At 60.2% G+C, this 55611-nt stretch carries 59 protein-coding genes (1 of these 59 only partly in view); 44 read left to right on the forward strand and 15 right to left on the reverse strand.

The window, feature by feature from the left end; genetic code table 11:
* Window positions 1–192: 192 nt before the first annotated feature.
* Genes fliL through flhB form a run of 8 tightly spaced genes read left to right on the forward strand, consistent with a single transcriptional unit; the run spans window position 193 to window position 5588 of the window.
* Window positions 193–693: a flagellar basal body-associated protein FliL gene (gene fliL, locus AC1RO5_RS23075; RefSeq protein ID WP_007938638.1), complete on the forward strand. Its 501-nt coding sequence runs from the start codon at window positions 193–195 to the stop codon at window positions 691–693.
* Window positions 694–702: 9 nt separating this feature from the next.
* On the forward strand, window positions 703–1671 hold the full coding sequence (fliM, locus tag AC1RO5_RS23080) for a flagellar motor switch protein FliM (protein ID WP_007938639.1): 969 nt from the start codon (window positions 703–705) through the stop codon (window positions 1669–1671).
* 55 nt (window positions 1672–1726) lie between these two features.
* On the forward strand, window positions 1727–2185 hold the full coding sequence (gene fliN, locus AC1RO5_RS23085) for a flagellar motor switch protein FliN (protein ID WP_007938642.1): 459 nt from the start codon (window positions 1727–1729) through the stop codon (window positions 2183–2185).
* Window positions 2186–2635, forward strand: a complete 450-nt coding sequence (fliO, locus tag AC1RO5_RS23090) for a flagellar biosynthetic protein FliO (protein WP_493177860.1) — start codon at window positions 2186–2188, stop codon at window positions 2633–2635.
* Window positions 2635–3393, forward strand: coding sequence for a flagellar type III secretion system pore protein FliP (gene fliP, locus AC1RO5_RS23095; protein ID WP_007938646.1), 759 nt, complete (start codon window positions 2635–2637; stop codon window positions 3391–3393). Before fliO ends, fliP begins: the two co-directional genes overlap by 1 nt.
* On the forward strand, window positions 3390–3659 hold the full coding sequence (gene fliQ, locus AC1RO5_RS23100) for a flagellar biosynthesis protein FliQ (protein WP_258696949.1): 270 nt from the start codon (window positions 3390–3392) through the stop codon (window positions 3657–3659). The genes fliP and fliQ overlap by 4 nt, the downstream gene beginning before the upstream one ends.
* Window positions 3660–3662: 3 nt before the next feature.
* Entirely contained in the window at window positions 3663–4445 is a 783-nt protein-coding gene (gene fliR, locus AC1RO5_RS23105) for a flagellar biosynthetic protein FliR (RefSeq protein ID WP_253420129.1), read from the forward strand.
* A gap of 3 nt (window positions 4446–4448) precedes the next feature.
* Window positions 4449–5588, forward strand: a complete 1140-nt coding sequence (flhB, locus tag AC1RO5_RS23110; RefSeq protein WP_493177862.1) for a flagellar biosynthesis protein FlhB — start codon at window positions 4449–4451, stop codon at window positions 5586–5588.
* A 47-nt stretch (window positions 5589–5635) separates the two neighbouring features.
* On the opposite strand, the gene AC1RO5_RS23115 is transcribed toward flhB, so the two are convergent.
* Window positions 5636–5785: a hypothetical protein gene (locus AC1RO5_RS23115; protein WP_493177863.1), complete on the reverse strand. Its 150-nt coding sequence runs from the start codon at window positions 5783–5785 to the stop codon at window positions 5636–5638.
* Between the two features lie 379 nt (window positions 5786–6164).
* On the opposite strand from AC1RO5_RS23115, the gene flhA reads away from it, so the two are divergent.
* The 14 genes from flhA to AC1RO5_RS23185 all read left to right on the forward strand — a co-directional run bounded on the left by flhA (window position 6165) and on the right by AC1RO5_RS23185 (window position 20558).
* The gene (gene flhA / locus AC1RO5_RS23120) at window positions 6165–8294 is read left to right on the forward strand and encodes a flagellar biosynthesis protein FlhA (RefSeq protein WP_493177864.1); all 2130 of its coding nucleotides are present in this window, start codon (window positions 6165–6167) and stop codon (window positions 8292–8294) included.
* A gap of 11 nt (window positions 8295–8305) precedes the next feature.
* Window positions 8306–9631 (forward strand): flagellar biosynthesis GTPase FlhF, encoded by a 1326-nt coding sequence (gene flhF / locus AC1RO5_RS23125; RefSeq protein WP_018925058.1) that lies wholly within the window; start codon window positions 8306–8308, stop codon window positions 9629–9631.
* Window positions 9632–9747: 116 nt separating this feature from the next.
* Window positions 9748–10578: a flagellar synthesis regulator FleN gene (gene fleN / locus AC1RO5_RS23130; protein ID WP_003222917.1), complete on the forward strand. Its 831-nt coding sequence runs from the start codon at window positions 9748–9750 to the stop codon at window positions 10576–10578.
* A complete protein-coding gene (fliA, locus tag AC1RO5_RS23135; RefSeq protein WP_007894214.1) occupies window positions 10575–11315 on the forward strand; it encodes an RNA polymerase sigma factor FliA in 741 nt (246 codons plus the stop codon). The genes fleN and fliA overlap by 4 nt, the downstream gene beginning before the upstream one ends.
* A 167-nt stretch (window positions 11316–11482) precedes the next feature.
* Window positions 11483–11854, forward strand: a complete 372-nt coding sequence (locus tag AC1RO5_RS23140; protein WP_167331167.1) for a chemotaxis response regulator CheY — start codon at window positions 11483–11485, stop codon at window positions 11852–11854.
* Window positions 11855–11875: 21 nt separating this feature from the next.
* Window positions 11876–12664, forward strand: coding sequence for a protein phosphatase CheZ (locus AC1RO5_RS23145; RefSeq protein ID WP_413696229.1), 789 nt, complete (start codon window positions 11876–11878; stop codon window positions 12662–12664).
* Window positions 12665–12701: 37 nt separating this feature from the next.
* Window positions 12702–14960 carry a chemotaxis protein CheA gene (locus tag AC1RO5_RS23150; RefSeq protein ID WP_493177865.1) on the forward strand — a complete coding sequence of 753 codons (2259 nt, stop codon included), beginning with the start codon at window positions 12702–12704 and terminating at the stop codon, window positions 14958–14960.
* A 49-nt stretch (window positions 14961–15009) separates the two neighbouring features.
* Window positions 15010–16140, forward strand: coding sequence for a protein-glutamate methylesterase/protein-glutamine glutaminase (locus AC1RO5_RS23155; RefSeq protein WP_493177866.1), 1131 nt, complete (start codon window positions 15010–15012; stop codon window positions 16138–16140).
* Window positions 16140–16880, forward strand: a complete 741-nt coding sequence (locus tag AC1RO5_RS23160) for a flagellar motor protein (RefSeq protein ID WP_018925064.1) — start codon at window positions 16140–16142, stop codon at window positions 16878–16880. The genes AC1RO5_RS23155 and AC1RO5_RS23160 overlap by 1 nt, the downstream gene beginning before the upstream one ends.
* 15 nt (window positions 16881–16895) lie before the next feature.
* A complete protein-coding gene (gene motD, locus AC1RO5_RS23165; RefSeq protein ID WP_493177867.1) occupies window positions 16896–17789 on the forward strand; it encodes a flagellar motor protein MotD in 894 nt (297 codons plus the stop codon).
* Window positions 17790–17832: 43 nt separating this feature from the next.
* The gene (locus AC1RO5_RS23170) at window positions 17833–18621 is read left to right on the forward strand and encodes a ParA family protein (RefSeq protein ID WP_007938661.1); all 789 of its coding nucleotides are present in this window, start codon (window positions 17833–17835) and stop codon (window positions 18619–18621) included.
* A gap of 117 nt (window positions 18622–18738) precedes the next feature.
* Entirely contained in the window at window positions 18739–19605 is an 867-nt protein-coding gene (locus AC1RO5_RS23175; protein ID WP_493177868.1) for a CheW domain-containing protein, read from the forward strand.
* 74 nt (window positions 19606–19679) lie between these two features.
* Window positions 19680–20165, forward strand: a complete 486-nt coding sequence (locus AC1RO5_RS23180; protein ID WP_007938663.1) for a chemotaxis protein CheW — start codon at window positions 19680–19682, stop codon at window positions 20163–20165.
* Entirely contained in the window at window positions 20166–20558 is a 393-nt protein-coding gene (locus tag AC1RO5_RS23185; RefSeq protein ID WP_493177869.1) for a DUF2802 domain-containing protein, read from the forward strand. It abuts the gene before it with no gap.
* Window positions 20559–20675: 117 nt separating this feature from the next.
* On the opposite strand, the gene AC1RO5_RS23190 is transcribed toward AC1RO5_RS23185, so the two are convergent.
* Both AC1RO5_RS23190 and fliK read right to left on the reverse strand, forming a co-directional pair.
* The gene (locus AC1RO5_RS23190; protein ID WP_493177870.1) at window positions 20676–21005 is read right to left on the reverse strand and encodes an EscU/YscU/HrcU family type III secretion system export apparatus switch protein; all 330 of its coding nucleotides are present in this window, start codon (window positions 21003–21005) and stop codon (window positions 20676–20678) included.
* Window positions 21002–22576 (reverse strand): flagellar hook-length control protein FliK, encoded by a 1575-nt coding sequence (gene fliK, locus AC1RO5_RS23195; RefSeq protein WP_493177871.1) that lies wholly within the window; start codon window positions 22574–22576, stop codon window positions 21002–21004. The genes AC1RO5_RS23190 and fliK overlap by 4 nt, the downstream gene beginning before the upstream one ends.
* 197 nt (window positions 22577–22773) lie before the next feature.
* Here fliK and ccmA point away from each other — a divergent pair, with 197 nt between their 5' ends.
* The 12 genes from ccmA (at window position 22774) to AC1RO5_RS23255 (ending at window position 31088) form a co-directional block, all read left to right on the forward strand.
* Window positions 22774–23409, forward strand: coding sequence for a cytochrome c biogenesis heme-transporting ATPase CcmA (gene ccmA / locus AC1RO5_RS23200; protein ID WP_493177872.1), 636 nt, complete (start codon window positions 22774–22776; stop codon window positions 23407–23409).
* Window positions 23406–24074: a heme exporter protein CcmB gene (ccmB, locus tag AC1RO5_RS23205; RefSeq protein WP_007939195.1), complete on the forward strand. Its 669-nt coding sequence runs from the start codon at window positions 23406–23408 to the stop codon at window positions 24072–24074. Before ccmA ends, ccmB begins: the two co-directional genes overlap by 4 nt.
* An 80-nt stretch (window positions 24075–24154) precedes the next feature.
* Window positions 24155–24910: a heme ABC transporter permease gene (locus AC1RO5_RS23210; protein ID WP_413696234.1), complete on the forward strand. Its 756-nt coding sequence runs from the start codon at window positions 24155–24157 to the stop codon at window positions 24908–24910.
* A complete protein-coding gene (gene ccmD, locus AC1RO5_RS23215) occupies window positions 24907–25083 on the forward strand; it encodes a heme exporter protein CcmD (RefSeq protein ID WP_007939192.1) in 177 nt (58 codons plus the stop codon). The genes AC1RO5_RS23210 and ccmD overlap by 4 nt, the downstream gene beginning before the upstream one ends.
* On the forward strand, window positions 25080–25535 hold the full coding sequence (gene ccmE / locus AC1RO5_RS23220) for a cytochrome c maturation protein CcmE (protein ID WP_019648123.1): 456 nt from the start codon (window positions 25080–25082) through the stop codon (window positions 25533–25535). The genes ccmD and ccmE overlap by 4 nt, the downstream gene beginning before the upstream one ends.
* Window positions 25536–25538: 3 nt before the next feature.
* Window positions 25539–27542, forward strand: a complete 2004-nt coding sequence (locus AC1RO5_RS23225) for a heme lyase CcmF/NrfE family subunit (protein WP_413696235.1) — start codon at window positions 25539–25541, stop codon at window positions 27540–27542.
* Window positions 27539–28075 carry a DsbE family thiol:disulfide interchange protein gene (locus AC1RO5_RS23230; protein WP_493177874.1) on the forward strand — a complete coding sequence of 179 codons (537 nt, stop codon included), beginning with the start codon at window positions 27539–27541 and terminating at the stop codon, window positions 28073–28075. Before AC1RO5_RS23225 ends, AC1RO5_RS23230 begins: the two co-directional genes overlap by 4 nt.
* Entirely contained in the window at window positions 28072–28545 is a 474-nt protein-coding gene (locus AC1RO5_RS23235) for a cytochrome c-type biogenesis protein (RefSeq protein WP_477813937.1), read from the forward strand. The genes AC1RO5_RS23230 and AC1RO5_RS23235 overlap by 4 nt, the downstream gene beginning before the upstream one ends.
* Window positions 28538–29746, forward strand: coding sequence for a c-type cytochrome biogenesis protein CcmI (ccmI, locus tag AC1RO5_RS23240; protein ID WP_493177876.1), 1209 nt, complete (start codon window positions 28538–28540; stop codon window positions 29744–29746). Before AC1RO5_RS23235 ends, ccmI begins: the two co-directional genes overlap by 8 nt.
* A 14-nt stretch (window positions 29747–29760) precedes the next feature.
* Window positions 29761–30159 (forward strand): hypothetical protein, encoded by a 399-nt coding sequence (locus tag AC1RO5_RS23245; protein WP_493177877.1) that lies wholly within the window; start codon window positions 29761–29763, stop codon window positions 30157–30159.
* Window positions 30160–30471: 312 nt separating this feature from the next.
* Window positions 30472–30684, forward strand: coding sequence for a type II toxin-antitoxin system HicA family toxin (locus tag AC1RO5_RS23250; protein WP_019579596.1), 213 nt, complete (start codon window positions 30472–30474; stop codon window positions 30682–30684).
* Window positions 30684–31088: a type II toxin-antitoxin system HicB family antitoxin gene (locus AC1RO5_RS23255; RefSeq protein ID WP_258670509.1), complete on the forward strand. Its 405-nt coding sequence runs from the start codon at window positions 30684–30686 to the stop codon at window positions 31086–31088. Before AC1RO5_RS23250 ends, AC1RO5_RS23255 begins: the two co-directional genes overlap by 1 nt.
* 99 nt (window positions 31089–31187) lie before the next feature.
* Here AC1RO5_RS23255 and AC1RO5_RS23260 read toward each other — a convergent pair whose 3' ends face one another.
* Window positions 31188–32393, reverse strand: a complete 1206-nt coding sequence (locus tag AC1RO5_RS23260; protein ID WP_493177880.1) for an MFS transporter — start codon at window positions 32391–32393, stop codon at window positions 31188–31190.
* A gap of 236 nt (window positions 32394–32629) precedes the next feature.
* Between AC1RO5_RS23260 and AC1RO5_RS23265 the strand changes: the two genes are divergently transcribed.
* Complete coding sequence (locus AC1RO5_RS23265) at window positions 32630–33262, forward strand: hypothetical protein (RefSeq protein WP_493177881.1); 633 nt, start codon at window positions 32630–32632, stop codon at window positions 33260–33262.
* Between the two features lie 56 nt (window positions 33263–33318).
* Here AC1RO5_RS23265 and AC1RO5_RS23270 read toward each other — a convergent pair whose 3' ends face one another.
* From AC1RO5_RS23270 to gcl, 8 genes are all read right to left on the reverse strand, one after another.
* A complete protein-coding gene (locus AC1RO5_RS23270; RefSeq protein ID WP_493177882.1) occupies window positions 33319–34317 on the reverse strand; it encodes a sulfate ABC transporter substrate-binding protein in 999 nt (332 codons plus the stop codon).
* A 106-nt stretch (window positions 34318–34423) separates the two neighbouring features.
* Window positions 34424–35248, reverse strand: coding sequence for an ion transporter (locus AC1RO5_RS23275; protein WP_493177883.1), 825 nt, complete (start codon window positions 35246–35248; stop codon window positions 34424–34426).
* Window positions 35249–35269: 21 nt separating this feature from the next.
* Window positions 35270–36184, reverse strand: a complete 915-nt coding sequence (locus AC1RO5_RS23280; RefSeq protein ID WP_493177884.1) for an urea transporter — start codon at window positions 36182–36184, stop codon at window positions 35270–35272.
* A gap of 137 nt (window positions 36185–36321) precedes the next feature.
* Window positions 36322–37737, reverse strand: coding sequence for a pyruvate kinase (pyk, locus tag AC1RO5_RS23285; RefSeq protein WP_493177885.1), 1416 nt, complete (start codon window positions 37735–37737; stop codon window positions 36322–36324).
* Window positions 37727–39007: a glycerate kinase type-2 family protein gene (locus AC1RO5_RS23290; protein ID WP_493177886.1), complete on the reverse strand. Its 1281-nt coding sequence runs from the start codon at window positions 39005–39007 to the stop codon at window positions 37727–37729. The genes pyk and AC1RO5_RS23290 overlap by 11 nt, the downstream gene beginning before the upstream one ends.
* 176 nt (window positions 39008–39183) lie before the next feature.
* Complete coding sequence (locus tag AC1RO5_RS23295; RefSeq protein ID WP_007939173.1) at window positions 39184–40074, reverse strand: 2-hydroxy-3-oxopropionate reductase; 891 nt, start codon at window positions 40072–40074, stop codon at window positions 39184–39186.
* 210 nt (window positions 40075–40284) lie between these two features.
* Window positions 40285–41067, reverse strand: a complete 783-nt coding sequence (gene hyi, locus AC1RO5_RS23300; RefSeq protein ID WP_018925087.1) for a hydroxypyruvate isomerase — start codon at window positions 41065–41067, stop codon at window positions 40285–40287.
* Window positions 41068–41218: 151 nt separating this feature from the next.
* A complete protein-coding gene (gene gcl, locus AC1RO5_RS23305; protein ID WP_493177888.1) occupies window positions 41219–42994 on the reverse strand; it encodes a glyoxylate carboligase in 1776 nt (591 codons plus the stop codon).
* A gap of 266 nt (window positions 42995–43260) precedes the next feature.
* On the opposite strand from gcl, the gene AC1RO5_RS23310 reads away from it, so the two are divergent.
* The 5 genes from AC1RO5_RS23310 (at window position 43261) to AC1RO5_RS23330 (ending at window position 47977) form a co-directional block, all read left to right on the forward strand.
* The gene (locus AC1RO5_RS23310) at window positions 43261–43701 is read left to right on the forward strand and encodes a GlcG/HbpS family heme-binding protein (RefSeq protein WP_493177889.1); all 441 of its coding nucleotides are present in this window, start codon (window positions 43261–43263) and stop codon (window positions 43699–43701) included.
* 221 nt (window positions 43702–43922) lie between these two features.
* On the forward strand, window positions 43923–44588 hold the full coding sequence (gene kynB / locus AC1RO5_RS23315; RefSeq protein ID WP_493177890.1) for an arylformamidase: 666 nt from the start codon (window positions 43923–43925) through the stop codon (window positions 44586–44588).
* Window positions 44585–45439, forward strand: coding sequence for a tryptophan 2,3-dioxygenase (gene kynA / locus AC1RO5_RS23320; protein ID WP_493177892.1), 855 nt, complete (start codon window positions 44585–44587; stop codon window positions 45437–45439). Before kynB ends, kynA begins: the two co-directional genes overlap by 4 nt.
* Window positions 45440–45537: 98 nt before the next feature.
* Complete coding sequence (locus AC1RO5_RS23325) at window positions 45538–46941, forward strand: amino acid permease (protein WP_493177893.1); 1404 nt, start codon at window positions 45538–45540, stop codon at window positions 46939–46941.
* A gap of 22 nt (window positions 46942–46963) precedes the next feature.
* A complete protein-coding gene (locus AC1RO5_RS23330) occupies window positions 46964–47977 on the forward strand; it encodes an AraC family transcriptional regulator (protein WP_493177894.1) in 1014 nt (337 codons plus the stop codon).
* A 175-nt stretch (window positions 47978–48152) separates the two neighbouring features.
* Here AC1RO5_RS23330 and AC1RO5_RS23335 read toward each other — a convergent pair whose 3' ends face one another.
* Complete coding sequence (locus tag AC1RO5_RS23335) at window positions 48153–48626, reverse strand: Lrp/AsnC family transcriptional regulator (RefSeq protein ID WP_018925093.1); 474 nt, start codon at window positions 48624–48626, stop codon at window positions 48153–48155.
* 210 nt (window positions 48627–48836) lie between these two features.
* Between AC1RO5_RS23335 and kynU the strand changes: the two genes are divergently transcribed.
* The 3 genes from kynU to AC1RO5_RS23350 all read left to right on the forward strand — a co-directional run bounded on the left by kynU (window position 48837) and on the right by AC1RO5_RS23350 (window position 52990).
* Window positions 48837–50087 (forward strand): kynureninase, encoded by a 1251-nt coding sequence (gene kynU / locus AC1RO5_RS23340; protein ID WP_493177896.1) that lies wholly within the window; start codon window positions 48837–48839, stop codon window positions 50085–50087.
* Between the two features lie 105 nt (window positions 50088–50192).
* Window positions 50193–51506, forward strand: coding sequence for an OprD family porin (locus AC1RO5_RS23345; protein WP_493177897.1), 1314 nt, complete (start codon window positions 50193–50195; stop codon window positions 51504–51506).
* 74 nt (window positions 51507–51580) lie between these two features.
* Window positions 51581–52990: an amino acid permease gene (locus tag AC1RO5_RS23350; RefSeq protein ID WP_493177898.1), complete on the forward strand. Its 1410-nt coding sequence runs from the start codon at window positions 51581–51583 to the stop codon at window positions 52988–52990.
* Window positions 52991–53061: 71 nt separating this feature from the next.
* Here the strand turns inward: AC1RO5_RS23350 and AC1RO5_RS23355 are convergent, their stop codons facing one another.
* A complete protein-coding gene (locus tag AC1RO5_RS23355) occupies window positions 53062–53667 on the reverse strand; it encodes a TetR/AcrR family transcriptional regulator (protein ID WP_493177900.1) in 606 nt (201 codons plus the stop codon).
* Window positions 53668–53801: 134 nt separating this feature from the next.
* Here AC1RO5_RS23355 and AC1RO5_RS23360 point away from each other — a divergent pair, with 134 nt between their 5' ends.
* Window positions 53802–54716, forward strand: a complete 915-nt coding sequence (locus AC1RO5_RS23360; protein ID WP_493177901.1) for a DUF808 domain-containing protein — start codon at window positions 53802–53804, stop codon at window positions 54714–54716.
* A 197-nt stretch (window positions 54717–54913) separates the two neighbouring features.
* Here AC1RO5_RS23360 and AC1RO5_RS23365 read toward each other — a convergent pair whose 3' ends face one another.
* Window positions 54914–55611, reverse strand: partial view of an MlaA family lipoprotein gene (locus AC1RO5_RS23365; RefSeq protein WP_007939158.1) — the 3' portion only. Its footprint extends 91 nt past the window's final position; only the last 698 of its 789 coding nucleotides appear in the window; the start codon falls outside the window, past its right edge; it ends in the stop codon at window positions 54914–54916.

The following is a 55611-nucleotide window of genomic DNA, read 5'->3' on the forward strand; positions in this document are numbered from 1 at the left end:
CCCCCCCCCCCCCCCCCCCCCCCCCCCCCCCCCCCCCCCCCCCCCCCCCCCCCCCCCCCCCCCCCCCCCGCTCCTACCTTTCTTGTGATCTCTTTAAGTCTGCGCCTCAAATCCCCCAGACACTTCTGGCATAACACTTGCTCTTGCCTTGCCGTGCGACTGTGAAAACCCGAATAGTGACGGATTATTGGCATGGCGAAGAGCGAAGCAGTAGTAAAAGACCCCGCAACCAAAGGCAAAATCAAGCTGATCATTGTGATCGTCGTGGCTCTGCTGCTGGCGATCGGCTTGTCCGTGGGGGCGACCTGGTTCTTCATGCACAGCGCCCAGAGCAAGCCTGCCGCCGCGGCTGAAACCGCTGTGGTCGGCAAGCAGCCGGCGATCTTCGAGCCAATGGCTCCGGCCTTCGTGGCCAACTACACCCAGAACGGCCGTCAGCGCTACATGCAGGTGAGCATCACCATGCAGGGACGTAATCAGGCTGATCTGGAGGCGCTCAAAGTCCACATGCCAGTGATCCGCAATAACCTGGTCATGCTGTTTTCCGGTCAGGATTTCGCCACGCTGGCGACCCCGGTCGGCCAGGAGATGTTGCGTCAGAAAGCCACGGCCAGTGTTCAGGAAGTGGCGCAGAAAGAGCTGGGCAAAGTGGTGATCGAACAGTTGCTTTTCACTAATTTCGTACTGCAGTAGGAACACGACATGGCCGTGCAGGACCTGCTGTCCCAGGATGAGATCGATGCGCTGTTGCATGGCGTAGACGATGGTCTGGTACAGACCGATAACGCTGCCGAACCCGGCAGTGTCAAAAGCTACGACCTGACCAGCCAGGATCGCATCGTCCGTGGACGCATGCCGACGCTGGAAATGATCAACGAGCGTTTCGCCCGCTACACCCGCATCAGCATGTTCAACATGCTGCGCCGCTCGGCGGACGTTGCCGTCGGTGGCGTGCAGGTGATGAAGTTCGGCGAATACGTGCACTCGCTGTACGTGCCGACCAGCCTCAACCTGGTCAAGATCAAACCGCTGCGCGGCACCGCGCTGTTCATCCTCGACGCCAAACTGGTGTTCAAGCTGGTGGACAACTTCTTCGGCGGCGACGGCCGTCACGCGAAGATCGAAGGGCGTGAATTCACCCCCACCGAACTGCGTGTGGTGCGCATGGTGCTGGAGCAGGCTTTCGTCGATTTGAAGGAAGCCTGGCAGGCGATCATGGAAGTGAACTTCGAGTACATCAACTCGGAAGTGAACCCGGCCATGGCCAACATCGTCGGCCCGAGCGAAGCCATTGTGGTGTCGACGTTCCACATCGAACTCGATGGCGGTGGCGGCGACCTGCACGTGACCATGCCGTACTCGATGATCGAGCCGGTGCGCGAGATGCTCGATGCCGGCTTCCAGTCGGATCTCGACGATCAGGACGAGCGCTGGATCAACGCCTTGCGCCAGGACGTGCTGGACGTCGACGTACCGATCGGTGCCACCGTTGCCCGCCGCCAGCTGCGCCTTCGCGACATCCTGCACATGCAGCCCGGGGACGTGATCCCGGTCGAGATGCCGGAAGAAATGATCATGCGCGCCAACGGCGTGCCGGCCTTCAAGGTCAAGATGGGCTCGCACAAAGGCAACCTCGCGTTGCAGGTGATCGAGCCGATCGAGCGCCGCTGACCGGCGCTCTTACCCCTACGCATTTAACTGAATTGTTGCCCGCCGAGGACAAATGATGAACGACGATATGAACGCCCAGGACGACCAGGCACTGGCCGACGAATGGGCTGCGGCCCTGGAAGAAACCGGTGACGCCGGGCAGGCCGACATTGATGCGCTGCTGGCGGCCGATGCCGGTACGTCGGGCTCCAACCGCCTGCCAATGGAAGAGTTCGGCAGCGTGCCGAAGAACAACGATCCAGTGACGCTGGATGGTCCGAACCTGGACGTGATCCTCGATATCCCGGTGTCGATTTCCATGGAAGTCGGCAGCACCGACATCAACATCCGCAACCTGCTGCAACTCAACCAGGGCTCGGTGATCGAACTCGATCGTCTGGCTGGCGAGCCGCTGGACGTGCTGGTCAACGGCACGCTCATCGCCCACGGCGAAGTGGTCGTGGTCAACGAAAAGTTCGGCATCCGCCTGACCGACGTGATCAGTCCAAGCGAACGCATCAAGAAGCTGCGCTGAGTGAACAAGGTTCTTGCGGTTCTGTTGGCCTTGCCATCCAGCGTGCTGGCAGCGGAGTCGGTGACGACTGCTGCGACAACGGCCGCCGCACCAGCTGTCAGCAGCGGTGTGGCCGGGCAGTTGACGCAATTGGTGTTCGGCTTGCTGCTGGTGCTGGGGTTGATCTTCTTCCTCGCCTGGCTGCTGCGCCGGGTCCAGCAGGCCGGGCCGGCCGGCAAGGGGCAGGTGATCGAGTTGATCGGTTCCCGAGCCCTCGGCCCCCGTGACCGTTTGATGCTGGTACAGGTCGGCAACGAGCAGATTCTGCTCGGTCTGAGCCCCGGCACCATCACCGCGTTGCACGTGCTCAAGGAGCCGGTACAAGTGCCGAGCGCAACCGAGAAAGCGACTCCGGAGTTTGCTCAGCGTCTGTTGGAGATGCTCGGCAAGGATCAGAAGGATAAGAAGTAATGGGTGCGTTACGCATCGTCTTGACGCTGGCCCTGATGCTGGCTGCGCCACTGGCGTTCGCCGCCGATCCGTTGTCGATCCCGGCGATCACCCTGGGCACCAATGCCAATGGCGCTCAGGAATACTCGGTCAGCCTGCAAATCCTGCTGATCATGACTGCGCTGAGTTTCATCCCGGCGTTTGTCATGCTGATGACCAGTTTCACCCGGATCATCATCGTTTTCTCGATCCTGCGTCAGGCCCTGGGCTTGCAGCAGACACCGTCGAACCAGATCCTCACCGGCATGGCGCTGTTCCTCACCATGTTCATCATGGCGCCGGTGTTCGATCGGGTGAATCAGGATGCCTTGCAGCCGTATCTGGCGGAGAAACTCACCGCTCAGGATGCTGTCGCCAAGGCTCAGGTGCCGATCAAGGACTTCATGCTGGCCCAGACTCGCAGCAGCGATCTGGAGCTGTTCATGCGTCTGTCCAAGCGCACTGATATTGCTACGCCGGATCAGGCGCCGCTGACGATTCTGGTGCCGGCGTTCGTGACCTCGGAACTGAAAACCGCGTTCCAGATCGGCTTCATGATCTTCATTCCGTTCCTGATCATCGATCTGGTGGTGGCCAGTGTGCTGATGGCGATGGGTATGATGATGCTCTCGCCACTGATCATTTCCCTGCCGTTCAAAATCATGTTGTTCGTGCTGGTGGATGGCTGGGCGTTGATCATCGGCACGTTGGCCAGCAGCTTCGGCGGTGTTTCACCATGACGCCCGAAGTTGCCGTAGACATCTTTCGAGAAGCGCTGTGGCTGACCACTATGATGGTCGCCGTGCTGGTGATCCCGAGCTTGCTGGTGGGGCTGTTGGTGGCGATGTTCCAGGCGGCCACGCAGATCAACGAACAGACCCTGAGCTTTCTGCCGCGCCTGCTGGTGATGCTGGTGACGCTGATTGTTGCCGGTCCGTGGATGGTGCAGACCTTCATGGAATACATTCTGCAGCTGTACCACAGCATTCCTCAGGTCATCGGTTAAGCCATGTCGCTGCTGCAGCTGACCGATACTCAGATCAGCACCTGGGTGGCGACGTTCATGTTGCCGCTGTTTCGCATCGGCTCGTTGCTGATGGTCATGCCGATTTTCGGTACGACGCTGGTGCCAAAACGCGTGCGTTTGTACTTCGCGCTGGCGATTACTGTGGTCATTGCACCGGGGCTGCCGCCCATGCCCGCCGTCAACGCGCTGGACTTGAGTGCACTGCTGCTGATTGCCGAGCAGATCATCATCGGTGCGGTTCTCGGTTTCTCCTTGCAGTTGTTCTTCCAGGCGTTCGTGGTTGCCGGGCAAATTGTCGCGATCCAGATGGGCATGGGCTTCGCTTCGATGGTCGACCCTACGAACGGCGTGTCGGTGGCGGTGATCGGGCAATTTTTCACCATGCTGGTGACGCTGTTGTTCCTGTCGATGAACGGTCACTTGGTGGTGTTCGAAGTCCTCACCGAAAGCTTCACCACGCTGCCGGTCGGTGGCGGGTTGATGGTCAATCATTTCTGGGAGCTGGCCGGCAAGCTTGGCTGGGTGCTCGGTGCGGCGCTGTTGCTGGTGTTGCCGGCGATCACCGCGTTGCTGGTGGTCAACATTGCGTTTGGTGTGATGACCCGGGCGGCACCGCAGTTGAACATCTTCTCGATTGGCTTCCCGCTGACCCTGGTGCTCGGCTTGTTCATCGTCTGGGTCGGCCTGGCGGACATTCTCAATCAGTATCAACCGCTGGCCGCCGAGGCCTTGCAGTTGTTACGCGAACTGGCACGGGCGCGCTGAGTCATGGCTGAGAGCGAAAGCGGTCAGGACAAAACAGAAGACCCCACGGAGAAACGCAAAAAGGACTCCCGTGAGAAGGGCGAGATTGCGCGTTCCAAAGAGCTCAATACCCTGGCAGTGATGCTCGCCGGTGCCGGTGCTTTGCTGATTTTCGGTGGTGCCCTGGCCCAGGATTTGATGGAGCTGATGCGCATGAACTTCTCGCTCTCGCGAGAGGTGATTCTGGACCAGCGCTACATGGCGACTTATCTGCTGCACTCGGGGCAGATCGCCCTGTTCGCGATTCAGCCGGTGATGATCACCTTGCTGCTGGCCGCGCTGATCGGCCCGATTTCCCTGGGCGGCTGGCTGTTCGCGGCCGGCTCCATGGCACCCAAGTTCAGTCGCATGAATCCCGCCGCAGGTCTGAAACGAATGTTCTCGGCCAAGGCGCTGGTGGAGTTGCTCAAGGCCCTGGCGAAGTTTTTCATCGTGTTGTTCGTGGCGTTGGCGGTCTTGTCGTCGGACATCGACGATCTGCTGCGCATCGCCCATGAACCATTGGACATGGCGATCATTCATAGCCTGCAAGTGGTCGGCTGGAGCACCTTGTGGATGGCTTGCGGGTTGATCATTATCGCGGCGGTCGACGTGCCGGTGCAGCTCTGGGAAAGCCACAATAAGCTGCTGATGACCAAGCAGGAAGTGCGTGACGAGCACAAGGATCAGGAGGGGCGGCCGGAGGTCAAGCAACGCATTCGCCAGCTGCAGCGCGAGATGTCGCAGCGGCGAATGATGGCCGCGATCCCCGACGCCGACGTGGTCATCACCAACCCGACCCACTACGCCGTAGCGCTCAAGTACGATCCGGAGAAGGGCGGGGCGCCGATGCTGATCGCCAAGGGCAGCGACTTCCTCGCCTTGAAGATCCGCGAAATCGCCGTGGCCAACCAGGTGCAGTTGCTCGAATCGCCCGCCCTGGCGCGTTCGATCTACTATTCCACGGAACTGGATCAGGAAATTCCTGGCGGGCTGTATCTGGCGGTGGCTCAGGTTCTGGCTTACGTCTACCAGATCCGCCAGTACCGCGCGGGCAAAGGCAAGCGTCCGGATCCGCTTAAGGATGATTTGCCGATTCCGCCGGATCTACGGCGCGATTCCTGATCTGATTTACGGATCTGAAATCAAAAGATCGCAGCCTCCGACAGCTCCTACGGGCGCTGATGCCGCCTATTGGCTTTTTCGGTACCGGGCTCTTTCGCGATACTGTTTTCCTGTTTCTTCCGGTCGTCTTGTTGCTTCGGCGCAACCAGATCGAAACCTTTGGCATCGTTGAATGACTTGACCGCTTTCTTGGTCATGATCGCTGCTCCGGCGTTTGGTATTACCAACGCTGATGACCACCATCCAATACCCATAAGGCCGTTTTGGCTACTATCAGAACTTACGGCTGTGCAGGTCTCTGGACGAATGGCAGGGGCGGTGAGCTTGAGCGATCCTCTGATCCACCCTATTCGTAGCAGCTGCCGAGCATGCGAGGCTGCGTTCGGCTGCGCAGCAGTCGTAAACCTTTGCGAGGACTGCGTCCTCGAACGCAGCCTCGCAGGCTCGGCAGCTGCTACCCGGCTCAACAAATCTCTCTATTTCCCTCCTTGGCAAAAGTTGGAAGGCTTCTTGCAGTAGCCGCCCTGCGCCTGCTTCAGGCGTCAAAAGTTTGCTTTAAAGGAACGGGGAAAACCGGTGGATCGCTCTCAGTTAATCAACAGTGCCCGCACAAACGTCGCCGACCTCAGTCGGGGCAATCTGGGCGTGCCGCTGTTGCTGCTGGTCATGCTGGCCATGATGATGTTGCCGGTGCCGCCGTTCCTGCTGGACGTGTTTTTCACCTTCAACATTGCCTTGTCCATCGTCGTGTTGCTGGTCTGCGTGTACGCCTTGCGGCCGCTGGATTTTGCGGTGTTCCCGACCATTCTGCTGGTGGCGACGTTGCTGCGACTGGCGCTGAACGTGGCCTCCACGCGGGTGGTGATGCTCCACGGTCAGGACGGCCATGCCGCCGCCGGTAAGGTGATCCAGGCCTTCGGTGAAGTGGTGATCGGCGGTAACTACGTGGTCGGTATCGTGGTCTTCGCGATTTTGATGATCATCAACTTCGTCGTGGTAACCAAGGGCGCCGGGCGGATTTCCGAGGTGAGCGCGCGTTTCACCCTCGACGCGATGCCCGGTAAGCAGATGGCGATCGACGCCGACTTGAACGCCGGCCTGATCGATCAGAACCAGGCGAAACTGCGCCGGATGGAAGTCGCCCAGGAGGCCGAGTTCTACGGTTCCATGGACGGTGCCAGCAAGTTCGTGCGCGGTGACGCCATCGCCGGTTTGCTGATTCTGTTCATCAACCTGATCGGCGGCATGGCGGTGGGTATTTTCCAGCACGGCATGAGCTTTGGTGATGCCGGCAAGGTTTATGCGCTGTTGACCATCGGTGACGGTTTGGTGGCGCAATTGCCATCACTGCTGTTGTCGACCGCCGCCGCGATCATGGTGACCCGTGCTTCCGGCTCGGAGGACATGGGCAAGCAAATCAATCGTCAGATGTTCGCCTCGCCGAAAGCCTTGGCGGTGGCCGCAGGCTTGATGGCGGTGATGGGCCTGGTGCCCGGCATGCCGCACGTCTCCTTTCTGTCCATGGCAGCCCTGGCGGCCGGTGGCGCTTACCTGTTCTGGAAGAAGCAGAACGCGGTCAAGGTCCAGGCCCTGCAAGAGGTCAAGCGTCAGCAGGAATTGCTGCCGTCGCCGGCCCGGGCTCAGGAAACCAAGGAGCTTGGCTGGGATGACGTGACACCGATCGACATGATCGGCCTGGAAGTCGGCTACCGCCTGATTCCGCTGGTGGATCGCAACCAGGGAGGTCAGTTGCTGGCACGGATCAAGGGGGTGCGTAAAAAACTCTCCCAGGACCTGGGCTTCCTGATGCCGACTGTGCATATCCGTGACAACCTCGACCTGGCGCCTAGCGCCTATCGCCTGACCCTGATGGGCGTGATCCTGGCCGAAGCGGAGATTTACCCGGAGCGCGAACTGGCGATCAACCCGGGGCAGGTCTACGGCACGCTCAACGGCATCACCGCCAAAGATCCGGCTTTTGGCCTGGAAGCGGTGTGGATCGAAATCAGCCAGCGTGCCCAGGCGCAATCCCTCGGTTACACCGTGGTCGATGCCAGTACAGTAGTGGCGACCCACTTGAACCAGATTCTGTACAAGCACTCCAGCGAGCTGATCGGCCACGAAGAAGTCCAGCAACTCATGCAATTGCTGGCCAAAAGCTCACCGAAGCTGGCCGAAGAGCTGGTGCCGGGAGTGCTTTCGTTGTCGCAGCTGCTCAAAGTCTTGCAGTCGTTGCTGGCCGAACAGGTGCCAGTACGGGACATTCGCAGCATCGCCGAAGCCATCGCGAACAACGCCGCCAAGAGTCAAGATACCGCCGCTTTGGTGGCCGCGGTGCGCGTCGGCGTATCCCGTGCAATCGTGCAAAGCATTGTAGGCACTGAGTCGGAGCTGCCTGTGATCACCTTGGAACCAAGGTTGGAACAAATATTGCTCAATAGTCTTCAGAAGGCAGGACAAGGCTCGGAAGAGGGCGTTCTGCTGGAGCCAAGCATGGCGGAAAAACTGCAACGCTCGTTGATCGATGCGGCGCAGCGTCAGGAAATGCAAGGTCAGCCGGTGATTCTGCTGGTGGCCGGTCCGGTTCGCGCGATGCTCTCGCGGTTCGGTCGGCTGGCAGTGCCGGGTTTGCATGTGTTGGCTTACCAGGAAATTCCTGACAACAAGCAAGTGACCATCGTTGCGACAGTAGGGCCCAACGGCTGAGGTAGTGGTTTATGCAAGTTAAGCGTTTTTTCGCCGCCGATATGCGTCAGGCCATGAAACTGGTTCGTGATGAGCTGGGCGCTGATGCCGCCATCATTGGCAATCGCCGGATCGCCGGCGGTGTCGAGCTGACGGCTGCCCTGGATTACAAATTGTCGGCGCTGGCCCCGCGTGTTCCGAACATGGAACTTGAGGATGAGCTGCGCAAGACCCAGTCGCGGATCGTCACCGCCCAGGCTGAACTGAGCCTGCGCGGCGATGGCGAGAGCGACAAGACCACCAATCGCCAGTTGTTCGCCGGCCTGCCGTTGACTGCCGCCGAACCGCTGATCGAACCGGCGCTGGCCGAACCTCGGCGTCCGGCTCCCGCGCCTGCTGCGGCGACCGGTGTCGACCCGCGTGCGTTCGACTCGATGCGTTTCGAGCTCAACAGCCTGCGTGAACTGATGGAAGTGCAGCTGGGTTCGCTGGCCTGGAATCAGCTGCAAGGCAGCCGTCCGGCCCAGGCCAACCTCTGGCGTCGCCTGCAACGCATCGGCTTGTCCGGCCCGTTGTCGCGCGATCTGCTGGCACTGATTACCGACATTGAAGAGCCTCGTCAGGCCTGGCGCATGTTGCTCGCGCACCTGGCGCGGATGATCGCCACCCCGGAAGTCGAGCCACTGGAAGAGGGCGGCGTGATAGCCATGGTCGGCCCGGCCGGCATGGGCAAGACCACCACGCTGGCCAAGCTCGCGGCCCGTTACGTGCTCAAGTACGGCGCGCAGAATATCGCGCTGGTGAGCATGGACAGCTACCGCATCGGTGCTCAGGAGCAGCTCAAGACGCTGGGCCGGATCCTCAACGTGTCGGTGACCCATGTCGACCCGGGTCAATCCCTGGTGCAGGCGCTGGAGCCGCTGCTGCGCAAACGCGTGGTGCTGATCGATACCGCCGGCCTGCAGGCCAGCGACCCGGCACTGCGCATGCAGCTCGAAAGTCTGGCCGGGCGCGGCATCAAATCAAAAAATTATCTGGTTCTGGCAACCACCAGCCAAAAACAGGTTCTAACCGCCGCTTATCACAGTTACAAACGCTGCGGCCTCGCCGGCTGCATCCTGACTAAACTGGATGAAACGGCAAGTCTGGGTGAGGTGTTGAGCCTGGCGATCAGTCATGAGTTGCCGGTGGCTTACCTGACCGATGGTCCGCGGATTCCGGATGATTTACATCTGCCACGTCGTCATCAGTTGGTCAGTCGCGCCGTTAGCGTGCAAATGCAGGAAGAACCCAGCGAAGAAGCCATGGCTGACATGTTCGCTGATATTTACCACAGCCCGACCAAGCAGGTTGGCTGAGGTGTTAATGAACAGTTTTTGTACCTACATCGATGGTCTGCCATGCATTGTTCCGATGGTGAACGCGCAGCCAGTAATGTGGCCTCCGTCTAAGTAAGACAAGGTAAAGAAATAACATGGGCAGCATGCATCCCGTACAGGTGATCGCGGTGACCGGCGGCAAAGGTGGCGTCGGGAAGACTAACGTGTCAGTGAACTTGTCCCTGGCTCTAGCTGAGCTCGGCCGGCGCGTCATGCTGCTGGATGCCGATCTGGGGCTGGCGAACGTCGACGTTCTGTTGGGACTGACACCCAAACGCACGCTGGCCGACGTGATCGAAGGCCGCTGTGAGCTGCGCGACGTGCTGTTGCAAGGGCCTGGCGGTATCCGCATCGTCCCGGCCGCCTCCGGCACCCAGAGCATGGTTCATTTGAGCCCGGCCCAGCATGCCGGCCTGATCCAGGCGTTCAGTGACATCGGCGACAACCTCGACGTATTGGTGATCGACACCGCTGCGGGCATTGGTGACTCGGTAGTCAGCTTCGTGCGCGCCGCGCAGGAAGTCTTGCTGGTGGTGTGTGACGAGCCGACCTCGATCACCGACGCCTACGCGCTGATCAAACTGCTTAACCGCGACTACGGCATGAACCGCTTCCGCGTCCTGGCCAACATGGCGCAGAGCCCGCAGGAGGGCCGCAACCTGTTCGCCAAGTTGACCAAGGTCACGGATCGCTTCCTCGACGTCGCCTTACAATACGTCGGTGCGGTGCCTTACGACGAAAGCGTGCGTAAGGCCGTGCAGAAGCAACGCGCGGTGTATGAAGCCTTTCCGCGTTCCAAGTGCGCCCTAGCGTTCAAGGCCATTGCGCAGAAAGTCGATACCTGGCCGCTGCCGGCCAACCCGCGTGGGCACCTGGAGTTTTTCGTCGAGCGCCTCGTGCAACAAACGGCAGGACCCGTGCTATGACAGCCAGCGGTTACAACCTCTACAAGAAGTCGGCACGTGACGCGCAGTACGAGCTGATCGAGCGTTACGCGCCACTGGTCAAACGCATTGCCTACCACTTGCTGGCGCGTCTGCCGGCCAGTGTCCAGGTCGAAGACCTGATCCAGGCCGGGATGATCGGCCTGCTTGAAGTATCAACCAAATACGACGCCAGCAAAGGCGCGAGTTTCGAGACGTACGCGGGCATTCGAATCCGCGGCGCGATGCTCGATGAAGTGCGCAAGGGGGACTGGGCGCCACGTTCGGTCCACCGCAATACCCGCATGGTCAGCGACGCGATTCGCTCGATTGAAGCTAAAACCGGCCGTGACGCTAAAGATCACGAAGTTGCGGCCGAACTCCAATTGAGTCTCGACGATTATTACGGGATTTTGAACGACACCCTGGGCAGCCGGTTATTCAGTTTCGACGATCTGTTGCAGGACGGCGAACACGAAGGGCTGCATGAGGATGGCGCGAGTGCTCATCTCGAGCCGTCACGCGATCTGGAAGATGAACGCTTCCAGGCGGCGCTGGCGGACGCGATTGCCAATTTGCCGGAGCGTGAGCGACTGGTGTTGGCGCTGTACTACGACGAAGAGTTGAATCTCAAGGAAATCGGTGAGGTCCTGGGGGTCAGTGAATCTCGGGTCAGCCAGTTACACAGCCAGTGCGCGGCCCGTTTGCGGGGGCGTTTGGGGGAGTGGCGAGCGCGCTGAAGGCAGTGTGGGGACACTGCGAATGGAGCTGGTGTGGTGTTGAACCGTACCGGTCTCGATCTGTTGTGCTCCAGACCGTCATTGAGTGCTTTGCCGGATTGATTGAAATGGCGCGTCCAGGTGCTGGGCGCGTTTAAGACTGCTTGGAGGTCGAATTGGACAAGAACATGAAAATCCTCATCGTTGATGACTTCTCAACGATGCGGCGGATCATAAAAAACCTGTTGCGTGACCTTGGGTTCACCAACACCGCCGAAGCCGATGACGGGCTGACCGGGTTGCCGATGCTGCAAAGCGGTAACTTCGATTTTCTGGTTACCGACTGGAACATGCCCGGTATGACCGGCATCGACCTGCTTCGTGCGGTGCGCGCTGATGAAAGGCTCAAGCACCTGCCGGTGCTGATGGTGACCGCCGAAGCCAAGCGCGAGCAAATCATCGAAGCGGCCCAGGCCGGTGTTAACGGCTATGTGGTCAAACCCTTCACAGCCCAGGCGTTGAAAGAAAAAATCGAGAAGATTTTCGAACGCATCGGCTGATGTACTGCGCACGGGGGAGCTATGGAGCATAACGAATCTTCACAGGGCGATTTCGAGTCGACCCTGAAAAAACACGCGGTCGAACTGGTCGACAGCCTTGAAAAAGGCAAGTTTGGCGACGCTGTGCAACTGATCCATGAGCTCAACCAGACCCGTGACCGCGGCCTGTATCAGGAAGTGGGCAAGCTCACCCGCGAGCTGCATAGCGCGATCGTCAATTTCCAGATTGACCCGCACATGCCGCAAGCCGAGGAAGTGTCTCAGATCACGGATGCCACCGAGCGCCTGTCCTATGTGGTCAAGCTGACCGAGGCCGCGGCCAACCGCACCATGGACCTGGTGGAAAACGCCACGCCGCTGATCAACAGCCTGAGCGATGAAGCCCAGGCGCTGAGCACGGATTGGGGACGGTTCATGCGTCGCGAAGTCGGGGCTGAAGAGTTCCGCGAACTGGCCCGGCGGGTCGATGGTTTCCTGACACGCAGCTGTGAGGACAACCGCGTCGTGTCGAGCAACCTCAACGACATACTGCTGGCCCAGGATTACCAGGACCTCACCGGTCAGGTGATCAAGCGTGTGACCCAATTGGTCACCGAAGTTGAAAGCAACCTGCTCAAGCTTGTACTCATGGCCAGTCACGTAGACCGCTTCGCGGGTATCGAACATGACCGTGAAGCGATGCTGGCTGAAAAAGATCCACAAAAACATCTCTCTCAGGGTGAAGGTCCGCAGATTCATGCCGATAAAAGAGAAGACGTTGTGTCCGGTCAGGACGATGTGGACGATTTGCTATCCAGTCTTGGATTTTAGTTTTTTGGGTTTTTAGACCTGTAGGAGCACCCCCTTAATGAGCTTCGGCGCCGATGAAGAGATCCTTCAGGATTTCCTGGTTGAGGCCGGCGAGATTCTAGAGCAACTGTCCGAGCAGCTGGTCGAGCTGGAAAGCCGACCTGATGATGCGGACTTGCTCAATGCAATTTTTCGCGGTTTTCACACTGTAAAAGGGGGCGCCGGCTTCCTCCAGCTCAACGAGCTGGTGGAGTGCTGTCACATCGCCGAGAACGTGTTCGACATCCTGCGCAAGGGGGAGCGTCGCGTCGACTCGGAACTGATGGACGTGGTTCTCGAAGCGCTGGACGCGGTGAACAGCATGTTCAGCGAAGTCCGCGAACGCAGCCCGATCACGGCTGCCACGCCTGAGTTACTCGCGGCGCTGGCCCGTCTGGCCGAGCCGCAAATGGAAGCCGCACCGGCACCGGTCGCTGAAGTGGTTGAAGCTCCGGTCGCCGAAAGCGAATCGGGCGACATTACCGATAACGAATTCGAACAACTGCTGGACTCGCTGAACGCCGTCAAGGCCCAGGCCGAGGCGCCCGTAGCCGCTGCGCAGCCTGTTTCGCAGCCTGCCGCCGATGCAGCAGCCAGTGACGAAATCACCGATGCCGAGTTCGAGTCGTTGCTCGATCAATTGCACGGCAAAGGTCAGTTCGCCGCCGATGCGGTGGCCGCAGCGCCCGCCGCACCGGCTGCTCCGAAAGCCGCCGGCGACAGCTCCGACATCACCGACGACGAGTTCGAAGCACTGCTCGACCAGCTGCACGGCAAAGGCAACTTTGCGGTCGATGCCCTGGAATCGGCAATCGCTTCGGCGCCAGCCCCGGCTGTGCCAACCGCCGCTGCGGCCGGTAGCGATCTGATCTCCGATCACGAATTCGAATCGCTGCTCGACGAATTGCACGGCAAGGGCAAGTTCACTGAAGTGGGCACTGCTTCGGCTGTTGCTGCAGTGTCGGCTCCAGTCGCCAAGGCTGTGGCGCCGGCACCTGTTGCCAAAGCGCCCGAGCCAAAAGCCGAAACACCCAAGCCTGCTGCTGCCGCGGCACCGGCTGCTGCTCGTGCCCCGGCCGCGCCGCCACCGGAAAAACCGACCAGCGAAGCCGAGACCACCGTGCGGGTCGACACCGCGCGTCTCGATGAAATCATGAACATGGTCGGCGAGCTGGTACTGGTGCGTAACCGCTTGGTCCGTCTGGGCCTCAACAGCGGCGACGAAGCCATGTCCAAAGCCGTGTCGAACCTCGACGTGGTCACGGCCGACCTGCAAACCGCGGTCATGAAGACCCGGATGCAGCCGATCAAGAAAGTCTTCGGTCGCTTCCCGCGTCTGGTTCGCGACCTGGCTCGCCAGCTCAAGAAAGAGATCAACCTGGAACTGGTCGGCGAAGAAACCGACCTCGACAAGAACCTCGTCGAGGCCCTGGCCGACCCGTTGGTCCACTTGGTGCGCAACTCGGTCGACCACGGTATCGAAGAGCCGACCGATCGCGAAGCGATGGGCAAGCCTCGCAGCGGCAAAGTGATCCTGTCCGCAGAACAGGAAGGCGACCACATCCTGCTGTCCATCTCTGATGACGGCAAGGGCATGGACGCTGATGTTTTGCGCAGCATCGCCGTGAAGAAAGGCCTGATGGACAAGGATGCAGCGGACCGTCTCAGCGAGTCCGATTGCTTCAACCTGATCTTCGCGCCGGGCTTCTCGACCAAGACCGAGATCTCCGACGTGTCCGGTCGTGGCGTGGGCATGGACGTGGTGAAAACCAAGATCGCCCAGCTCAACGGCACCATCAATATCTACTCGACCAAGGGCAAAGGCTCGAAGATCGTCATCAAGGTCCCGTTGACCCTGGCGATCATGCCGACGCTGATGGTCATGCTCGGCAACCAGGCGTTCGCGTTCCCGCTGGTGAACGTCAACGAGATCTTCCACCTCGACCTGTCGCGCACCAACGTGGTGGACGGCCAGGAAGTGGTGATCGTGCGGGACAAGGCGCTGCCCTTGTTCTACCTCAAGCGCTGGCTGGTCAGCTCCGCCGCTCACGAAGAGCAGCGCGAGGGCCATGTGGTGATCCTTTCGGTGGGCACTCAACGGATCGGCTTCGTCGTCGATCAGTTGGTGGGCCAGGAAGAAGTGGTCATCAAGCCATTGGGCAAAATGCTCCAGGGAACCCCGGGCATGTCCGGCGCCACCATCACCGGTGACGGCCGCATTGCTCTGATTCTCGATGTTCCGAGCATGCTCAAGCGTTACGCCGCGCGGCGTATTTGATTCTGGGGGAGCGGGGCGCCAGAGCCTCGCCCCGTCTAACGGAGTGTTTATGGCAGTCAAAGTCCTGGTGGTGGACGATTCGGGGTTTTTCCGCCGCCGCGTCTCGGAAATTCTTGCAGCGGATTCAAATATCCAGGTCGTCGGTACGGCGACCAACGGAAAAGAGGCGATCGATCAGGCCCTGGCCCTCAAGCCAGACGTGATCACCATGGACTACGAGATGCCGATGATGGATGGCATCACGGCGGTGCGGCACATCATGCAGCGCTGCCCGACCCCGGTGTTGATGTTCTCCTCGCTGACCCACGAAGGCGCCAGGGTCACCCTCGATGCGCTGGACGCCGGCGCGGTGGACTTCCTGCCGAAGAATTTCGAAGACATCTCCCGTAACCCGGAGAAGGTCAAGCAACTGCTGTGCGAGAAGATTCTCAGTATCTCGCGCAGTAACCGTCGTGTCAGTGCCTACACCCCTCCGGCTCCGGTAGTTGCGCCAGCCCCGACGCCTGCGCCTTCGAGCGTCGGCAGCTACGGCAGCAGCGCGCCTGCGCGTCCGGCACCGGCACCGATTGCGGCTCGCACCCATGCCGCGGCCCCGTCGTCTCCTGCGCCGAAACGCAAAGCCTACAAATTGGTCGCCATCGGTACCTCCACCGGCGGCCCGGTTGCGCTGCAACGGGTTCTGACCCAGTTGCCGGCCAACTTCCCGGCACCCATCGTGTTGATCCAGCACATGCCGGCAGCCTTCACCAAGGCCTTCGCCGAGCGCCTGGACAAGCTGTGCCGCATCAGTGTCAAGGAAGCCGAGGATGGCGACATCCTGCGTCCGGGCCTGGCGCTGCTGGCACCGGGTGGCAAACAGATGATGATCGACGGCCGTGGTGCGGTGAAAATCCTGCCGGGCGATGAGCGTCTGAACTACAAGCCATGCGTGGACATCACCTTCGGTTCGGCGGCCAAGTCCTATGGCGACAAAGTTCTGGCGGTGGTACTGACCGGCATGGGCGCCGACGGTCGCGAAGGCGCGCGTCTGCTCAAACAGGGCGGCAGTGCGATATGGGCTCAGGATGAAGCCAGCTGCGTGATCTACGGCATGCCGATGGCCATCGTCAAAGCCGAACTCGCGGACGCGGTGTACAGCCTCGATGACATCGGCCGGCACTTGGTCGAGGCTTGCATCTGATGGATGTGCTCAGCCTTATCGGGATCATCATGGCGTTCGTCGCCATCATCGGCGGCAACTACCTTGAAGGCGGTCACCTCGGCGCGCTGGCCAACGGCCCGGCGGCGTTGATCGTACTCGGTGGCACCATCGGTGCCGCGCTGCTGCAATCGCCGATGAGTGCCTTCAAGCGCGCCATCCAGATTCTTGCCTGGATTCTGTTTCCGCCTCGCGTGGACCTGGCCGGCGGCATTGATCGCGTGGTGAACTGGAGCCTGACCGCCCGCAAGGAAGGTTTGCTCGGGCTGGAAGGGGTGGCCGACGCCGAACCCGACAGCTACTCGCGCAAAGGCCTGCAACTGCTGGTCGACGGCGCCGAGCCGGAAGCGATTCGCAGCATTCTGGAAGTGGATTTCTACACCCAGGAAAGCCGCGACATCGAAGCCGCCAAAGTCTTTGAAAGCATGGGCGGCTATGCGCCGACCATCGGTATCATCGGTGCGGTGATGGGCCTGATCCACGTGATGGGCAACCTGGGCGATCCATCGCAACTGGGCAGCGGCATTGCCGTCGCCTTCGTCGCCACCATCTACGGCGTGGCCAGTGCCAACCTGGTGCTGTTGCCGATTGCCGCCAAGCTCAAGTCCATTGCGTTACGGCAGTCGCGCTATCGCGAAATGTTGCTGGAAGGGATCCTGTCGATCGCCGAAGGTGAAAACCCTCGCTCTATTGAGTTGAAGCTTCAGGGCTTCATGGATTGATGGGGGAAATGGATCATGGCTCGTCGCAGGCAGCATGAAGAACACGTAAACCATGAACGTTGGCTCGTTTCCTACGCCGACTTCATTACCTTGCTGTTCGCGTTCTTCGTGGTGATGTACTCGATCTCGTCGATCAACGAAGGCAAGTACAAAATCATCTCCGAGGCGTTGATCGGGGTGTTTACCGACTCTGACCGCGCCCTCAAACCGATCCCCATCGGTGAAGAGCGACCGAAGACCGTGACCCCGGCCAAGCCGCTGGTCAAGGACAGTGAACAGATCGACGCCGGCATCGCCCAGGCCGCCAAAGATCCGCTCAAAAGCATCGCCGATGACATCAGCGCGGCGTTCGGCGACTTGATCAGTTCCAATCAGATGACCGTGCGCGGCAACGAGTTGTGGGTCGAGATCGAACTCAATTCCAGCCTGTTGTTCGGCAGCGGCGACGCGATGCCCAGCGACATCGCCTTCAACATCATCGACAAGGTCGCCGCGATCCTCCGGCCGTTCGACAACCCGATCCACGTCGAAGGTTTCACCGACGATCAACCGATCCGTACCGCGCAATACCCGACCAACTGGGAACTGTCCTCGGCCCGTTCGGCGAGTATCGTGCGCATGCTGGCGATGCAGGGCGTGAACCCCGGTCGCCTGGCGTCGGTGGGGTACGGCGAGTTCCAGCCAGTGGCCAACAACGCCACCGTCGAAGGCCGCGCGCGCAACCGTCGGGTGGTGCTGGTGGTGTCACGCAATCTCGACGTACGCCGCAGTCTCACCGGTACCGGAACGGCCCATGCACAACCGGATGCCGCATTGAAGCGGGCTGGCACACAAACTGCACCGACCCCGGTCAAGTCGCCGGGACGCGAGAGTGCCGTCAATTCTCCGTCACCCGCATTAATACGTTGAGCTATTTCTCGGTTGGCCTTTTCGACCGGGAGGAACAATCCGAATGAGAGTCTGGGCAGTCGCCAATCAAAAGGGTGGTGTCGGTAAAACCACTTCCTCCATCGCTTTAGCCGGTTTGCTGGCTGAGGCGGGCAAGCGCGTGGTTGTGGTCGATCTCGACCCCCACGGCTCCATGACCAGTTACTTCGGTTACGACCCCGACAGCCTGGAACACAGCAGCTACGACCTGTTTCTGCACAAGGGCAGCGTGCCGCAAGGCTTGCCCGGTCAGTTGCTGATGCCCACCAGTGACGAACGCATTTCCCTGTTGCCATCGAGCACCGCGCTGGCAACCCTTGAGCGCCAGTCGCCGGGCCAGAGTGGTTTGGGCCTGGTAATCGCCAAGAGCCTGGCGCAATTGTGGCAGGACTTCGATTACGCCGTGATCGACAGCCCGCCGTTGCTCGGCGTGCTGATGGTCAATGCCTTGGCGGCCAGCCAGCAGTTGGTGATTCCGGTGCAGACCGAGCACCTGGCGGTCAAAGGCCTGGAACGCATGGTCAACACCTTGGCGATGATCAACCGCTCGCGCAAACTGGCGCTGCCGTTCAACATCGTACCGACCCTGTTCGACCGCCGCACCCAGGCTTCTCTCGGCACCCTGCGTGTGCTGCGCGACAAGTACCCGGAAGAAATCTGGCAAGGCTACATACCGATCGACACCCGCTTGCGTGACGCGAGCCGGGCAGGGCTGACGCCTTCGCAATTCGATGGCAAGAGTCGTGGTGTTCTCGCATACCGCGCACTGCTCAAGCACCTGCTAGCGCAGCAACTCGTTCCGCAGGTGGCTTGAGATGAGCCTAGCCCTTGTAGGAGCGAGGCTTGCCCGCGAAATAGGCGCCGCAGTCTTAGCAGTTAAATCGCGTTATCGTTTTTCGCGGGCAAGCCTCGCTCCTACGGGGGAGCGCTCATGAATCGGCCGGTGAAGATCACTTCGCGTCCGCAATTGGCCCTTCAGTCCTATCTGGACGGATTGCTGCAGGACGCGACTGAAGAGTTGTTGCCAGAAGTCGAAGCACTGCCCGAGGTTGTCGAGGCTGAAGCTGCCCTGGACGAGTTCCAGGCGGCGGTGCTCGAAGAGCAGGCTCGCGATGCGCAGAAGCCGGCAGTGGTCGCGGCCCCCGTTGTTGCGCCAGTGGCGAAGGCACCGGTGGCCGTGATCGAAGCGCCGGCACCGATTCTGGCGCCCGTGTCGACAATTGCGCCGTTGCTGCAAGCGTTGGTGCCGCCAGTGGTGGAAGTTCATCTGCCGCCGAGCAACACGCCGCCTCCGGTGGAAAACGACGATCGCCCGGCCTGGGCGGCCGAGCCGTTCGAATGCCTGTTGTTCGACGTCGCCGGGTTGACCCTGGCGGTGCCGCTGGTGTGCCTGGGCTCGATTTATTCCCTGGCCGGTCACGAGCTGACACCGTTGTTCGGTCAGCCGGAATGGTTCCTCGGGATCCTGCCGAGCCAGGCCGGCAACCTGAAAGTGCTGGATACCGCACGCTGGGTCATGCCGGACCGCTACCGCGATGATTTCCGCCAGGGCTTGCAATACGTTATTTCGGTTCAGGGCTATGAGTGGGGGCTGGCGGTGCATCAGGTCAGCCGTTCGTTGCGCCTGGACCCGAATGAAATCAAATGGAGAAGTCACCGGGGGCAGCGACCATGGCTCGCCGGCACGGTGATTGAACACATGTGCGCCTTGCTCGATGTTGCCGCACTGGCCGAATTGATCGCCAGCGGCGGGGCGAAGCACATGGGCGGCAGTAAGCCGAACCACAAACCGACATAAAAAACACGCATCGGCATTCAAGTGCCGGTGCACTGAATACACACCGCTAGGGCGGTTTTTCGAGGGGTCTGGGTATGAATGACAAGGCGACGGCGGCAAAAGGTTCCGAAGATCCGATCCTGCAATGGGTCACCTTCAAGCTGGACAATGAAACCTACGGCATCAACGTGATGCGCGTTCAGGAAGTCCTGCGCTACACCGAAATCGCTCCGGTGCCGGGTGCCCCGAGCTACGTGCTGGGCATCATCAACCTGCGCGGCAATGTGGTCACCGTGATCGACACCCGCCAGCGTTTCGGTCTGGGCACGGTCGACGTCAGCGACAACACCCGCATCGTCATCATCGAAGCCGACAAGCAAGTGGTCGGGATCATGGTCGACAGCGTGGCTGAAGTGGTTTATCTGCGTCAGTCGGAAATCGAGACCGCACCGAACGTCGGTAACGAAGAGTCCGCCAAGTTCATTCAAGGCGTGTGCAACAAGAACAATGAACTGCTGATCCTGGTCGAGCTGGACAAGATGATGAGCGAAGAAGAATGGTCGGAACTGGAGAGTATCTGATTGATTCTTGAGGTGGCTGTGATTGTCCTGTTCCTCTTGTGGGCAGGCACGCTGGCGATGTTCCTGGCGTACATCCGCGCTCAAAGGCAGATCGCCGCACAACAGGCCCAGGGTGATGCGTTGCGCGATCAGCGCATCAAGGACCTGGCCAAGCGCGTCGACGACTACCAGAACGGCAACGTGCGCATGGGTGAAGACCTGCACGAACTGCGCGCGGTGGTCGGGCCATTGCCGGACAAACTGACGCAGTTGGAGCAACGTGATCCGTCGAGCCTTTCATTCGCCCAGGCTGCGCGTCTGGTGGGGATGGGGGCCAGCGTCGATGAGCTGACTCAGTCTTGCGGCTTGACCCAGGCTGAGGCGGAGTTGATGAGCAAGTTGCACAGGAACTGAGAAGAGCAAAAGATCGCAGCCTCGTTTCACTCGACAGCTCCTACAGGGCGTACACCATCCCAATGTAGGAGCTGTCGAGTGAAACGAGGCTGCGATCTTTTTGCATTCAACAAAGATTCAATAATCATCCCCGCGGTCGGTGACATCCTTCTCCACCGTCACCGCATGCGGATCATGCCCCGCCGGAAACTTGCCTTTCAGATTCCAGGCAAACGCAATGATCTCGGCAATCGTGCGATACAACTCTTCCGGAATACTCTCTCCCAATTCCATCCGCGCCAGCAGTTTCACCAACTCGGCGTTTTCGTAAATCGGCACCTCATAATCCCGGGCAATCCGCAGAATTTCTTCAGCCAGTTCTTCGTCACCTTTGGCCGTGAGGGTAGGGGCGTGGCTGCCGTCGTATTTGAGGGCGATGGCCTGGCGCGGTGCGGTGGATTCGTTCATGCGGTTTCGTCGACCCAGCGTTGTTCGAGACGGGTTTGAGGGCCTTGTGGCGGTGTGCCGAGGTGGCAATCCAGATCGCCGACGTTCAGCCCGGAGTCCAGCAGGCGCTGGCGCAGCGCGGCCAGATTGCTTTCGATCAGGCTCGCGGTGTACGGCCGCTCGGCCCACAGCTGACTGGAGAGGCTGCCTTTGATCAGTTGGGCCTGAACCTGCAACGGCCCCAACGGTTCCATGTCGAACGCCAGCTCGACGCGCCATAGCGGTTGCTTGGGTTCGCGTTCGTCGCGGCGTTCGCGCGGTTGTTCTTTTTCGGGGGCTTCTTCGCGCTGGAATTTGACCTGCAACGGCACGATGTCCTGCAGGTTGCGCATGGGGATTTCCAGTTGCCAGGTGCTCATCAACCGCCCGTCACTGGTGACGCCAGTCTGCTCAAGGCTCGACAGCTGATGACTTTGCAAACGTGAAACCGCCGCCGCAGCCAGGCGCAGCAGGTGCTCGAGATCATTTTCGCCTTCCGCGCTTTGCAGCAGGCGCTCGGGCAGTGGGAAGCTGGTAGGCGACGGTTTGGCGCTGACTTGCCCGAGCATGCCGAGGGCATTGCGCACGAAACTCGGCATCGCCTGGGCCAGGGTGTTGGCGGCGATGATGGCGTTGAGATTGGTGTTGGCCGGCAGGCTCGGCGTCAGTTGGGCGATCAGCTTGAGCAGGTCGCCTTTCATGTCTGGCACCAGCGTCGGGTTTTGTCCGGTCAGCAATTTGGCTTCGAGGAACAGGCCACTGTTGGCCAGCGCCTGGGCCAGGCCTTTGGGCGTACTCAGTTGTTGAACGTCCGGCAGGCCGGCGAGCAATTTGTCCACGGCGGCGCGCAGGTCGCTGGAGGTCTGATCCGGCGGTGGCAGGTTTTGCAGGACTTTGATCAAGCCGTCCAGAGAACCCTGACGACTTTGCTGGCTGACCAGTTGTTGCGTCACCACCAACTGTTCCTGACGGCTGCTCAACGGCACGAATTTGAGTGTCTGAGTGTCCTGCACCAGGGCGCTCAGCAAGGTGCCGATGCGCAGCGGCGTTGGGCTGTCGATACTCAACGTGCTGCCGCTCAGCGCGGTGTTGAGCAGGCTCACCATCGAGCGAAACACCGTCGGCTGGCCCGGCACCTGCGGCATCACTTGGGAGGTCAGCACTTTGCCTTGCAGCAAGGTGCCGGCCGGCAGTTGCGCCGTGTCGATACGGGTAAGGGTGGCGATGCTGGAGGCGATGGCCTGTTGCACCGTGACCGCCAGATTGCCCGCCGATGGCTGGGTAATCGTCAGGCTGGCGCCCTGGGGCAACGGCTGAGTGCTGGTGGCCTGGACTGTGGTCTGGCGGCCGTTGTCGAGGGTGACCTTGAGCAACAGTTGAAAGGTCTGATCCGCCTGCTTGAGCGACAGCACTTCAGCCTTGGCGGTCTGACCGGCCGTGATCAGGCCCTCCATCGGCGTCAGCAGATTGAGCAACTCGCCGCTGACCACCAATGGGCGCGAAGTCGCCGGGGTGGTTGGCGGGAGCGGGAGGATGTTCATTTCGCCTGTCATACGCGGACACAACCTGAGGAAATTGCACTCTTGAGAGTAAGGTACGGCATGTATAATGCCGCCCGTCTTTCGCTGAGTGGCGAAAACATTGCAATTGATTGACGCAGCTCTCTAGAACAAGCCGTCATAGCATCTATGCTGCATCTCTTTAACGGCCGCGCCAGAGCCGACTTGAACCGTATAAGGCCCGTGAACCCTTGACCAGTCCTGTCCTGCAAACCGTTGCCCTTGCCTGTGAGCGAGACCTTCGGCTGCTCTTCGAAAATCTCGAATTGCGACTGGCCAGTGGCGAAATGTTACAGATCAGCGGCCCTAACGGCAGTGGCAAGACCAGCCTGTTACGTCTGCTTTGCGGTCTGATGCACCCGACCGCCGGTCAAGTGTTGCTCAACGGCCAGCCACTGAACGAACAACGCAGCGAACTGGCGCGCAACCTGCTGTGGATCGGCCATGCCGCCGGCATCAAGGATCTGCTGACCCCCGAGGAAAACCTCAGCTGGCTCTGCGCCTTGCATCAACCGGCGTCCCATGAGGCAATCTGGCAAGCGCTGGCAGCGGTGGGGCTGCGCGGTTTCGAGGATGTTCCCTGTCACACCCTGTCTGCCGGCCAGCAACGTCGTGTGGCCTTGGCGCGGTTGTACCTGGACAGCCCGCCGCTGTGGATCCTCGACGAGCCGTTCACCGCGCTCGACAAACAAGGTGTGGCGCAACTCGAAGAACACCTGGCCGCGCACTGCGAGCGCGGCGGCATGGTGGTGCTGACCACTCACCACACGCTGGGCCGGATGCCGGCCGGCTATCGCGACATTGATTTGGGGAATTGGGCCGTATGAGTGTTTTCGGCCTGTTGGTCGCCCGTGAGGCTCGTTTGCTGTTCCGCCGTCCTGCCGAATTGGCGAACCCGCTGGTATTTTTCGCCATCGTTGTTTCCTTGTTCCCGCTGGCGGTCGGTCCCGAGACTCAATTGTTGCAAACCTTGTCTCCGGGGCTGGTCTGGGTGGCGGCGCTTTTATCGGTTTTGCTCTCGCTGGACGGGCTCTTCCGCAGTGATTTCGAAGACGGATCCCTTGAACAGTGGGTCCTTTCGTCGCACCCCTTGCCTCTTCTGGTGTTGGCCAAGGTGCTGGCACACTGGGCCTTTTCCGGCCTGGCACTGGTTTTGCTCGCGCCATTGCTGGCGCTGATGCTCGGTTTGCCTGCCGCTTGTCTGCCGGTGTTGCTGCTTTCTTTATTGCTCGGTACACCGGTGTTGAGCCTGCTCGGTGCGGTGGGCGCAGCGCTGACGGTTGGATTGAAGCGTGGTGGCCTGTTGCTGGCACTGCTGATTCTGCCGCTGTACATCCCGGTATTGATTCTCGGCAGTGGCGCCTTGCAGGCGGCATTGCAGGGCATGCCGGCGACCGGTTATCTCTTGTGGCTTGGTAGCCTGACCGCCCTGGCGATAACCCTGGCACCTTTTGCAATAGCTGCTGGCCTGAAGATCAGTGTCGGCGAATAATGAGGTCTGGTTAAAATTTAACCAGTAAAGACCCTTTGGCTGTTTCGTGATAACGAACAGCAACCGTGATGGAAACAGCAATGAACTGGACCTGGTTTCATAAGCTCGGCTCGCCCAAATGGTTTTACGGCATCAGTGGCAAATTGCTGCCCTGGCTGAGCGTCGCGGCGTTGCTGCTGATTAGCGTCGGCGTGGTCTGGGGCCTGGCCTTCGCACCGCCGGACTACCAGCAAGGCAACAGCTTTCGAATCATCTATATCCACGTTCCTGCCGCCATGCTGGCGCAGTCGATCTATGTGATGCTGGCCGTGTGCGGCATTGTCGGGCTGGTGTGGAAAATGAAACTGGCCGACGTCGCCCTGCAATGCGCCGCCCCGATCGGTGCCTGGATGACCGCCGTGGCGCTGGTTACCGGGGCGATCTGGGGTAAACCGACCTGGGGTTCGTGGTGGGTCTGGGATGCGCGACTTACGTCCATGTTGATTCTGCTGTTTCTGTACTTCGGTCTTATTGCGCTGGGCAACGCCATCAGCAATCGTGACAGCGCGGCCAAGGCCTGCGCGGTGCTGGCGATTGTCGGCGTGATCAACATCCCGATCATCAAATACTCGGTGGAGTGGTGGAACACCCTGCACCAGGGCGCGACGTTCACCCTCACCGAAAAACCGGCGATGCCCGCCGAGATGTGGTTGCCACTGCTGCTGACGGTGCTGGGTTTCTACTGTTTCTTCGGCGCGGTGCTGTTGCTGCGCATGCGCCTTGAAGTGCTCAAGCGCGAAGCCCGGGCGAGCTGGGTGAAATCCGAAGTGCAGAACAGTCTGGAGGCCGCTCGATGAGTTTCGCTTCATTCGGCGACTTTCTCGCCATGGGCCATCACGGCCTGTATGTCTGGTCAGCCTATGGCATTTGCCTGGCGGTGCTGGCCCTCAACGTGGCGGCGCCGATCCTGGCCCGCAAGCGGTATCTGCAACAAGAGGCGCGTCGTTTGCGCCGGGAGAACGGCCAGTGAATCCGCTGCGTAAAAAGCGTCTTGTCATCATTCTCGCGATCCTGGTCGGTGTCGGCGCTGCCGTCGGCCTGGCCCTGAGCGCCCTGCAGCAGAACATCAATCTGTTTTACACCCCGACCCAGATCGCCAATGGCGAAGCGCCGCAAGACACGCGTATCCGCGCGGGCGGCATGGTCGAAAAAGGCTCGCTGCAACGCTCCGGCGATTCCCTGGACGTGAAATTCATCGTCACCGACTTCAACAAATCCGTGACCATCAGCTATCGCGGCATCCTTCCGGACCTGTTCCGCGAAGGGCAGGGCATCGTTGCCCTCGGCAAGCTCAACGCTGACGGCGTGGTGGTGGCCGACGAAGTGCTGGCCAAGCACGACGAGAAGTACATGCCGCCGGAAGTGACCAAGGCGTTGAAAGACAGTGGTCAGTCGGCACCTACGCAAGCCAAGGAGGGCTAACTGATGACTTCCGCACTTTACAGTTCAGGGCTGTTCATCCCCGAACTCGGCCATCTGGCCATGATCCTGGCGTTGTGTTTTGCGTTGGTGCAGGCCGTGGTGCCGTTGCTCGGTGCCTGGCGCGGCGACCGTTTGTGGATGAGCCTGGCCCAGCCGGCCGCGTGGGGGCAGTTCGCGTTTTTGCTGTTTGCTTTCGGTTGTCTGACCTATGCGTTCATGGCGGACGACTTCTCTGTCGCCTATGTGGCCAGCAACTCCAACAGCGCGCTGCCGTGGTACTACAAGTTCAGCGCCGTGTGGGGCGCTCACGAAGGTTCGTTGCTGCTGTGGGCGTTGATCCTCGGCGGCTGGACCTTCGCGGTGTCGGTGTTCTCCCGACAGTTGCCGCAAGTGATGCTGGCCCGGGTGCTGGCGGTGATGGGCATGATCAGCACGGGTTTCCTGCTGTTCCTGATCCTGACGTCTAACCCTTTCGCCCGGATCCTGCCGCAGATGCCGGCGGACGGGCGCGATCTTAATCCTCTGCTGCAAGACATCGGCCTGATCGTTCACCCGCCGATGCTGTACATGGGTTACGTCGGCTTCTCCGTGGCCTTCGCCTTCGCCATCGCCGCGCTGCTGGGCGGTCGTCTCGATGCGGCGTGGGCACGCTGGTCCCGTCCGTGGACGATCGTCGCCTGGGCCTTCCTTGGCATCGGTATCACGTTGGGTTCCTGGTGGGCCTACTACGAACTCGGCTGGGGCGGCTGGTGGTTCTGGGATCCGGTGGAAAACGCGTCCTTCATGCCTTGGCTGGTGGGCACGGCACTGATTCACTCGTTGGCGGTCACGGAAAAACGTGGCGTGTTCAAGAGCTGGACCGTGCTGTTGGCCATTGCCGCGTTCTCGTTGAGCTTGCTCGGGACCTTCCTGGTACGTTCCGGCGTGCTGACCTCGGTTCACGCCTTTGCGTCCGACCCTGAGCGCGGCGTGTTCATCCTGATTTTCCTGCTGTTTGTGGTCGGCGGTTCGCTGACGCTGTTCGCCCTGCGCGCCCCGGTGGTCAAGAGCCATGTGGGCTTTAACCTCTGGTCTCGGGAAACCCTGCTGCTGGGTAACAATCTGGTGCTGGTGGTGGCTGCTTCAATGATCCTGCTCGGCACCTTGTATCCGCTGATTCTCGATGCGATGACCGGCGCCAAACTGTCGGTCGGCCCGCCGTATTTCAACGCGCTGTTCATTCCGTTGATGGCGATCCTGATGGTGGTGATGGCGGTCGGCATGCTGGTGCGCTGGAAAGACACCCCGGTCAAATGGCTGATGAGCATGCTGACCCCGGTGTTGCTTGGCAGCGCCGCGTTGGCTGTCGTGGCGGGTGTCGCTTATGGCGATTTCAACTGGGCGGTGCTGGCGACCTTCATGTTGGCTGCCTGGGTGCTGCTGGCCGGTGTGCGGGACATTTTCGACAAGACTCGCCACAAAGGCCTGATCAAAGGTCTGCCGACCCTGACCCGCAGCTATTGGGGCATGCAACTTGCGCATTTGGGCATCGCCGTGTGCGCGCTGGGTGTCGTGTTGTCGAGCCAGAACAGTGCCGAGCGCGATCTGCGCCTGGCACCGGGTGAGTCCATGAGCCTGGCCGGTTACCAGTTTGTGTTCGAAGGCGCCAAGCACTTCGAAGGCCCGAACTTCACCTCCGACAAGGGCACCGTACGGGTGATCCGCGACGGTAAGGAAGTCAGCGTGCTGCACCCGGAAAAACGCCTGTACACCGTGCAGAACTCGGTGATGACCGAGGCCGGGATCGACGCCGGTTTTACCCGTGATCTGTACGTCGCACTGGGCGAGCCGTTGGGCGAGGGCGCCTGGGCGGTTCGGGTGCACGTCAAACCGTTCGTGCGCTGGATCTGGTTCGGTGGGCTGCTCACAGGTGTAGGCGGGTTGCTGGCGGCGCTGGATCGCCGTTATCGGGTCAAGGTAAAAAGCCGCGTGCGTGAAGCGCTCGGCATGACGGGAGCCACTGCATGAGACGTTGGTTGATGCTGTTGCCGCTGGCGATTTTTCTGGTGGTTGCTGTTTTTCTGTATCGGGGGCTGTACCTGAACCCGGCCGAGTTGCCCTCGGCGATGATCGACAAACCGTTCCCGGAGTTTTCCCTGCCCTCGGTGCAGGGCGACAAAACCCTGACCAAAGCGGACATTCTGGGTAAACCGGCACTGGTCAATGTGTGGGGCACCTGGTGCATTTCCTGCCGGGTCGAGCACCCGGTGTTGAACAAACTGGCCGAGAAGGGCGTGGTGATCTACGGCATCAACTACAAGGACACCAACGCGGACGCCTTGAAGTGGCTGGCCGAGTTCCACAACCCCTATCAACTGGACGTCCGTGACGATGCAGGCACCTTGGGCCTGAACCTCGGCGTGTATGGCGCACCGGAAACCTTCTTCATCGACGCCAAGGGCATCATCCGCGACAAATTCGTCGGGGTGATCGACGAACAGGTCTGGCGCGAAAAACTGGCGGCCAAGTATCAGGCGCTGGTCGACGAGGCCAAGCCATGAAGCGCTGGATTGCCGCCGCCGTTCTGGGGTTGAGCATGGCCGGCGTGGCCCATGCGGCCATCGACACCTATGAGTTCGCCAAAGAGGGCGATCGCGAGCGTTTTCGCGAGCTGACCAAAGAGCTGCGTTGCCCCAAGTGCCAGAATCAGGACATTGCCGATTCCAACGCACCGATCGCCGCCGACCTGCGCAAAGAGATTTTCCGCATGCTCGGCGAGGGCAAGGACAACCAGCAGATCATCGACTTCATGGTTGATCGCTACGGTGACTTCGTCCGCTACAAACCTGCCCTCAACGCCAAGACCGCATTGCTCTGGTTCGGCCCCGCCGGTCTGCTGCTGGGCGGTTTTGTGATCATCGCCGTGATCGTCCGCCGCCGTCGCGTGCAACGTGCCGACAGCAAGGATGAGCTCTCTTTTGATGAGCGTGAGCGCCTCGACCACCTGTTGGATAAAACCAAGCATGATTGATTTCTGGCTCGCTGCAGGTCTGCTGCTTCTGGTAGCCCTGAGTTTTTTGCTGATCCCCGTTCTGCGCGGTCGTCGCGCCCAGCTTGAAGAGGATCGTACGGCGCTGAACGTCGCGCTGTATCAAGAGCGCGTGGCTGAGTTGCAGACTCAGCAGGAAGAAGGCGTACTCAACGCCGAACAGATGAATGCCGGCCGCGCCGAAGCCGCCCGTGAACTGCTTGCCGACACTGAGGGCGTCGAGGCGCCGCGAGTGTCGCGTCTGGGCAAACCATTGCCATTGCTGGCAGCGATTCTAGTGCCCGTGCTGGGCCTTGGGCTGTACCTGCATTTCGGTGCCAGCGACAAAGTCGAGCTGACCCGCGAGTTCGCCCAGGCGCCGCAGTCGATGGAAGACATGACCCGTCGCCTGGAGCGTGCGGTCGCAGCCCAACCGGATTCGGCCGAAGGCCTGTACTTCCTCGGCCGCACTTACATGGCCCAGGACCGCCCTGGCGATGCGGCGAAGATCTTCGAACGCACCGTGAACCTGGCCGGTCGCCAGCCGGAACTGCTCGGGCAGTGGGCTCAGGCTCAATACTTCGCCGATGGCAAGAAGTGGTCGGACAAGGTCCAGGCCCTGACCGACGAAGCACTGAAAGCCGATCCAAAGGAAGTCACCAGCCTCGGCCTGCTGGGCATCGCGGCCTTCGAAGGCGAGCGTTACCAGGAAGCCATCGACTACTGGAATCGCCTGTTGGTGCAACTGCCACCGGAAGACCAGTCCCGTGTCGCGCTGCAAGGCGGCATCGCCAAGGCTGCCGAGAAGCTTGAAGCCAGCGGTGGCAAGGTGGCTCAGGTTCAGGCTCCGGCAGTGAAGGTTGCAGCACTGCTCAAGGTGCGTGTCGATCTGGCGCCCGACTTGAAAGCCAGGGTCCAGCCCGGCGACAGCGTGTTCATCTTCGCCCGCGCCACCGCAGGCCCGCCCGCACCATTGGCGGCCAAGCGCCTGACCGTTGCCGACCTGCCAGCGACCGTCGAGCTGGGCGATGCCGACGCAATGATGCCGCAATTGAAACTGTCGAACTTCCCCGAAGTCCAACTGGTTGCGCGCATCTCCCGCGCCGGCCAACCGACTGCCGGCGAATGGATCGGTCGTAGCCAACCCTTGGCCACCAGCACCACCGCGCCACAAAAACTGACCATCGACAGCCCGGATAAATAACAGGAAACGCCACCATGACCGCCTTCGCTCGTATCACTCTCCTCAGCATGATGGTTTTGGGGCTAAGCGCGTGTGCGGTCCAGGAGCACGAGCCCGAACGGCTGCCGCCGATCCCGCCCTCGCAGCCGAGCACCAAACCGACCACGCCGAGCAAGCCGAGCACGCCGGTCAAACCATCGAAACCGGCGCCACGCACCTCCGCCAGCTTCGCCCCGCCACCGGGCGGCAATAGCCATTGGGATGCGAAACTCGGTGTTTACGTCCTCGACAACCAGACCAACACCTTCTACCGCCAGCGCACCTACTACCGCTGGAACAACGGCTGGAGCCGCTCGATCAGCCCGAACGGGCCATGGGAAGAGACGGATATCCACGGTGTGCCGGGTGGGCTGGGCAGACAATTCGGGCAGTGAATGGAAACGGCGATCTGAGGATCGCCGTTTTGCTTTTCGGCATTTGAAAAGATCGCAGGCTTCGCCAGCTCCTACAGAATCGCGTACGACGATGATCGCGCGTGTACGCAGCTAATGGAGCTGGCGAAGCCTGCGATCTTTTGATCTTGATTGAATGCTGCCTCAGACCTTCTCACCAACAACCCCTGCACATGGCCAACCCGATCAAATCAACACCCTGTAAAACAACCGAGCGTCGCGATCCGGATTTTTGTGCTTGAGTAAAGGTAACCCTAGGGTTATTTTTGTTGGGCCGGAGCAAGGAGGCTGGTGGTGCAGAGCAGGTTATTGATCAAGGAACTGATGGAGGCGGGCTGGACACTGGACCGGGTCACCGGCAGTCATCACATCTTCACTCACCGTTACAACCCTTACACGATACCCGTCCCTCATCCGAAGAAGGATTTACCGATCGGGACGGTCAAAAGCATCAGGAGGCGAGCCGGACTTTATTGCCCGGGAGCCAGTTTGGCAGGAGATCCATAATGCAATACCCAATCTGTATCGAGTGGGGCGACGAGAACACCGCCATCGGTATTCAGATCCCCGATATTCCTGGTGCCGTGACGGCCGGGGATACGTTTGAAGATGCTTACAACGCGGCAGTCGAGATTGCCCACATCATGCTGCAGGAGATCATGGCGGACGGGGAGTCAATTCCGATGCCGACCTCTGCGGCCGCGCACCGCGAGAATCCGGAATTTGCCGACATGGGTTGGGGAATGCTGGAGCTGGACATCTCGCCGTATCTGGGCAAGACCGAGAAGGTCAACGTGACGCTGCCTGGCTACGTGATTCAGCGCATTGATCGTTATGTGCGAGAGCACAAAGTCAAAAGTCGTTCCTCCTTTCTCGCGGATGCTGCGCTGGAGAAGCTGATTCGGCATTGAGGAGGGTCAGTTACATCGCCTTCGCGGGCAAGCCTCGCTCCTACAGGATTAATGCAAGACTTTGTAGGAGCGAGGCTTGCCCGCGAAGCTTTTAGCGTCTTAAGCAGTCGTCAATGCAGCCTTCTCCGACACACTCAAAAACCGCAACAACGCCAGCAACGGAAACACGCTGCCGACAATCACGATCCACAACCAGCCACCATGTTCGTACACCGCACTGGCCACCGATGAGCCGAACGCGCCGCCGATGAAGATGCTGGTCATGTACAGCGCATTCAGGCGGCCGCGGCTCTTGGCGTCGAGGGTGTAGACCGCGCGTTGACCAAGGACCATGTTCATTTGCACGCAGAAATCCAGCACCACGCCCGTCACGGCCAGGCCGATGACGCTGTAGGCCGGGTGGATGAAGGCCGGCAGGAAGCTCAGGCTGGCGAACAGCATCGCCAGCAGCGAGGCGAGGCGGGTGTGGCCGGCATCGGCCAGTCGACCGGCGATGGGCGCGGCAATCGCGCCGATGGCTCCGACCAGGGCGAAAATCGCGATCTGGGTTTGCGACAGACCGTGATTGCGCGCCAGTTCCAGCGGCACGGCGGTCCAGAACAGGCTGAAGGTGGCGAACATGCAGGCTTGGTAAAAGGCCCGTTGACGCAAAACCGGTTGCCGGCGCAGCAGCGTCCAGAGCGAACCCAGTAACTGGCCATAAGAGGCGCTGTGATCAGGCTGGCGTTTGGGCACCGTAAGGGCCAGGACGATGCTGATAGCTGCCATCAACACTGCAGCGATGACGAACATCGCGCGCCAGCCGAAGCGGTCGGCCACTACGCTGGACACCGGCCGGGCCAGCAGAATCCCCAGCAGCAGACCGCCCATGATCCCGCCGACCACGCGGCCACGCGACGCTTCCGGCGTCAGGTGGGCGGCCAGTGGAATCAGGATCTGTACCGACACCGAGCTGAAACCCACCAGCAACGAGATCAACAGAAACACGTTCGGCTGATCGGTGAACGCTGCGCCCAGCAGACTGGCAATCGCCACCACGGTGGTGATGATCATCAAGCGGCGGTTTTCCAGCAGATCACCCAGCGGCACCAGGAAGAACAGGCCCAGCGCATAACCAATCTGCGTCAGCGAAACGATCAGGCTGGCCATGGTGTCGGTCAGGCCGATGTCTGGCGCGATCAGGCCGATGATCGGCTGGGCGTAGTAGATGTTAGCGACGATCGCGCCGCAGCAGAAGGCGAAAAGCAGCACCATGCCCCGGGTCATTGTCGCGGTGCCGTGGGGCACCTGAGTCGCTGAATTCATAACGTGGCTCGCTGAGCAAGAAGAAAGTGAGCAGAGGCTAATCGGCTGGCTAGAGCGGCGGAAGAGGGTTTGGAGTGATAGTAATCATTCCTTTGCGGAATGAGTGACGCAGGTGTGAACTGTCTGTCGATGAACCATGCGTCCGAACAGTGGGATCCGATGATACATTCACTAACATCTTCTTCGATAGCGTGCTTATGTTCTCTTACGCTCCATAAACCGGAAGGCACTTCAACATGAATGCGATGCTCCGTCACCTGATCCGCGGCGTTTGCGTTGTTACCCTGATCAGCTTGTTCACGGCAGGTCTTGCTCAGGCCGCCGATGTGCCGCCGGGAATGCGCATCGGTGTGCGCGGCGAGATCACCGGCATCAGCGCCGACGTCATGAAGGTCCACGTCAGCAGCGGCGAAAACGTGGTGATCAACCTGACCAAGGACACCAAAATCCGCGCCGTCACCCTGGCCAATATCGAAGACATCAAACCCGGCAGCTACATCGGCTCGGCTGCCGTGCCGCAGGAGGATGGCACGCTCAAGGCGCTGGAAGTCCATGTCTTCCCGCCGGAACTGGCTGGCAGCGGCGACGGCCATCGGCCTTTTGATCTGGTCAAGGGCAGCAGCATGACCAATGGTAGCGTGGGCGATCTGGTGGTCAGCAACGGCCGGGTTCTGACCGTCAACTACAAGGGTGGCCAGCAGACGATTCTGGTGCCGGAGGATGTGCCGGTCGTCAACCTGTTGCCGGGGGATCGCAGTTTGCTGAAGGTGGGGGTGAAGATCGTGACGTTTGTGACCCAGAGTGCCGATGGGACATTGACCGCTCAATCCATTTCGGCGGGCAAGGATGGTGTGACGCCGCCGATGTAACGGTATCCCACAAAAAAGGCGACCTGCACAGGTCGCCTTTTGATTGAGCTCAGGAATTACTGACCGCTGTAAATCTGGTCGAAAATCCCACCGTCGTTGAAGTGAGTCTTCTGCACGGTACGCCAGTCACCGAAGGTCTTCTCCACCGACAGGAAATCCACTTTCGGGAAGCGATCGGTGTACTTCGCCAACACCGCCGGATCACGCGGGCGCAGGTAGTTGGCAGCCGCAATCTCCTGACCTTCCGGCGACCACAGGTACTTCAGATATTCTTCGGCAGCCGCGCGAGTGCCTTTCTTGTCGACGTTTTTGTCGACCACCGACACCGGCGGCTCGGCTTGCGCGGAGACACTCGGGTAGATCACTTCAAACTGATCACGACCAAACTCGCGAGCAATCATTTCCGCTTCGTTTTCGAAGGTCACCAGCACGTCGCCGATCTGGTTGGTCATGAATGTGGTGGTGGCTGCACGGCCGCCGGTATCCAGCACTGGCGCTTGTTTGAACAGTTTGCCGACGAAGGCTTTTGCCTTGTTTTCGTCACCGCCGTTTTTCAGTACATAGCCCCAGGCCGAGAGGTAGGTGTAGCGGCCGTTGCCCGAGGTTTTCGGGTTGGGGACGATCACCTGCACGCCATCCTTGAGCAGGTCCGGCCAGTCTTTCAGGGCTTTCGGGTTGCCTTTGCGTACGATGAACACGGTGGCCGAAGTGAACGGCGCGCTGTTGTTCGGCAGGCGCGTGACCCAGTTGTCCGGGACCAGTTTGCCGTTGTCCGCCAAGGCGTTGATGTCGGTGGCCATGTTCATGGTGATGACGTCAGCCGGCAGGCCATCAATCACTGAGCGGGCCTGTTTGCTGGAACCGCCGAAGGACATCTGCAGCGTGATGTTTTCGTTGTGTTCGGCTTGCCAGTGTTTCTGGAAGGCAGCGTTGTAGTCCTTGTAGAAATCTCGCATCACGTCGTAGGAAACGTTAAGCAGGGTCGGTGCGGCCTGAGCCATGCTGCTCAAGGCCAGGCCAGCGGCCAGAAGTGAGGCGCCAAAGAGTTTTTTCACTGCGCATTCCTTGTTTTATCAAACGTGTTCGATGGTAAGTGTTGGCAATTTGCCAGCGACTATAGCCGGGCTCGCATAGTCGTTTAAAGATTAAAAAGCACTTTGCTTATTCCGTTTTCTTAAACAGCGCATTGCCACAACGGGAGCAGAACGCCGCGCTGTGTTCGTGGCTGTTTTTCTTGCAGGTCGGGCAGTCGTGTTGCAGTTGCTCACCACGCATGGCGTTGGCCAGTTCCGCGGTGAAGATCCCCGTCGGCACGGCGATGATCGAGTAACCGGTGATCATCACCAGGGATGAAATCACCTGACCCAGTGGCGTCTTGGGCACGATGTCGCCAAAACCCACGGTGGTCAGCGTCACGATAGCCCAATAGATCCCTTTGGGGATGCTGGTGAAGCCGTGCTCCGGACCTTCGATCACGTACATCAACGTGCCGAATACCGTCACCAGGGTGCTGACGCTGAGCAGAAACACCACGATTTTCTGCTTGCTGCCGCGCAACGCCGACATCAAGTAGTTGGCTTGTTTCAGATACGGGCTGAGCTTGAGCACGCGGAAAATCCGCAACATCCGTATGATCCGGATGATCAGCAGGTACTGCGCATCGCTGTAATACAGCGCGAGAATGCCGGGCACGATCGCCAGCAAATCCACCAACCCATAGAAGCTGAACGCGTAGCGCAGCGGCTTGGGCGAGCAATACAGGCGCAGGCCGTATTCGATGACGAAAATGACGGTGAAGCCCCATTCGATGTACGCCAGCACGTCGGCGTAGTTCTGGTGAACGCTGTCGATACTGTCCAGCACCACGATCACCAGGCTGGCGAGGATGATCAACAGCAAGATGCTGTCAAAACGCCGACCGGCCCGGGTGTCGGTCTGGAAGATCATGACGTAAAGCTCTTCACGCCAGTTTTTGCTGCTGTCCATGGATAACGCCTGAATCGAGAATCAGCGCAGCCTAGGGTGATTCTCCCCGCCAGCGCAAGGTGCGCTGTCCATGGCGGCCTGACGCAATACCCGAATGCCAGCGCGAATCAGCCAGCAGGCAAGAATGAACGGCGCGGTCAGCGTTGTCAGGCCCAGTGCAGCGAACCCCGGTGTGAGCAGTACCGCGAGCAGAATGCCGAGCAGCGGCAGCCACGGTTGGCGGCGTTGCGGGCTGAAGGCGAGGGCGGCGAGCAGTGGGTTGTAGCTGCTCAAACCCTGCAAGGCGCTGGAGGTGTCGTGATGCAGCAAGGCGAAGCCCAGGCCGGCGGCGGAGCCGAGTAGTGCCCACAGAAAGGCGCGGCGGTCGGCGATCAGTAATCCGGCGGCAATCAGCGTGCCGGCCAGGGGATGGCCGAGAAACATGACTTGCCCCAGGCCTTTCAATTCGGCGGCGAGCAGGTTGAGGGTGTTCAGTTCGATCAGCGGAGCAGGTTGCTGTGGTGCGGCAAAGCCGAGCAACAACCAACTCAACCCAACGAATGGTGCGGTATAGGCCGGTAGACATTGATGATCGCGAGCACCTTTGAGCCATTGCTGAGTGAGCATCGCACTCAGACCGCCGCAGGCGATGATCAACGGTGGCAACAGTGCTGACCATGGGAAATACAGGCTCAGCAGCAGGCCGAGCAGAATACCGTTGTAACTGAACAGGCCAGCCTGACGATCCGCCTTGGCATACCCGCGACGTTGCGCGGTAAGTAACCCGGCGACACCGCCCAGCAGCGCACCGCCGAGCAGAGCGGGCGCGGTGAACAGAATCGCTAACAGACACAGCAGCCCGCACAGCGGATGGCGCTGGAGGAATATCTGGCTGAAACCGTTGAGCAGGGCGGTCGCCCAGTCGGGGCAGTGGGTGTTGAAGTGGTTGGCAGGCATGGTGGGGGCTGTCAGTACAGATCGTTCCCACGCTCTGCGTGGGAATGCCTCAATGGACGCTCTGCGTCTGCTCTTGGGACGCGGAGCGTCCCGGGCTGCATTCCCACGCAGAGCGTGGGAACGATCATTGTGAGGGGTTAGATTAATGTCTCGATGCGCAACGAATTGGTTGACCCCGGCTGCCCAAACGGCACGCCCGCGGTAATCAGCAACGTATCCCCGCGCTGAGCCATCCCCTGTGCCTGGGCGATTTCCAGCGCTGTCGAGCACACTTCATCCACCTGACGCAGCCGATCGTTGACCACTGAATGCACGCCCCACGCCACGGTTAAACGTCGAGCGGTTTGCAGGTTCGGCGTCAGGTTGAGGATCGGCACCGTCGGCCGTTCCCGCGCCGCCCGCAGGCTCGAGGTGCCGGACTCGCTGTAGTTCACCAGCACCGCCACCGGCAGCACGTTGCTGATACGGCGGATCGCGCAGCTGATGGCGTCCGACACCGTGGCCTCGGCTTTTGGCCGGCTCACGTCCAGTTGGGTTTGATAATCCGGGCCGTTTTCCACCTGACGGATGATCTTGCTCATCATCTGCACGGCTTCCAGCGGGTACTCGCCAGACGCGGTTTCCGCCGACAGCATCACCGCGTCCGCGCCTTCGGCCACGGCGTTGGCGACATCGGTGACTTCGGCGCGGGTCGGGGCCGGGGAGAAGCGCATCGACTCCAGCATCTGCGTCGCCACCACCACCGGTTTGCCGAGTTGGCGGCAGGTGCCGATGATGTTTTTCTGAATCTGCGGCACGCTTTCGGCCGGCACTTCCACGCCGAGGTCACCACGAGCGACCATGATCGCATCGCTCAATTCAGCGATTTCCCGCAGTTGAGTCACGGCCGATGGCTTCTCGATCTTGGCCATCAAGAACGCTTTGTCGCCGATCAGCGCGCGGGCTTCGCGGATGTCTTCCGGGCGTTGCACGAACGACAGCGCGACCCAGTCCACACCCAGCTCGAGGCCGAAGCTCAAGTCGCGACGGTCCTTGGCGGTCAGCGGGCTCAGGTCGAGCACCGCTTGCGGCACGTTAACGCCTTTGCGATCCGACAGCTCGCCGCCATTGAGCACCGTGGTGTCGATGGCGTCGGCGTACTTGGTCACCACCCGCAGGCGCAACTTGCCGTCGTCCAGCAGCAGGTCCATGCCGGGCTCCAGCGCGGCAATGATTTCCGGGTGGGGCAGGTTGACCCGGCGCTGATCCCCCGGCGTCGCATCCAGATCCAGGCGCAATGCCTGGCCGCGATGCAGCTGCACTTTGCCCTGGGCGAATTTGCCGACCCGCAGTTTCGGGCCTTGCAGGTCCATCAGAATCCCCAGCGGATAATTCAGCTGGCGCTCGACTTCACGAATCCACTGATAGCGCTGTGCATGGTCGGCGTGATCGCCGTGGCTGAAGTTCAGGCGAAAGATATTGACCCCGGCCCGCACCAGCTCACGGATATCGTCGATCCCGTCGGTGGCCGGGCCGAGGGTGGCGAGGATTTTGACCTTCTTGTCAGGCGTCATGTTTAGGGCTCTCGAGAATCAGGATGGCGCGGAAGTCGTTGACGTTGGTGCGAGTCGGCTCGGTGACGATCAGTGCATCCAGCGCCGCGAAGTAGCCATAGCCATTGTTGTTGTCCAGCTCATCGCTTGCACTCAGGCCTAGGGCGGCGGCACGGGCATAGCTTTCCGGAGTCATGATCGCGCCGGCATTGTCTTCGGAGCCGTCGATACCGTCGGTGTCACCGGCCAGGGCATAGACGCCGGGCAGGCCTTTGAGGCTGTCGGTCAGGCTCAACAGGAATTCGGCGTTGCGCCCGCCACGGCCATTGCCGCGCACGGTGACGGTGGTTTCGCCGCCGGACAGAATCACGCACGGCGCCGCCAGCGGCTGGCCGTGCTGGACGATCTGCCGCGCAATGCCGGCGTGGACCTTCGCCACTTCCCTGGATTCACCTTCCAGGTCGCCGAGAATCAACGGGCTGAAACCAGCCTGACGGGCTTTCACCGCCGCCGCTTCCAGTGACTGCTGCGGACGGGCGATCAATTGAAAATGACTGCGGGCCAGACTCGGATCGCCGGGTTTGACCGTTTCCGAATCGGGGCTTTGCAGCCAGTTGCGCACCGAGGTCGGGACTTCGATGGCATAACGCTTGAGGATCGCCAACGCTTCAGCCGAGGTGCTCGGGTCGGCCACGGTGGGGCCGGAGGCGATGACCGTGGCGAGATCGCCCGGCACATCGGAAATCGCATAGGTGTAAACCGTGGCCGGCCAGCAGGTTTTGCCCAGACGCCCACCCTTGATCGCCGAGAGGTGCTTGCGCACGCAGTTCATCTCGCCGATGGTCGCGCCGGATTTGAGCAGCGCTTTGTTGATCGATTGCTTGTCGGCCAGGGTGATGCCGGCGGCAGGCAAGGCGAGCAGGGCAGAGCCACCGCCGGACAACAGGAAGATCACACGGTCGTCTTCGCTCAGGTTACTGACCAGTTCCAGAACCCGTTTCGCGACGGCCAGACCGGCAGCGTCCGGTACTGGATGCGCGGCTTCGACCACTTCGATTTTTTCGCATGGGGCGCCGTGGCCGTAGCGGGTCACTACCAGGCCAGACACTTCACCCTGCCAGCAGCGTTCGACCACCTGGGCCATGGCTGCAGCGGCTTTACCGGCGCCGATGACGATCACCCGACCGCTGCGGTCGGTTGGCAGATGGGCTTCAAGGACGTGCTGCGGATGGGCCGCGTCGATGGCTGTGGCAAACAGCTCGCGCAGCAATTGTTGCGGATCGACCGACATGGCGGGCTCCCGGAATTCTTGTTATTGGAGGGCAACTCGGTTCCCTGTAATGATCGTTCCCACGCTCCGCGTGGGAATGCCTTAATGGACGCTTTGCGTCCGCTTTGGCAGGGACGCGGAGCGTCCCGGGATGCATTCCCACGCAGAGCGCGGGAATGATCAGTACGGGACAGGCGTTATTTATCGCGAATCGAGAAATTCGCCATGTGTTCCAAGCCCTTTATCAGCGCCGAGTGATCCCAGTTGCTGCCACCGATGGCCGCGCAGGTGCTGAACACTTGCTGGGCATTGGCGGTGTTCGGCAGGTTGATGTTCAGCTCGCGGGCACCGGCCAGGGCCAGGTTCAGGTCCTTCTGGTGCAGGCTGATGCGGAAACCCGGATCGAAGGTGCCTTTGATCATGCGCTCGCCGTGAACTTCAAGGATCTTCGACGAGGCGAAACCACCCATCAGTGCTTCACGCACCTTCGCTGGGTCGGCACCGTTTTTCGAGGCGAACAACAACGCTTCGGCCACGGCCTGGATGTTCAGCGCGACGATGATCTGGTTCGCCACTTTCGCGGTTTGCCCGTCACCGTTGCCACCGACCAGGGTGATGTTCTTGCCCATGGCCTGGAACAGCGGCAGGGCGCGTTCGAAGGCATCGGCTTCACCACCGACCATGATGCTCAGGGTCGCGGCCTTGGCGCCGACTTCACCGCCGGAAACCGGGGCGTCGAGGTATTGCGCGCCTTTTTCGTTGATTTTGGCGGCGAAGGTTTTGGTGGCCGTCGGCGAGATCGAGCTCATGTCGATCACGACTTTGCCCTTGCTGACGCCCGCTGCAACGCCGTCGGCGCGGAACAGCACGTCATCGACCTGCGGGGTATCGGGAACCATGACGATGATGAATTCGGCTTCCTGGGCGACTTCTTTCGGGTTCGCCAGCGCAACGGCGCCAGCGGCCACCAGGTCGGCAGGCGCAGGGTCGTGGTGCGCCGACAGGAACAGGCTGTGACCGGCTTTCTGCAGGTTCAATGCCATTGGGTGGCCCATGATGCCGGTGCCGATAAATCCGATTTTAGCCATGAGAAAATCCTCTTGTTTTTGTGTCGCCAAATAATGTGCGCGTAGCTGAGGTAGACACATCCTGTGGCGAGGGAGCTTGCTCCCGCTGGGTTGCGAAGCGACCCCAAACCAACCGCCGTGGTGTGCCAGGTAAAACTTGCTCGCAGGTTTACGACTGCTTCGCAGCCGAACGGGAGCAAGCTCCCTCGCCACAATGGTTCTGTTTCAACATCAGATCGCGTTATGGGTTTTCAACCAGCCCAGACCCGCTTCGGTGGTGGTCAGTGGCTTGTATTCACAGCCGACCCAACCCTGATAACCGATGCGGTCCAGGTGTTCGAACAGGAAGCGGTAGTTGATTTCACCGGTGCCCGGCTCGTTGCGCCCTGGGTTGTCGGCCAATTGCACGTGGTTGATCTCATCCAGGTGCGCGGCCATGGTGCGGGCCAGGTCGCCCTCCATGATTTGCATGTGATAGATGTCGTATTGCAGGAACAGGTTGGCGCTGCCGACCTGCTCACGAATCGACAGGGCTTGCGCCGTGTTGTTCAGGTAGAAGCCCGGAATGTCGCGAGTGTTGATCGCTTCCATCACCAGTTTGATGCCCGCCGCTTGCAGCTTGTCGGCCGCGTACTTGAGGTTGGCGACGAAGGTTTTTTCCACGGTAGCCTCGTCGACGCCTTGTGGACGAATACCGGCCAGGCAGTTGACCTGGGTGTTGCCCAGCACCTGGGCGTAGGCGATCGCCAGATCGACACCAGCGCGGAATTCTTCAACCCGGTCCGGCAGGCACGCAATACCGCGTTCGCCCTTGGCCCAGTCACCGGCCGGCAGGTTGAACAGCACCTGGGTCAAGCCATTGGCATCGAGCCTGGCCTTGATTTCGGCGGAGCTGAAGTCGTAGGGGAACAGGTATTCGACACCACTGAAGCCGGCCTTGGCGGCAGCGTCGAAACGGGCAAGAAAATCCTGCTCGGTGAACAGCATGGACAGGTTGGCTGCGAAACGCGGCATGGTGGTCTCCCGTAAGTGTGTGAGGGCTGATCGTTCCCACGCTCTGCGTGGGAATGCCTCATTGGACGCTCTGCGTCCGCTGTTGGGACGCGGAGCGTCCCGGGCTGCATTCCCACGCAGAGCGTGGGAACGATCAGCGTGGGAACGATCATCAATCGAGCAACGAAATCGCCGTTGGCGCATCGTTGCCGACCAGCGCCAGGTCTTCGAATTCGTTGACGGCGTTGATCTCGGTGCCCATGGAAATGTTGGTCACGCGCTCCAGAATGATCTCGACGATCACCGGCACCTTGAACTCTTCAATCATCTCCTGAGCCTTGCGCAGGGCAGGCTGGATCTGACCCGGTTCGAATACCCGCAGCGCCTTGCAACCCAGGCCTTCGGCGACCGCGACATGGTCGACACCGTAACCGTTGAGTTCCGGAGCGTTGAGGTTGTCGAAGGACAGTTGCACGCAGTAGTCCATGTCGAAACCGCGCTGCGCCTGACGGATCAGCCCCAGGTACGAGTTGTTCACCACGACGTGGATGTACGGCAGCTTGAACTGCGCGCCCACCGCCAGTTCTTCGATCATGAACTGGAAGTCGTAGTCGCCCGAGAGCGCCACCACCTTGCGGGTCGGATCCGCCTTGACCACGCCGAGCGCGGCCGGAATGGTCCAGCCCAACGGGCCGGCCTGGCCGCAGTTGATCCAGTGACGCGGTTTGTAAACGTGCAGGAACTGCGCGCCGGCAATCTGCGACAGACCGATGGTGCTGACGTAGCAGGTGTCTTTGCCGAACACCTGGTTCATCTCTTCGTAAACGCGCTGCGGCTTGACCGGCACGTTGTCGAAGTGAGTCTTGCGCTGCAGGCTGGCTTTGCGCTGCTGGCAGTCTTTCAGCCAGACGCTGCGGTTTTTCAGCTTGCCGGCGGCTTGCCATTCGCGAGCGACTTCGATGAACACGGTCAATGCGGCAGCGGCGTCGGACACGATGCCCAGGTCCGGGGTGAACACGCGGCCGATCTGGGTCGGTTCGATGTCGACGTGAATGAACTTGCGGCCTTCGGTGTAAACGTCGACCGAACCGGTGTGACGGTTGGCCCAACGGTTACCGACGCCCAGCACCACGTCGGACTTCAGCATCGTCGCATTGCCATAGCGGTGCGAGGTTTGCAGACCGACCATGCCGACCATCAGCGGGTGATCGTCCGGGATGGTGCCCCAGCCCATCAGGGTCGGGATGACCGGAATACCGGTCAGCTCGGCGAACTCCACCAGCAACTCGCTGGCGTCGGCATTGATGATGCCGCCACCGGCTACCAGCAATGGGCGTTCAGCCTGGTCGAGCATGGCCAGGGCTTTTTCCACCTGCACGCGGGTCGCGCTCGGTTTGGCCAATGGCAGCGGCTGGTAGGCGTCGATGTCGAATTCGATTTCGGCCATCTGCACGTCGAACGGCAGGTCGATCAGCACTGGGCCCGGACGGCCGGAGCGCATCTCATAGAAGGCTTTCTGGAACGCGTAAGGCACCTGGCCCGGCTCCAGAACCGTAGTCGCCCACTTGGTGACCGGCTTGACTATGCTGGTGATGTCGACAGCCTGGAAGTCTTCCTTGTGCATACGGGCTCGCGGTGCTTGCCCGGTGATGCACAGGATCGGGATCGAGTCGGCCGAGGCGCTGTAGAGCCCGGTGACCATGTCGGTACCGGCAGGTCCCGATGTGCCGATGCACACGCCGATGTTGCCGGCCTTGGTGCGGGTGTAACCCTCGGCCATGTGCGAGGCGCCTTCAACGTGGCGAGCGAGGACGTGATCGATGCCACCGACCTTCTGCAAGGCGGAGTACAGCGGGTTGATCGCGGCGCCCGGGATGCCAAAAGCGGTATCGACCCCTTCACGGCGCATCACCAGAACGGCGGCTTCGATTGCTCTCATTTTGCTCATGGTTTTGTGCCTCTTACGTTTTATAATTGTATACAAGCGGCTTTGCGCAGAGTGTATTCACGGCGGACGGCGCAGGTCAATCCATTTTCTCAAGCGGCTGGTTCATTCGTCGGAAGCCCAAAGAACTGTGGCTTTTCGTCGCATGTGGCGCTTTTCGAAAATTATTGTATACAAAAAAATAATTCATTGTGTTCTATTTGTTGCATCGGATTGCGCAACACAAAGCAGTCCAACGGCTTTCCCTATAACAAAATGAGGACGGCACCATGAGCGCTTTAACCTTGAACGTCGCAGTTAACCTGGCCACTCAAGCCATCTCCGCAGGCCGTGCAATTTCCGCCGCGCCATTGACCGTTGCCGTGCTGGACGCCGGCGGGCACTTGATAACTCTGCAACGCGAAGACGGCGCCAGCCTGCTGCGCCCGCAGATCGCCATCGGCAAGGCCTGGGGCGCGATTGCCTTGGGCAAGGGCTCACGCCTGCTGGCCCAGGACGCCCAACAACGCCCGGCGTTCTTCGCCGCGTTGAATAGCCTGGGGCAGGGCAGCGTCGTCCCGGTGCCGGGCGGCGTGTTGGTTCGGGATCAGGATGGGACTGTGTTGGGGGCGGTCGGTATCAGTGGGGATTTGTCTGATGTTGATGAGCAATGTGCGATCCGTGCGATCGAGGGGCAGGGGTTGAGGGCGGATGCGGGAGTGGCTGGTTGATCTTCGGCGTCTGATTTAGCGCTTTCGCGGGCTGGCTCGCGAAAGCGCCTTGCGGGAAAACAGCTTTTTAGCTGCCTGCTTTTTCCGTTGAAATTTCCATCCGGTAAATTCCGGTTTTTTAGAATTTTGTGCGAAACATTTGGCTGTTGCCGAATATTTTTGCAAGAAAATTCACAGGTATCACTCGTATCATTCTCTCGGAACAGGCCGAGAGCTTTGCAATGAAAACAACACTGTCGTGGTGGGATATCAGCCCGCCTTTGAGCACCGCTACGCCTACCTGGCCGGGTGACACACCTTTTCAGGAAGAGCGCGTCTGGAGCTTCGGACCCGAGTGTCCGGTGAATGTCGGGCGTATCACCCTGTCGCCTCATACGGGTGCCCATGTCGACGCGCCGCTGCATTACAGCGCTGATGGCGCGGCCATTGGCGATGTGTCGCTCGATGTCTATATGGGGCCTTGCCGTGTGCTGCACTGCCTGAACAGCGGCCGGCTGGTGCACCCCGAGCAGCTTGAAGGTCGCTTGCAAGATCTGCCTGAACGGGTGCTGCTGCGCACCTGGCAACAAGCGCCGTTGAGCGCCTGGGATCCGGATTTCACCGCAGTCGCCAAAGAAACCGTCGACCTGCTGGCGAATCTCGGTGTGCGCTTGATCGGTATCGATACGCCGTCGCTGGACCCTCAGCAATCCAAAACCATGGATTCGCACAATGCCGTAGCCCGACATGGCATGGCCATCCTCGAGGGCATCGTGCTCGATGACGTCCCGGAAGGGGACTATGAATTGATCGCGCTGCCGCTGCGTTTTGCCCACCTGGACGCCAGTCCGGTCAGGGCAATTTTGCGTCCACTGAATAAACCGCAATTTGAGGAGCCGACTCAATGAGCCAATGCCCCTATTCACCTGCAAACCAGACGGAAGAATGGCATAACGCCGAGCTGAATTTTTCCGACTCCATGAGCTACGGCGACTACCTGGATCTGGGGCGCATTCTCAGTGCACAGCACCCGTTGTCTCCGGACCATAACGAGATGCTGTTCATCATCCAGCATCAGACGTCAGAGCTGTGGATGAAGCTGATGCTGCACGAACTCAATGCCGCCCGTGAACACGTTCGACTGGGAGAGTTGCCGCCCGCTTTCAAGATGCTGGCGCGGGTCTCGCGGATTTTTGATCAGCTGGTGCATGCCTGGACGGTGCTGGCCACCATGACACCCACCGAGTACCACGCGATACGGCCGTTTCTGGGGCAGTCATCGGGCTTCCAGTCGTTCCAGTACCGCGAGATCGAATTCATTCTGGGCAACAAAAGTGCGACCCTGTTGCGCCCCCATGCGCATCGCCCGGAACTGTTGCAGGCGCTTGAAAAGGCGATCGCCACACCGTCGCTGTATGACGAGGCGATTCGCTTGATGGTCAGCGCAGGCTTGACCATCGACCCACAGCGTTTCGAGCGCGATCCGAGCAGTCCGACGGCGCATGATGCGTCGGTCGAAGCCGCCTGGCGTGAGGTCTACACCGACCCTTCGCGTTATTGGGATCTCTATCAGCTGGCGGAGAAACTCATCGACCTTGAGGATTCGTTCCGTCAATGGCGTTTCCGGCATGTGACCACGGTCGAGCGGATCATCGGCTTTCAACCAGGGACCGGTGGCACAGAAGGTGTCGGTTATCTGCGCAAGATGCTCGATACCGTGCTGTTCCCGGAGTTGTGGCGAGTGCGCTCAACTCTTTAATTTACCGAGAATGATGTTTGAACGCTTAAACCGAGCGGCAATTGAATAAACTGACGCATTCAAACCATGCCTGACCATAACAATTAGAAGGTAACCAGATGGCGGATGAAATCTTGCGACAAGGCGAGCTCAAGCGAGGGCTGAAAAATCGTCATATTCAGCTGATCGCATTGGGCGGAGCGATAGGTACCGGGTTGTTTCTCGGCTCTGCCGGAGTACTCAAGTCGGCCGGGCCGTCGATGATCCTCGGCTATGCGATTGCCGGCTTCATCGCCTTTCTGATCATGCGCCAGCTGGGCGAGATGATTGTCGAGGAACCGGTGGCCGGCTCCTTCAGTCATTTTGCCCACAAGTACTGGGGCGGCTATGCCGGCTTTCTGTCCGGCTGGAACTACTGGGTGCTGTATGTGCTGGTGGGCATGGCCGAGTTGACGGCTGTCGGCAAGTACGTGCAGTTCTGGTGGCCGGAAGTCCCCTCCTGGGTCAGTGCGGCGGTGTTCTTCGTCCTGGTCAATTTGATCAATATGATGAACGTCAAAGTCTTCGGCGAGATGGAGTTCTGGTTCGCAATCATCAAGGTCGTCGCGATCATTGGCATGATCGTCCTGGGCTGCTACATGCTGTTCAGCGGAACGGGCGGCCCGCAGGCCTCGGTCAGCAATCTGTGGAGTCACGGCGGCTTCTTTCCCAACGGCACCACCGGATTGCTGATGTCCATGGCGTTCATCATGTTCTCCTTCGGCGGCCTGGAGCTGGTCGGCATCACCGCCGCTGAAGCCAGCGAGCCGGGTAAGGTGATTCCCAAGGCGATCAACCAGGTGGTTTATCGCGTGCTGATCTTCTACGTCGGCGCACTCACCGTGTTGTTGTCGCTGTATCCGTGGGATCAACTGCTGCAAACACTGGGCGCTTCGGGCGATGCCTATAGCGGCAGCCCGTTCGTGCAGATCTTTTCCTTGATCGGCAGCGACACCGCAGCGCACATCCTCAATTTCGTGGTGCTCACCGCGGCGCTCTCTGTCTATAACAGTGGCGTCTACTGCAACAGCCGCATGCTCTATGGCCTGGCTGAACAGGGCGACGCCCCCAAGGCGCTGATGAAACTGAACAAGCAGGGCGTGCCTCTACTGGCGCTCGGCGTATCTGCGTTGATCACCATGCTGTCCGTGCTGGTTAACTACCTCGCCCCGCATCAAGCGCTTGAGTTGCTCTTTGCACTGGTGGTCGCATCGCTGATGATCAACTGGGCGATGATCAGCCTGACGCACCTGAAATTTCGCAAAGTCATGGGCCAGCAAGGCATCGTGCCGGGCTTCAAGGCGTTCTGGTTTCCCTACAGCAATTACCTGTGCCTGGCCTTCATGGCCATGATCGTCTGCGTCATGCTGATGATTCCAGGGGTACGTGCTTCAGTCTTCGCCATACCGGTGTGGGTGTTGATCATCTTCGGCTTTTACCGGATGCGTATGGCCAAGGATCAGGCCTTGCCGATGGTTCAATAGCCTTTGCCGTGGGGGCGCCGTGATGAGTAGCAACGCTGATCCGCAGTTTCGCGACATTCGTATCGATCACTATGACCTCGAGGGTGCGAGGAACTGGATGTCTGGTATCTGCGGGCCCCACCGCCTGCAGACTTCGACGCCCGAGCGGATCCGCTTTCATCACAGCGCCAATGTGTTCAAGTCGATGGCCACGACCCTGGGCACCCTCTCATACGGCACCGATGTCACCATCGATATCGAAGACGCCGAGCACTTCAGCAGTTACAGCCTGAGTTTGCCTTTGGTGGGCGAGCAGGAGCTGAGCAAGAACGGCAGCGTGTCGAAATCCAACCGCGATCAAGGGGTGATCATTTCCCCGAACGAGAACCAGATGCTGGCGATCTCCGGCGACTGTCGCAAAGTTCAGGTGGTGATCACCCGCGCCGCCATGAGCGAGTCGCTGGAGGGCATGCTGCAGCGACCGCTGGATACGCCGCTGCGTTTCGAGCCGGTGATGGATGCGGTGGACGGCGCGTCGGCCTCGTGGTGGCGCATGGCGCGCTATTTCATCGCGGAGCTGGAACGCAGCAATGAACTGTACGAACAGGTGGTCTTCACTCGGGACATCGAAAGCTCATTGATCAAAGGCTTGATCCTCGCCCAGCCGAACAACTACTCCGAAGAATTGCGCAACGTGCTCGGGGTGAAACTGCCGCACTACCTGATCAGGGCCAAGCAATACATTCACGACAATGCTCGCGAAGCCTTGCACCTGGAGGACATCGAGGTCGCGGCCGGGGTCTCGCGTTTCAAGCTGTGCGAGGCGTTCAAGAAGTACTTCGCCCTGTCGCCGATGGTCTACCTGAAAAAGTACCGGTTGAACGCTGTGCGCCAGGAAATTCTCGAACACGGCTCGGCGCGTAATATTTCCGCGATCGCCATGGGCTGGGGCTTTACCCATCTCGGACGTTTTTCCGTCGAATACCGCAAGTTGTTCGACGAGTCCCCCAGCATGACCTTGCAGCGTAACGAAGCCCGGCGCATGCGCGGGGTCTGAATATTTGTGGCGAGGGAGCTTGCTCCCGCTGGGCTGCGAAGCAGCCCTAAAGCCTGCGGATGGGGGATCTCTGACAAACCTCGGTTGCGAATTTCAGGACCGCTTCGCGCTCCAGCGGGAGCAAGCTCCCTCGCCACAATTGATCACCTGATAATCGATACCCATTAACTGGCGCTCACTTACGCACCACCAAATCAAGCAACGTCTCCCGCTCCTTGATTTTCTGCAACACGATTTCCGAACGGATATCAGTCACCCCCGCCGTGCGGTTCAGGTGGTTGACGATGAAGTCGGAGAAGTGCTTGACGTTACGCGCCTGGACCCGCAGCACATAGTTGCTCGCCCCGGTAATCACATAGGCGGTGACCACTTCCGGCCACAACTGGACCTTCTTGATGAAGGTCTCGTGCCAGTCCTCGACGTCCTGTCGTAATGACACATGGACGATGGCTTCCAGTTCGACTCCCAGCTTTTCGGCGTTCAGCATCGCGCGATAGCCGGTGATGATTCCTTCACTTTCCAGCAGGCGTAAACGACGCAAACAGGCCGACGGCGACAGCGCGACCTTCTCTGCCATTTCGTGGTTGCTGATACGGCCGTCTCGTTGCAAGAGGTGCAGGATCCGCAGGTCTGTCGGGTCGAGAGTCATGACTAGAATAAATCCGCGATATTTGGAGTTGGATTCGAATTTTCTTCGAGATAAATACTAGATGGCCGCTTACTTTGCACGAAAATTCTCTAAAGCTTCGTTCATTATTTCCTCACCGTGAAGGCGCAAATAATGCCTGAACCACGACACTCACACCCGATTATCGCGATTTGCCCGGACGGCACTTCTTTCAAAAAAGCAGGACACCCAATGACTACAAGAAACGATTGTCTGGCGCTTGATGCGCAGGATGCTCTGGCCCCTCTGCGTCAGCAGTTTGCGCTCCCTGAAGGCGTGATCTATCTCGACGGCAACTCCCTGGGCGCGCGCCCGGTCGCCGCGCTGGCGCGTGCTCAGGCAGTGATCTGCGATGAATGGGGCAATGGCCTGATCCGCAGTTGGAACAGCGCTGGCTGGCGCGACCTGCCTGAACGTCTGGGCAATCGACTGGCAGGGCTGATTGGCGCCGGTGACGGCGAAGTGGTGGTGACCGACACCACCTCGATCAACCTGTTCAAGGTACTCAGCGCCGCCCTGCGCGTGCAGGCCACGCGGGCACCGACGCGGCGGGTGATCGTCACCGAGACCAGCAACTTCCCGACGGACCTGTATATCGCCGAAGGTCTGGCGGACATGCTGCAGCAGGGCTACACCCTGCGTCTGGTCGACAGCCCGCAAGAGCTGCCGCAAGCGATTGACCAGGACACCGCGGTGGTCATGCTCACCCACGTCAACTACAAGACCGGCTACATGCACGACATGCAGGCCCTGACCGCGCTGACCCACGAATGTGGCGCGCTGGCCATCTGGGACCTGGCGCATTCCGCCGGGGCGGTGCCGGTCGATCTGCATCAGGCGCGCGCCGACTACGCCATCGGTTGCACCTACAAGTACCTCAATGGCGGTCCGGGCTCGCAAGCTTTCGTCTGGGTTTCCCCTGAGCTGTGCGATCTGGTGGCGCAACCGCTGTCCGGTTGGTTCGGTCATTCGCGGCAGTTCGCCATGGAGTCGCATTACCAGCCGAGCAGCGGAATCGCCCGCTATTTGTGCGGCACCCAGCCCATCACTTCATTGGCGATGATCGAGTGTGGCCTGGATGTCTTCGCCCAGACCGACATGGCCAGCCTGCGCAGAAAATCCCTGGCGCTGACGGACCTGTTCATCCAGTTGGTCGAGCAGCGCTGCGCCGCTCACGAGCTGACCCTGGTCACTCCACGCGAACACGCCAAGCGTGGCAGTCATGTCAGCTTCGAACATCCCCAGGGCTATGCGGTGATCCAGGCCTTGATCGCCCGTGGCGTGATCGGCGATTACCGCGAGCCGCGGATCATGCGGTTCGGCTTCACCCCGCTGTACACCAGCTTCACCGAGGTCTGGGATGCGGTGCAGATCCTCGGCGAAATACTCGATCAGAAAACCTGGGCGCAAGAGCAATTCCAGATCCGCCACAGCGTCACCTGATACCCCCGACGCCTTTGTCTTGCTGCCGCGAATTTCCCGGCAGCAGGGCTTCGGTCGCCTCCGATAAGCACTTCTGTGAAAACACAATAATAAGGAACACGCAGAATGAAACTGTCCCTTTGGCCCGCCTTGCCGCTCGCCATTACCAGCTGTCTCGGCCAAGTGGCCTATGCCGCACCCGACAATGGATTCGTTGAAGACAGCAGCCTGACCCTGACCAACCGCAATTTCTATTTCTACCGCAACAACCTCAACAACCCGGGCGGCCAGAACTATCGGGAGGAATGGGCCCACGGGCTCATGCTCGATTACCGTTCCGGCTATACCCAGGGCGCGGTGGGTTTCGGAGTCGATGCCTACGCGCAGTTGGGGCTCAAGCTCGACAGCGGCAGGGGTCGTGCCGGCACCGGTTTATTGCCGGTCGGTTCCGATGGACGTGCCGAGGATGAGTATTCCGAAGCGGGTGGCGCACTCAAGGCGCGGATCTCGAAGACCGAACTCAAATACGGCAACCTGACACCGCTCAACCCGGTGTTCGGCACCGGCTCGGCACGCCTGTTCACCACCTACGCCAATGGTTTCCAGCTGACCAGCAACGAGTTGGAAGGACTGAAACTCGATGCCGGGCACTTCACTTCGGGCAATGACAGTGCGTCGACCAACGACGATGGCGCCCTCAAGGCGCTGTATGCCGGGGTCGAGACTCGCAGCGTCGATTATCTGGGCGGCAGCTATGCCCTGAGCGATCAATTGAGCGTCAGCCTGTACGGTTCGCAGTTCGCTGATATCTGGCGGCAGTACTACGCCAACGCCAACTACAGCTATGCCCTGAGCGAAAACCAGTCGCTGAATCTGGATTTCAACCTCTATCGCACCAACGACTATGGCCAGAGCCTGGCCGGCAAGATCGACAACACCACCTGGTCGCTGGCCGCCGCTTACAAGGTGGGTGCGCACCGCTTGACCCTGGCCTACCAACAGGTCGATGGCGATGAACCGTTCGATTACCTCGGCTTCGATCAGCAGCCGGGCACCTCGATATTCCTTGCCAACTCGGTACAGATCCTCGATTTCAACGCGCCCAATGAACGCTCCTGGCAACTGCGTTATGACCTGGACATGGCGCCTTTCGGTGTGCCGGGCCTGAGCTTCATGTCGCGCTATGTGAGCGGTGACCATATCGACGACAGCCACTACGACGGCGGCCCCAATGGTGCCTATGGACGTTACGGCAGCGACGGCAAGCGCTGGGAGCGCGACCTTGAAGTGCGCTACGTGGTGCAGGAGGGCAAGGCCAAGGACCTGTCGATACGTGTGCGTCAGGCCAGTGTGCGTTCCACCGCCCAGGTGGCTCGGGCAGACACCACCGACAACAACGAAGTCCGGGTGATCATCGAGTATCCGCTGAATATTTTCTGATCCGTGGCTGATCCCCACCGGCAACCCAAACGACTTGCTCTCTTCAAGAAAGACAATATTCAGAGGACAGAAAAATGACCGATAACGCCGGTTTTGAAAACATCTCCAAGCGTGAGCAGGGCCTCAGGCGCCAGCTCACCTCGGGTCAGATGAGCATGATCGCCATTGGCGGTGCGATTGGCACCGGGCTGTTCATGGGCAGTGCCTACGCCATTGGTTATGCCGGGCCGAGCGTGCTGCTCAGCTACGCCATTGGCGCGATCATCACCCTGCTGTTGATGGGTTGTCTGGCGGAAATGACCGTGGCCCATTCGACCTCCGGCTCGTTCGGCGCCTATGCCGAATTCTATGTCAGCCCATTGGCCGGGTTCCTGGTGCGCTATGCCTATTGGGCAGCGATTGTGCTGGCAGTGGGCACGGAAGTGACGGCGGTGGCGATGTACATGAAGTACTGGTTCGCCAACGTGCCGGAATGGATCTGGATTGTTTCGTTCTCGAGCATGCTGATCGTGCTCAACGCCATCAGCGTGAAAACCTTCGGCACCTTCGAGTACTGGTTCTCGACCATCAAGATCGGTGCGATTGTCGGCTTTATCATCCTCGCGGTGTATGTGGTGTTCGGATCCGGCAACGCGGATTACGGCGTGCACAATTACACGGCCCACGGCGGCTTCTTTCCCAATGGTCTGCAAGGCATGTGGATTGCGGTGATCGTCTCGATCTTCAGCTATCTAAGCGTGGAAATGATCGCAGTGGCCGCCGGTGAGGCGCAGGACCCGGAGCGGGCGGTGAAGAAGGCCTTTCGCGCGACCATCGTGCGGCTGGTGGTGTTCTACCTGCTGACCCTGGCCCTGATGCTGGCGATTGTGCCGTGGGTCCAGGCCGGTCAAGCGCAGAGCCCGTTCGTCACCGTCATGCAGACCATTGGTATTCCCGGCGCAACCGGCGTGATGAACTTTGTGATCCTGATTGCGGCGTTGTCGGCGATGAACAGTCAGCTCTACATCACCACCCGCATGATGTTCAGCCTGTCCCGCGGCGGTTATGCACCCAAGTCCATGGGGGTGTTGAGCAAGACCGGAATCCCGCTGAATGCCTTGCTGCTGTCGAGCTCGGGCATTGCCCTGGCAACGTTGCTCAATGTGCTGTACCCGGAAAGCTCCTTCACCTTGATGATGGCGATCTCGATGTTCGGCGCGATCTTCACCTGGTTCATGATCTTCCTGACCCACTACTGTTTCCGTCGCTACCACGAGCGCAACGTTGAACGGAAACTGTCCTTCCGCATGCGCCTGTTCCCGTACACCACGCTGTTGGGGCTGCTGCTGATGGGCGCGGTGATGATCACCACCTACTTCACCGATGCCTTCAAAATGACCTTGGTATTCGGTGTGCCTTTCCTGCTGATCCTCACGATTGTCTACTGGATCTTCTTCAGAAAACCCAGGGCAGCCGTGGCGTTGAATCCGCTGCCGAAGGTTTAGCGGGCGCAAACATGCAATCCCGACCGGCAGTTTTCATGGACTGCCGAGTCGGCGTTGGTCCTGGGCCGCTATCAGTCGGGCTCACACCCCTTGAGCACCAACCGGATTATCGTCTGCGCCGCCGCTTCATAGTCAACCTCATCCAGCTTGGCCTTGCCGGTCACCGCGGAGATCTGCCAGTCGAAATCGGCGTAGGTCTGGGTCGCGGCCCAGATGCTGAACATCAGGTGGTTGGGGTCGATCGGGGCGATCTGGCCGCGGTCGATCCAGGTCTGGATACAGTCGATGTTGTGCCTGGCCTGGCCGTTGAGCTGCTCGACCAGGTCGGGGCTCAAATGCGGGGCGCCGTGCATGATTTCGCTGGCGAACACCTTGGAGGCGAAGGGCAGGTCGCGGGAGATGCGGATTTTCGAGCGGATGTAGCCGCTGAGCACTTCGCTGGGCACGCCGTCGGCGTTGAACGGCGTCGAGGCCTGCAGGATCGGCTCGATGATGCTTTCCAGGACCTCGCGGTAGAGGTTTTCCTTGGATTTGAAGTAGTAGTAGACGTTAGGCTTGGGCAGCCCGGCCTTGGCCGCGATGTCACTGGTTTTGGTCGCAGCGAAGCCCTTGTCGGCAAATTCTTCACTGGCGGCACGCAGGATCAGTTCTTTATTGCGCTCGCGGATAGTGCTCATAAACCAGGGGGTTCCTTGCCTGTTCTGGCGGTTGCGCATGGTAGCACCGGCCTCGCGCGGCGCTCAAGAATGCCCCGTGTGGCCTCGGGTCGCGTTATGCTGCGCACCATTCATTCAAGAAGGAAACCCGATTCATGGCAGGAAGCAGTTTGCTGGTGCTGATCGACGACATCGCCACCGTACTGGACGATGTAGCGTTGATGACCAAAATGGCCGCGAAGAAGACCGCCGGTGTACTGGGCGATGATCTGGCGCTCAACGCCCAGCAGGTTTCCGGCGTGCGTGCGGAACGGGAAATCCCGGTGGTATGGGCAGTCGCCAAGGGCTCGTTTCTCAACAAGCTGATCCTGGTGCCATCGGCGTTGGCCATCAGTGCGTTCATTCCGTGGCTGGTCACACCGTTGCTGATGGTCGGTGGCGCTTACCTGTGCTTCGAAGGCTTCGAAAAACTCGCGCACAAATTCCTGCACAGCAAAGCCGAAGATCAGGCCGAACATGCGGAGCTGGTCGAGGCCGTGGCCAACCCGGCGGTCGACCTGGTGGCGTTCGAGAAGGACAAAATCAAAGGGGCGATCCGTACCGACTTCATCCTCTCGGCGGAAATCATCGCCATCACGTTAGGCACGGTGGCTGATGCTTCGCTGACCCAGCAAGTGATCGTGCTCTCGGGCATCGCCATCGTCATGACCATCGGCGTCTATGGCCTGGTGGCCGGCATCGTCAAACTCGACGACCTTGGCCTGTGGCTGACCCAGAAGCCGGGCCAGATGGCCAAAAGCATCGGTGGCGGGATTTTGCGCGCGGCGCCGTACATGATGAAAAGCCTGTCGGTGATCGGCACGGCGGCGATGTTTTTGGTTGGCGGCGGGATTCTGACCCATGGCGTGCCGGTGGTTCATCACTGGATCGAGAGTGTCACCGCAGCGTCTGGTGGGGCCGGGTTTATCGTGCCGACATTGCTGAATGCGGTGGCAGGGATTGTCGCGGGGGCGGCGGTGTTGGTGGGGGTGATGGCTGTCGGCAAGCTCTGGAAAACGGTGAAAGCTTGAAGCCTGGCGCTGCTCGCGAAGGCCGTCCCGTAGGAGCGAGGCTTGCCCGCGAAGAACGATAACGCGGTCATTCAGTTCAACCGACGGGCTTCATTCGCGGGCAAGCCTCGCTCCTACGGTGATGGGGGGCATGAGACGCCGCGCATGAAAAAGGCCATTCGACGCAAATCGAATGGCCTTTTTTGTTGCCGCCGAAGTTACTCGGCGATCTGCAGTTTGCGCGCCTCGGTATACACGTAACGCACTTTTTCATACTCGAACGGCGTGTTCATCTGCCCGTAGCGGAAGCCATTCTGATAGCGCTTGTCGATGGCGCGCAGAGCCCAGATTTCCGGGTGGTTGGAGCTGACTTCGGACACGTTCAGGAAGTTGATTGCCGATTCGCCGGTGTAGTCGACTGCCAGGCCTGCGGTGTCACGCAGGTTCGACGGGCCGAGGATCGGCAGCACCAGGTAGGCGCCGCCCGGTACGCCGTAGAAGCCCAGGGTCTGGCCGAAGTCTTCATTGCGGCGCGGCAGGCCCATGGCTGTGGCCGGATCCCACAGGCCGGCGACACCAATGGTGGTGTTGAGCAGCAGGCGCGCGGTGGTGTCCAGCGAGCGCTGCCCCTTGAATTGCAGCAGGCTGTTCACCAGGTTCGGCACATCACCAAGGTTGTTGAAGAAGTTGCTGACGCCGGTGCGCAGGAAACTTGGGGTGACGTAGCGATAGCCGTTGACCACGGGCAGGAACACCCATTGGTCGAAACGGTAGTTGAAGTGGTAGACGCGGCGATTCCACTCTTCCAGCGGGTCATAGACGTTCAGCGCGTTGAGCGATGAGCGTTCGAACTCGCGCTGGTCCAGCCCCGGGTTGAATTTGAGTTTGCTCAGCGGTTCCTTGAAACCGTCTTTAT

Source organism: Pseudomonas sp. GW822-FHT02G04 (assembly GCF_058802085.1).

Coding starts and splice junctions, on each gene's coding strand:
- fliL (WP_007938638.1), top strand. CDS start 193: ATGGCGAAGAGCGAAGCAGTAGTAAAAGACCCCGCAACCAAAGGCAAA.
- fliR (WP_253420129.1), top strand. CDS start 3,663: ATGTCGCTGCTGCAGCTGACCGATACTCAGATCAGCACCTGGGTGGCG.
- AC1RO5_RS23255 (WP_258670509.1), top strand. CDS start 30,684: ATGCAATACCCAATCTGTATCGAGTGGGGCGACGAGAACACCGCCATC.
- ccmB (WP_007939195.1), top strand. CDS start 23,406: ATGAGTGTTTTCGGCCTGTTGGTCGCCCGTGAGGCTCGTTTGCTGTTC.
- AC1RO5_RS23310 (WP_493177889.1), top strand. CDS start 43,261: ATGAGCGCTTTAACCTTGAACGTCGCAGTTAACCTGGCCACTCAAGCC.
- AC1RO5_RS23175 (WP_493177868.1), top strand. CDS start 18,739: ATGAATCGGCCGGTGAAGATCACTTCGCGTCCGCAATTGGCCCTTCAG.
- hyi (WP_018925087.1), bottom strand. CDS start 41,067: ATGCCGCGTTTCGCAGCCAACCTGTCCATGCTGTTCACCGAGCAGGAT.
- kynA (WP_493177892.1), top strand. CDS start 44,585: ATGAGCCAATGCCCCTATTCACCTGCAAACCAGACGGAAGAATGGCAT.
- AC1RO5_RS23355 (WP_493177900.1), bottom strand. CDS start 53,667: ATGAGCACTATCCGCGAGCGCAATAAAGAACTGATCCTGCGTGCCGCC.
- ccmD (WP_007939192.1), top strand. CDS start 24,907: ATGAGTTTCGCTTCATTCGGCGACTTTCTCGCCATGGGCCATCACGGC.
- AC1RO5_RS23335 (WP_018925093.1), bottom strand. CDS start 48,626: ATGACTCTCGACCCGACAGACCTGCGGATCCTGCACCTCTTGCAACGA.
- ccmI (WP_493177876.1), top strand. CDS start 28,538: ATGATTGATTTCTGGCTCGCTGCAGGTCTGCTGCTTCTGGTAGCCCTG.
- AC1RO5_RS23245 (WP_493177877.1), top strand. CDS start 29,761: ATGACCGCCTTCGCTCGTATCACTCTCCTCAGCATGATGGTTTTGGGG.
- fleN (WP_003222917.1), top strand. CDS start 9,748: ATGGGCAGCATGCATCCCGTACAGGTGATCGCGGTGACCGGCGGCAAA.
- AC1RO5_RS23265 (WP_493177881.1), top strand. CDS start 32,630: ATGAATGCGATGCTCCGTCACCTGATCCGCGGCGTTTGCGTTGTTACC.
- AC1RO5_RS23360 (WP_493177901.1), top strand. CDS start 53,802: ATGGCAGGAAGCAGTTTGCTGGTGCTGATCGACGACATCGCCACCGTA.
- AC1RO5_RS23330 (WP_493177894.1), top strand. CDS start 46,964: ATGAGTAGCAACGCTGATCCGCAGTTTCGCGACATTCGTATCGATCAC.
- gcl (WP_493177888.1), bottom strand. CDS start 42,994: ATGAGCAAAATGAGAGCAATCGAAGCCGCCGTTCTGGTGATGCGCCGT.
- AC1RO5_RS23210 (WP_413696234.1), top strand. CDS start 24,155: ATGAACTGGACCTGGTTTCATAAGCTCGGCTCGCCCAAATGGTTTTAC.
- AC1RO5_RS23230 (WP_493177874.1), top strand. CDS start 27,539: ATGAGACGTTGGTTGATGCTGTTGCCGCTGGCGATTTTTCTGGTGGTT.
- AC1RO5_RS23295 (WP_007939173.1), bottom strand. CDS start 40,074: ATGGCTAAAATCGGATTTATCGGCACCGGCATCATGGGCCACCCAATG.
- AC1RO5_RS23275 (WP_493177883.1), bottom strand. CDS start 35,248: ATGGACAGCAGCAAAAACTGGCGTGAAGAGCTTTACGTCATGATCTTC.
- AC1RO5_RS23150 (WP_493177865.1), top strand. CDS start 12,702: ATGAGCTTCGGCGCCGATGAAGAGATCCTTCAGGATTTCCTGGTTGAG.
- AC1RO5_RS23115 (WP_493177863.1), bottom strand. CDS start 5,785: ATGACCAAGAAAGCGGTCAAGTCATTCAACGATGCCAAAGGTTTCGAT.
- pyk (WP_493177885.1), bottom strand. CDS start 37,737: ATGACGCCTGACAAGAAGGTCAAAATCCTCGCCACCCTCGGCCCGGCC.
- kynU (WP_493177896.1), top strand. CDS start 48,837: ATGACTACAAGAAACGATTGTCTGGCGCTTGATGCGCAGGATGCTCTG.
- AC1RO5_RS23225 (WP_413696235.1), top strand. CDS start 25,539: ATGACTTCCGCACTTTACAGTTCAGGGCTGTTCATCCCCGAACTCGGC.
- AC1RO5_RS23235 (WP_477813937.1), top strand. CDS start 28,072: ATGAAGCGCTGGATTGCCGCCGCCGTTCTGGGGTTGAGCATGGCCGGC.
- flhF (WP_018925058.1), top strand. CDS start 8,306: ATGCAAGTTAAGCGTTTTTTCGCCGCCGATATGCGTCAGGCCATGAAA.
- fliA (WP_007894214.1), top strand. CDS start 10,575: ATGACAGCCAGCGGTTACAACCTCTACAAGAAGTCGGCACGTGACGCG.
- kynB (WP_493177890.1), top strand. CDS start 43,923: ATGAAAACAACACTGTCGTGGTGGGATATCAGCCCGCCTTTGAGCACC.
- AC1RO5_RS23160 (WP_018925064.1), top strand. CDS start 16,140: ATGGATGTGCTCAGCCTTATCGGGATCATCATGGCGTTCGTCGCCATC.
- fliN (WP_007938642.1), top strand. CDS start 1,727: ATGAACGACGATATGAACGCCCAGGACGACCAGGCACTGGCCGACGAA.
- AC1RO5_RS23290 (WP_493177886.1), bottom strand. CDS start 39,007: ATGTCGGTCGATCCGCAACAATTGCTGCGCGAGCTGTTTGCCACAGCC.
- fliM (WP_007938639.1), top strand. CDS start 703: ATGGCCGTGCAGGACCTGCTGTCCCAGGATGAGATCGATGCGCTGTTG.
- AC1RO5_RS23345 (WP_493177897.1), top strand. CDS start 50,193: ATGAAACTGTCCCTTTGGCCCGCCTTGCCGCTCGCCATTACCAGCTGT.
- AC1RO5_RS23190 (WP_493177870.1), bottom strand. CDS start 21,005: ATGAACGAATCCACCGCACCGCGCCAGGCCATCGCCCTCAAATACGAC.
- flhB (WP_493177862.1), top strand. CDS start 4,449: ATGGCTGAGAGCGAAAGCGGTCAGGACAAAACAGAAGACCCCACGGAG.
- AC1RO5_RS23280 (WP_493177884.1), bottom strand. CDS start 36,184: ATGCCTGCCAACCACTTCAACACCCACTGCCCCGACTGGGCGACCGCC.
- fliQ (WP_258696949.1), top strand. CDS start 3,390: ATGACGCCCGAAGTTGCCGTAGACATCTTTCGAGAAGCGCTGTGGCTG.
- AC1RO5_RS23140 (WP_167331167.1), top strand. CDS start 11,483: ATGAAAATCCTCATCGTTGATGACTTCTCAACGATGCGGCGGATCATA.
- fliK (WP_493177871.1), bottom strand. CDS start 22,576: ATGACAGGCGAAATGAACATCCTCCCGCTCCCGCCAACCACCCCGGCG.
- AC1RO5_RS23180 (WP_007938663.1), top strand. CDS start 19,680: ATGAATGACAAGGCGACGGCGGCAAAAGGTTCCGAAGATCCGATCCTG.
- AC1RO5_RS23155 (WP_493177866.1), top strand. CDS start 15,010: ATGGCAGTCAAAGTCCTGGTGGTGGACGATTCGGGGTTTTTCCGCCGC.
- fliP (WP_007938646.1), top strand. CDS start 2,635: ATGGGTGCGTTACGCATCGTCTTGACGCTGGCCCTGATGCTGGCTGCG.
- AC1RO5_RS23325 (WP_493177893.1), top strand. CDS start 45,538: ATGGCGGATGAAATCTTGCGACAAGGCGAGCTCAAGCGAGGGCTGAAA.
- AC1RO5_RS23170 (WP_007938661.1), top strand. CDS start 17,833: ATGAGAGTCTGGGCAGTCGCCAATCAAAAGGGTGGTGTCGGTAAAACC.
- AC1RO5_RS23260 (WP_493177880.1), bottom strand. CDS start 32,393: ATGAATTCAGCGACTCAGGTGCCCCACGGCACCGCGACAATGACCCGG.
- AC1RO5_RS23145 (WP_413696229.1), top strand. CDS start 11,876: ATGGAGCATAACGAATCTTCACAGGGCGATTTCGAGTCGACCCTGAAA.
- motD (WP_493177867.1), top strand. CDS start 16,896: ATGGCTCGTCGCAGGCAGCATGAAGAACACGTAAACCATGAACGTTGG.
- AC1RO5_RS23350 (WP_493177898.1), top strand. CDS start 51,581: ATGACCGATAACGCCGGTTTTGAAAACATCTCCAAGCGTGAGCAGGGC.